Here is a 55,802-nt window from a genome sequence, read left to right as displayed (position 1 = left end):
CCGGCACGACCATCGCCTATTCCGAATTCCTCGACAATGTCGAACAGGGCAAGGTCAAGGAGGTCAATGTTGCGGGCAACGTGATCACCGGCACGCTGTCGACCGACGCGAAGTTCCGCACCAACGCCGTCCCCAACCCCGAACTGATCCCGACGCTGCGCAAGCAGGGCGTGACGATCAGCGCACGGCCGGAGGAAGGCCCGTCGATCTGGCAATATGTGCTGGTTCAGGCGCTGCCGTTCCTGCTGTTCCTTGGCATCGCCTTCTTCGTTCTGCGCCAGATGCAGAAGGGCTCGGGCAGCGGCGCGATGGGCTTTGGCAAGTCGCGCGCCAAGCTGCTGACGCAGAAGGAAGGCAAGGTCACCTTCGACGACGTTGCCGGCATCGACGAAGCGCGCGAAGAGCTGGAAGAAGTCGTCGAGTTCCTCAAGGACCCGACCAAATTCGCCCGCCTGGGCGGCAAGATTCCGAAGGGCGCGCTGCTGGTCGGATCTCCCGGCACCGGCAAGACGCTGCTCGCCCGCGCGATTGCGGGTGAGGCCGGCGTGCCGTTCTTCACCATCTCCGGCTCGGACTTTGTCGAAATGTTCGTCGGCGTCGGCGCGAGCCGCGTGCGCGACATGTTCGAACAGGCCAAGAAGAGCGCACCGTGCATCGTCTTCATCGACGAAATCGACGCGGTCGGTCGCCATCGCGGCGCGGGCCTCGGCAACGGCAATGACGAGCGCGAGCAGACGCTGAACCAGCTGCTGGTCGAGATGGACGGCTTTGAAGCCAATGAGGGCATCATCATCGTCGCTGCGACCAACCGTCCCGACGTGCTCGATCCCGCGTTGCTGCGTCCGGGCCGGTTCGACCGTCAGGTCGTCGTGCCGCGCCCGGATATCGAGGGTCGCATCAAGATCCTGCAGGTCCATATGAAGAAGGTGCCGCTGGCCCCCGACGTCGATGCACGTGTGATCGCGCGCGGCACGCCGGGCTTCTCGGGCGCCGACCTTGCCAACCTCGTCAACGAAGCCGCGCTGATGGCGGCGCGCAAGGGCAAGCGCCTCGTCGCGATGAGCGAGTTCGAGGACGCCAAGGACAAGGTGATGATGGGCGCCGAGCGGCGTTCGATGGTGATGACCGACGATGAGAAGCGGATGACCGCCTATCACGAAGCCGGCCACGCGATCGTCAGCCTGCACGAGCCGGCATCGGATCCGATCCACAAGGCAACGATCATCCCGCGCGGGCGTGCGCTGGGCATGGTCATGCGTCTGCCCGAGCGTGACAGCTACAGCTATCACCGCGACAAGATGTACGCGAACCTCGCCGTCGCGATGGGCGGCCGCGTCGCTGAAGAAGTGATCTTCGGCTATGACAAGGTCTCGTCGGGCGCGAGCGGCGACATCCAGTACGCCACGGGTCTTGCCCGCGACATGATCACGAAGTGGGGCATGTCGGACAAGCTCGGCCCGGTCGAATATTCGCAGCCCGAAGGTGAGAGCTTCCTCGGCTATTCGGCATCGCAGCCGCGGCACATGTCGAACGAGACACAGCAGGCGATCGATGCCGAGATCAAGGCGACGGTCGAAGGCGGCCTGACCCGCGCGCGCGACGTGCTGACCGAGCATATCGACCAGCTGCACCAGCTGGCCGGCGCGCTGCTCGAGTACGAGACGCTGTCGGGCGAGGAGATCAAGAAGCTGCTGTCCGATGGCGACATCGGTCGGCCCGATCCCTCCACGATCAAGGGTCCGGTCGGGGTTGCCGGCACGTCGATCCCCAAGACGCGGCGTCCCAAGGGTCCGTTCGGCAACCCGGCTCCGCAGGGCGCGTAACCGCCCTACTTCTTCTCTGATTTCGGTGCGGCCCGTGCGAGTAGCGCGGGCCGCATTGTTTTTGCGATGTCGATGTCGGGTTGGGCGACCAGCCCCTCCACCATCGCGATCCGGGCATCGCACTTCGCGCCCGCATCCGTCCCGTTGAGCGCCGCTGCAAAGCGGTTGGCGGCGGCGGTGTCGCCATTGGCGGCAATCCGCAGTAGCTCCGAAGCGGTGATGTCACGCCCCTGCCCCAATTCGCGCACCCCCTGCGGCGCACTCGCCGCAACGCGCAGCGCATGGGCGTAATGCCGTTCACGCAACTGGCGGCTGAACATCGACTGCGTCTCATCGCGATCGCCGACGCAGACGCGTGGGTCCTCCATCCGCAGCTCGCGCATCCGGGCGAGGCGAATGTCCATCTCCGCCGCGATCAGCGCCGCCGAGGCGAGCGGCAGTCGCTGCTGATAGGCAGCGTTGACCAGCGCGTCGATTTCCCGCGACCCCGCGCTGCGATCGCGCGCGCCGTTCGCCATCGCCGTGCGGATCGCGGCAACCTCCGCATAGAGTTTCGGATTGCCGGTCTTCACCGCACGAAAGCCCGGCTCGCTCGCTTCCAGCGCCTTCATCGTATCGGCGGGGGAAACCGAAATCGGCGGCATCAGATCGCCCTGCTTCTGCGATGGCGGGATCGACATCACCGCCGCGACGACCAGCATCGCCCACAACACTATATTGGCGAGCGAGGCCACCCCATCGCCGCGCCCATTCGGATCGGCAGCACGCAGGCCGCTCATTACCACCAGACCGGTCCCCGCCGCCGCGCCCCACGCGATCAGGGGCGTTCCCGGTAGCCAGTCGCTGCGGACGATCGCCCCGACGATCAGCGCGAGCATCAGGCCGAGCGCGATCAGCACCGGGCTCGGCGCGATCAGCCGCGCAATGGCTCCGCGCGCCGAAAGGCCGACCAGCCCGCATGATGCGCCGAATACCAGCACCAGCGCCTGTTCGGCCACGTTCATCGCGGCAAAGGCGGGGCCGATGAACAGGCCCGCGACGCCGAGCACGACCACCCGCTGCCACGGCAATCCGCCGCCGCCATGTTCACCGCCATCGAGCACGAACATGGCAAGCGCCAGCGCAAAGGCTGCGGCGGCCATGCTTCCCGCGATCCATGGCGTTGCCGGCGCGCCGATCGCCGCCGCCGTCACCATCAGCCACAGCCCGAACCGCCAGCCGAATCCGCCAGGACTATCCTGCTGCCCCTGCAACCGTCGCCAGCGCATCGGCGCAATGAACCGCCAATGCGCCACGGCCAGCGCCACGCCCGCCGATCCCGCAGCAACCGCACCCCATAGCTGCAATGCCGGCGTCGCGCCGACCAGCGCGAACAGCCCCGCCCCCAGCGCCCCGATCAGGAGCAGCGCCACCTCGGCAAAGCCAAAGCGCGGCGCGTCGAGATGCGCGCGCCACCATTCTGCGGCCTTGGGGTGAAAACTGTGCGCGATCCCCGGCACATCATAGTCCGCCAGCTCGAACAGCTGGCGGACCTGTTCCGCCACCCCCGGGCGCACTGCGGCAAGGCGGCGCAGCCAGTTCGCGCGTTTGCCATTGGTCAGCGCGCGCCACCCGCCCTGCAGCGCATGGCCGCCGCGCCCGAACGATGCGATCAGGCGCCATTCGTCGAGCCGCGCGCGCAATGCCCAGACTGCGGGCGGATGATTGCCCTCCCCTTCCCAGCCGAACACTGCCATCGCCTCACGCAGGATCGCGTCGCTGCGCGGGATGGTGTCGGCGATCAGCGCGGCGAGGCGGTATTCGGTGTGCGCGCGCCGGTCGATCTCCATCAGCGCGGGCGCACCCATCACCGCGTCGAACGCGGCGCGGATCGCGTCGCGATCCTTGAACCACGGCCCACGCAGCCCGGCATCGAGATCGGCGAGCCGACGCTCAAGCTCGGCGGCATCGGCGGCACGCGCCGCTTCCAACGGATCGGGCGGAGCCGCTGGCGTCGCGGCGGCATCACGCGGCAACGAGCCAGAGGGTTCGAATGGCGCGGCGTCGTCGGCGGTGACGAGAACCGGCTCGGGATCGTCGGCGACCGCCGCAACGACCTCCCCGGCCTCATCTTCGCCTTCATCGTCCCAGTTATCGAAATGGTCGTAATCGACCCAGCGCAACGCCTGTTCATAGGCTTCGCGCAGCGCCATGAAGCCCTTGGCGTCATCCTCGGGATTGGTGGTCTTCAGCCTGGCGGCATAGGCCCGGCGGATCGTCGCGCGGTCGCTGCCGCGCGGCACGCCGAGCACCTGCCACCACTGCTTCACAGGCCGAACTTCATAGGAACGTCTCGCCCTCAAGCTGGTCGAGCGCGCTGTGCAGTTCCTTGCGCGCGGTCTCGATCGTGCGCGGGTCCTGGGTCTCGAGCGCAGCGGCAAAGCGCGACATGACTTCGCCGACCCAGAAACGCTGCGCGCCCAGGAAATTCTCGAAGCATTTCTCGCCGCGCGCGATCGCCGCCTTGTTCTCCGCCTCGTCGCGCGGATGGACCTTCAGGCCCGCCAGCGCCGCGCGCGCCTTTTCCAGCGCGGCGGGGTCGGCGACATTGCCGTCATTGATGACCAGGCTCACGGTCTCGCCGCTCTCGGGGACGATGATGTCGACCTCGAGCAACCCGGAGATATCGTAGGAGAAGCGGACATCGACCGGCTGTCCCGCCTTCGCGCGCGGCACCTGAACCGTCGTGCGCCCGATCTCTACATTGTCGCGGACCAGCCGCGCCTCGCCCTGATAGATGCCGAATTCCACGCGAGTCTGGTTGTCGTTCATCGTGCTGAAGGTGTGGACACGGCTCGCCGGAATCACCGTGCCGCGCTCGATGATCGGCGCGAACAGTCCGTCCTCGATCCCGCCACCGGGCAGGCGACGGGCAACCTCGACCCCCAGCGAATAGGGGCAGACATCGGTGACGACGACTTCCTTCAGCGCCGAATCGCGCGACTTCAGCCCCGCCTGCACCGCCGCGCCCAGCGCCACCGCCTCGTCGGGATTGACCGTCGCATTGGGGAAGCGGCCGAACATGCGCGTCACCGCGCTGCGTACCACCGGCATCCGCGTCGCGCCGCCGATCAGGATGATCTCTGACAGTTCCGCGCTCTTGATCCCCGAGTCGCGCATCGACCGCAGCACCGGTTCGCGCAGCCGGTCGATCAGCGGCTTGGCCGCCTCCTCGAACATCGCGGTCGTCACGGTGTGGCGATATTCGGCATCGTTCCACACGATCCGCATCTCCGCTTCACCCGCGCTGCTCAGCGTGCGGCGCGCGCGTTCGGCGGTTTCGCGCAGCTTCTGGTGCAGCGCATCGTCACCGCGCCCGGCATTACCGAATTCGCCAGCATGCGCGTCGCGCATCAGCGTCACCATCAGCTCGTTGAAATCCTCACCGCCCAGATGATTGTCGCCGGTCGAGGCGCGCACCTCGATAATGCCTTCGAAAATCTCGACGATCGACACGTCGAACGTGCCGCCGCCAAGGTCGAAGACCAGGAAGCGCGATTCATCGGCAAGCTGGTGGATGCCATAGGCGAGCGCGGCGGCGGTCGGTTCATTGACCAGCCGCTCGACCTTCAGCCCCGCCAGTTCGCCCGCACGATGCGTCGCCTTGCGCTGCTTGTCGTTGAAATAGGCGGGGACGGTGATCACCGCCTCGGTCACTTCCTGCCCCAGAAACGCCTCGGCATCCGCCTTGAGGCTGCGCAGGATCAGCGCGGACAGTTCCTCGGGCGCGAAGCTGCGCTTGCCGAGCTTGGTCGTGCGCTGCGTCCCCATATAGCGTTTGAATGCGGTGATGGTGACGTCGGGATGGCTCGCCATCCGCTCGCGCGCGGCAAGGCCGGTGATCACATCGCCATTCTCATCGATGCTGACCGCCGAGGGGGTGAGGAAATGGCCGAGCCGGTTGGGGATCAGCTCCGCCGCACCGTCACGAAAGACCGCCGCGGCACTGTTCGTGGTGCCGAGGTCGATACCGATAATCATTTCACTGCGCCCCCTGTCGATTCGGGCGAACTCTAACGCGCCCCGCGCGGCTGTGAAGCGGACGAATTCATATGGCGTTCAAGCGTCATGTTGTGTTTTCTCGCGGGATCACGGGAGGGTGTGGATGCGGACGATGATGGCGGTGATGGCGGGTGCGGCGCTGCTGCTTCCGGCGAGTGCACAGGCGATGAGCGTGGCGGAATTCCTGGCCAAGGCGAATGCACTCAAGGCCAAGGGCTTCCTCGCGCTCGCCTCCCCCGACATCAAATTGCTGCGGAGCGAGGTCGAACGCGCCTCGGACGCGTATCGCAACGACCTGGCCAGCGCGCGCGCTGCCGGGCGCGCCCCGCACAGCTGCCCGCCGCCCAAGGGCAAGGCAAAGATCGGCAGCAACGAGCTGATGGCGGAGTTCCAGTCCATCCCGGCTGCGCAGCGCGGGATGAGCGTCAAATCAGCGTTCTATGCGATGATGAAGAAGCGCTTTCCCTGCCGGGGCTGAGCTTCAGCCAAGCAGACCGAGACCCAGCAGCAGCAGACCGAAGATCAGCACGATGAAGCTGATCAGATGCAGCAGCACGAAGGTGCGCAGCGCAGCGCTCCACCAGCGCAGGCGGTAGGCACCCTTCAGCTGGAAATAGATATGCACCGGCGGCACCAGCAGCGCGACCACGCTGATCGAAGTGGTCCCGGCACCCAGCGCCGATGCGATCATCAATCCGATGAACAGCAACGACATGAAGGCGAGCGAATAGGTAACAAAGACCGCGTGGTCATACCCCTTGAACCGCCGCCGCCACAGGAACAGCAGCCACACGAACGGGATCGACAGCGGGATCAGCGCCCAGCTGAATTTGTAGCTGTTGGTCTGGAGCTTGTAGAGCGCGAGGCCCGGGTTGCGCTCCGCCTTCTCGATCCCCTTGTCCAGCCGCGGCCACCCGGTCCGCGCCTTTGAAGAGAGCCCAATCCGACCGCTCATCTTGATCGGAAAGTTCTTGATCTCGGCAAGGTCGGTCGTCAACTTCTCGATCTGCCGGTCGAGCTTGGCGGCGCGTTCGCTCCCTTTCTCCGCCTTGGCGCGCGCTTCGCGCAGCTCCACGATCGCGTTTTCGGTGTTTTGCCGCGCATATTGCAGGCCAGACTCAAACTGTGCTGTCGTGCCGACGTCCGCTGGCGGAGCGACGCCCATGATCTGCATCACCGCGAACATCGTGAAGACGGAGAACAGGAACATCGCCATCGGCGACACGAACTGCGCACGCTCGCCATGGATGTAGCGGCGGGTCAGCTCGCCGGGGCGAAAGGCCAGCAGCGGCAGCGTGTTCCACAGCTTGCCCTCAAAATGCACCACGCCGTGCAGGATCTCATGCCAGATCGCGCCGATCGTGCGATGGACATGCCCGACCTGCCCGCAGCGGTGGCAATGCGGGCCGATCAGCTGCGTCCCGCAATTGAGGCAGATTCCGTGACCATGATCGCCATGCGCGCCCGGCCGCTCGACCGCGCGGCCCAGCAGCGTACCCGTGACCAGATCCCCGGCTGCGTCGAATTCCCCCATGAAGCGCATCTATCAGCTTGGAAAAGACCGCGCGATAGGGACTTTGCGGTTGCAGCATGATAGCCGGGCAGCATGGAACAGGATGCTTCGACTCTGATCGCCGACATGGGCGCGCGCGCCCGCACCGCTGCAACGACGCTGGCCGGGCTGCCGACCGCCGCCAAGGCTGCCGGCCTGCGCGCCGCCGCCGCTGCGATCCGCACCGATGCGGATGCGATCCTCGCCGCCAATGCCCGCGATGTCGACGCCGGCACGGCGAACGGCCTTTCGAGTGCGCTGCTCGACCGGTTGCGGCTCGATCCCGCGCGGCTTGAGGGCGCGGCAGCTGGCGTGGAGGCGGTGGCATCGCTGGCCGATCCGGTCGGCGCGGTGATCGATTCGAGCGAGCGCCCCAATGGCCTCAAGCTCAGCCGCGTGCGCGTGCCGATCGGGGTGATCGGCATCATCTATGAGAGCCGCCCCAACGTTACCGCCGACGCGGCTGCCTTGTGCGTGATGAGCGGCAATGCCGTGATCCTGCGCGGCGGATCCGAAGCGGTGCATAGCAACCGCGCGATCCATGCCGCATTCGCGCGCGGCCTTGTCGAAGCGGGCCTCCCCGCCGATGCGGCGCAGCTGGTTTCTACCACCGATCGCGCGGCCGTGGGTGCGATGCTAAAAGCCGATGGCGTGATCGACCTGATCGTCCCGCGCGGCGGCAAGAGCCTGGTCGCGCGCGTGCAGGAAGAGGCGCGCGTCCCCGTGCTCGCGCATCTCGACGGCATCTGCCACCTTTATATCGACCATGCCGCTGATCCGGCCATGGCGGTCAAGCTCGCGGTCAACGCCAAGATGCGCCGCACCGGCATCTGCGGCGCGACCGAAACGCTGTTGATCGACCGCGCCTTCGCCGATCCCGCGCCGATCCTGTCCGCGCTCGCCGACACCGGCTGCGAGCTGCGCGGCGACGCCGATATCCGCGCGATCGAGCCGCGCGCGGTTGCAGCGAATGCAGAGGATTGGGACACCGAATATCTCGATTCGATCCTGTCGGTCTCACTGGTCGATGGCGTCGATGGCGCAATGGCGCATATCGCGCGCCATTCCAGCCGCCACACCGACGCGATCGTGACCGAAGATGCCGCTACCGCCGAACGCTTCCTCAACAGCGTCGACAGCGCGATCGTGATGTGGAACGCTTCGACCCAGTTCGCCGATGGCGGCGAATTCGGCCTCGGCGCGGAAATCGGCATCGCCACCGGCCGCCTCCACGCCCGCGGCCCCGTCGCGCTCGAGGGGCTGACCACGTATAAATGGGTGGTGCGCGGGAGCGGACAGGCGCGTCCTTGAACGACCCGCGACAGATGTATACATTTGTAGCATGAAGACAGCTGTCGTCACCGCCCGACTCGATCCGGAGACGCTTGCCGGACTCGACAAGCTTGCCGAGTATCATGAGCGATCACGCGCTTGGCTCGTCGCGAAAGCGGTCAAAAAATATGTGAAGGAAGAAACTGAGTTCTTCGCCTTCCTGCAGGAAGGGGAGGATGCCATCGCAAGTGGTGAGTTTCTGACCCACGAAGAGCTGATGGCAGAAATCAAGGGAATGCGGCAGCGAGACGCTGCTTGAGACAGCTAATCTGGTCGTTTCCAGCCCGGCGCGACCTCTATCGGATAGCCGCCGAATATGGCGAGATGGATCCGGCGCTCCCGTTCGAAATGCTGATGCGTATCGAACAGGCACCTCTCGCGCTGATGGACTATCCCGATATCGGCAGTCCCACGCCGCGCAGAGGCATTCGCAAATGGCATGTCCGCAGAACGCCGTTCCTTCTATTTTATGCAAGCACGACCAAACGGCTCGAAATCCGCCGCGTCGTGCATGAGCGATCCGATTGGACGGGGCTGGAAGCTTGAAACGCATCGGTCTCCTCGGCGGGTCGTTCAACCCCGCACATCGCGGCCACCGCGCGATCTCGCTCCACGCCATGCGCGCGCTCGGGCTGGACGAGGTGTGGTGGCTGGTCTCCCCCGGCAATCCGCTCAAGGAAGCGAAGGGCATGGCCCCGTTTGCCGCGCGGATGGCGTCGGCGCGGGCGATGGCCCGCCATGCGCCGATCCGCCCCAGCGCGGTCGAACAGCGGCTCAAGACCCGCTACACCGTCGATACCCTCACCAAACTCCCCCGCCTCTACCCCCGCCACCAGTTCATCTGGCTGATGGGCGGGGACAATCTGGCGCAGTTCGACCAGTGGCGCGGGTGGCGGCGGATCGCGCGTCAGGTTCCGATTGCGGTGATCGCGCGTCCGGGCTATGATCGCGACGCTCATGCAAGCCCTGCAATGAGCTGGCTGCGGCGTTTCGTGCGCCCCGCACGCCAGGCGAAGACTTGGACGAAGTGGAGTTTGCCGGCCCTGGTGCTGTTGCGCTTCCGCCCCGACCCGACTTCGGCGACTCGCCTCCGCGCCGCCGATCCCGGCTGGCACCGGAGATTTTCCCGTGGCCGCACGCCGCCCAAGCCCGACACGCCCTAACCCAGGAGTCCTCTTGCCCGCTTCCCCCCAACTCGATGCCGCCCCGGCCGCCGCCCGCGGCCCCGCCCCGGATGCCGAGGCACTGCATCGACTGATCCTGACCTCGCTCGACGACGATCAGGCGGTCGAAACCGTCTCGATCCCGCTCGCGGGCAAGAGCAGCATCGCCGACTATATGGTCGTGGCGAGCGGCCGCTCTACGCGTCAGGTCGCGTCGATGGCGCAGAAGCTGGCCGAGAAGATCAAGGCCGAGCGCGGCCACAACCCCCGGATCGAAGGTCTGCCGACCGCCGACTGGGTGCTGATCGACGCCGGCGACGTGATCGTCCACCTGTTCCGCCCCGAAGTCCGCACCTTCTACAATCTTGAGCGGATGTGGGCGTTCGGCGACAGCGCGCCGGGCGGCTCGGCCTAAGTTGAAGCTCGGCACCGCCAACCGGGACTAACCCCATGCTGCTGCACATCGTCGCCCGCGGGCGGATCGGCCGCAGCCCTGAAGCCGAGCTGGTCGATCGCTATCTCAAGCGCGTGACGCTGCCGACGCGCGTGACCGAACTGCCCGATACCGGCGGCAAGATGCCCGCGATCGAGCCGGGCACGCGCATCGTGATGCTGGACGAGAAGGGCGAGAACCTGCCCTCTCGCGTCTTCGCCGAGCGCATTCAGGCATGGCGCGAGGACGGGGTGCGGGAAACGCGCTTCCTGATCGGTGCCGCCGACGGCTTTGACGATACCGCGCGCGCGCAGGCCGATCTGCTCATTTCCTATGGCCGCGCCACCTGGCCGCACATGATGGCGCGCGCGATGCTGGCCGAACAGCTGTGGCGCGCGACCAGCATCCTCGCCAACCACCCGTATCACCGCGAGGGATGATGCGGCGGATCGCCCTTGTCGCCGCCGTGATCGCCACCGCATCGGTCGGCATCGCCGCACTGCCGGCGCAGACCCCCTCGATCACCGACCAGCGCGCCCAGCTCACCGCCGCGAGCAAGGCCGCAAAGGATGCCGAGGCGCGCGCGCAACAGCTTCAGCGCGCCGCCGTCAATGAACGCGACGAAGCCCGCCGCGCCCGTGCCCGCGAAGCCGCGATCGCGGCGAGCATTCAGGCGGCGGAGGCCGAGATCGTCGCCGCCCGCGCGCGCATCGCGATCGTCGACCGGATGCTGGGCCAGCAACGCACCCGCCTCGCCGAGCGACAGGGGCCGATCGCGCAGCTGATGGCGGCGCTGCAATCGCTCGCCCGCCGCCCCGCCGTGCTCGGGCTGGTCCAGCCCGGATCGACCGCCGACATCGTCCATGTCCGCGCGGTGCTGGGTGCCGTCACCCCGGCGATGCGCGCGCGCACGACCGATATCCGCGCCGAAATCGCCCGCACCCGCCGCCTGCGCGACGGCGCGCAGCTCGCCGCCAAAAGCCTCGCCGACAGCCGTGCGCGACTCCAGAATGACCGCCTCGCTCTGGTCCGTGCCGAAGGCGAGCATCGCCTGAAATCGGTCGGCTATCGGCGTGAGGCAATGTTCGAATCCGATCGTGCACTGGCGCTGGGCGAACAGGCGCGCGACCTCGTTGACCTGATGGATACGATGGGTGAGGCCGCCGAGACCCGCGCGGCGTTGGAAGCGCTGCCCGGCCCGCTCCCCCGCCCCGCCGAGGGCGAAGCCGCAACGCCCGATACCGCCCCGCCCACCCGGCGCAGTGGCCCGCCGCCCTACCGCCTTCCCGTCTCGGGAACGGTCGTCACCGGCCTTGGCGAACTGTCCGATACCGGCGTTCGTGCCCGCGGCCTGACGCTGGCGACATGGCCGGGCGCACAGGTGGTCGCGCCGACCGGTGGTCGCGTCATCTATGCCGGGCGCTTCCGCCGTTATGGCAATATCGTCATCCTCGACCATGGCGGCGGCTGGACCTCGCTCGTCGCCGGGCTCGACGCGGTGATGGTCAAGGTCGGCGACACGCTGATTCAGGGCGCCCCGCTCGGCCGCGCGCCGCAGGGCGAGGCCCCGCGTATCACCGTCGAACTGCGCCGACAGGGCCGGCCGGTCGATCTGGCGCAGCTGCTGGATTGAATTCCTCCCTGCGCAACAGGGACGAAATGACATGTCGCTGACATTCGCTTGCCGCTTTGCGGCCACGCGGTTCCGGTCTATCTTGTCGCCAAGACCCGCTCAGAGAGTAACGCGTATGATCCGTCCCATCCTCCAGGTCTCCGCCGCGGTCGGCGCGCTGGCGCTCATCCCCGTCACCACCGGCGCGATGGCGAGCGTCGATACGTCGAGCTATCGCGAGCTCGACGCGTTTATGGACGTCTACACCCGGGTGAAGGCCGCTTATGTCGAGAAGGTCGATGACAAGACACTGATCAAGGGCGCGATCGACGGCATGCTCGCCAGCCTCGACCCGCACAGCTCGTATGTCGACGCGCTCGCCTTCGACAATCTGCGCCTCGCCACCGACGGCAATTATGGCGGCCTGGGCCTGTCGGTCACGATGGAGGACGGCGCGGTCAAGGTGATCACCCCGACCGAAGATACGCCAGCGTGGAAGGCGGGGATCAAGGCCGGCGACTATATCACGCACCTCGATGGCAAGCTGATCTATGGCGGCACGCTGGATGAAGCGATCACCCAGATGCGCGGCGCACCGGGCACGAAGATCACCATCCGCATCGTCCGCCCCGGCCGCGACAAGCCGTTCGACGTCGCGCTGACCCGCGAAACCATCGTGCAAAAGGCGGTGAAGTGGGAGGTGCAGGACGGCATCGGCATCCTCAACATCAACACCTTCAGCGCGACCACTGCCGACGATATGCGCGCCGGCATCGCCGCGATCGAACAGCAGCTGGGCGGCAAGCCCAAGGGCTATATCATCGACCTGCGCGGCAATGGCGGCGGCCTGCTCAATCAGGCGATCGAGGTCAGCGACGCGTTCCTGACGCATGGCGAAATCGTGTCGCAGCGCGGGCGTGAGAAGAGCGATATCGAGCGCTGGTATGCCAAGGCCGACGATCTCGCCCGCGGTCTGCCAATTGTCGTGCTGGTCGATGCCGGCACCGCGTCGGCGTCGGAAATCGTCGCCGGTGCGCTGCAGGATCACCACCGCGCGCTGGTGCTGGGCGAAAAGACGTTCGGCAAGGGATCGGTCCAGTCGCTGCTCCAGCTCGGCCCGCGCACCGCGCTGCGCATCACTACCGCGCGCTACTACACCCCGTCGGGCAAGTCGGTGCAGGAAGGCGGGATCGAGCCCGATCTGGCCGTGCCGCAGATTTCCGACCCCGATTACAAGACCCGCCCGGTGTTCCGTGAGGCCGATCTGCGCCGTCACCTGATCAACGAGACCAAGGTCGATAACGCCGTGCTGGAAGAGGATACCAAGACCGATCCGCGCTTCGCCGCCACCCCGGCCGAGCTGGAGAAGAAGGGGATCAAGGACTTCCAGCTCCACTATGCGCTGCAGACCATCGCCCGCACCGCCGCGCCCGCGCGCATGGCTGGCGGCGGCGCGGCCAAGGCCGGGAGGCGCTGAGCCCTGCCATGACGCACAGCCGCACCGCGCAATGGCTCGCCCTGCTGGTCCCGCTCGCGCTGATCGCCGGCGCGCTGACCAGCCAATATGGCTTTGGCCTGTTCCCGTGCGAGATGTGCATGTGGCAACGCTGGCCGCATTACACCGCGATCGTGCTCGCCGCCCTGTCCTTCGTCGTGGCGCCCGCGCGCACGCCGCTGGTGTGGCTGGCCACGCTCGCCATCGCGGTCAGCGGCGCGATCGGCGCGTTCCATGCCGGGGTAGAATATGGCTGGTGGGAGGGGATCACCCAATGCGCCACCAACTTCAGCGGAGAGGGCAGCGCGCTTGAGCGCATCATGAATGCGCCCGTGATCCGCTGCGATGTCGCGCCCTGGGATCTTTTCGGAGTGTCGCTCGCCGGGTGGAATGCGATCTTTTCGCTCGGTGGTGCGTTGGTGATCGTAACGCTGATGCTGAAGGGCAAGGCCAAGTGAAGTGGAAACCCGGAGACCCCCGCCGCGATATCGATTCGATGGTTCGTGTCGATCAGGCGGGCGAATATGGCGCAACGCGCATCTATGCGGGACAACTCGCGGTGATGGGCGACCGCCACGACATGGCGCGCGCGATTTCGGGCATGGCCAATCAGGAAGAACGGCACCGCGCCTTCTTTGACGCGTTGATCGCGCGGCGCGGCGTGCGCCCGACCGCGCTGCAGCCGGTGTGGAACGTCGCGGGCTTCGCGCTCGGTGCGGCGACTGCGGCGATCGGGCCGACCGCAGCGATGGCGTGCACCGTCGCGGTCGAGACCGAAATCGACCTCCACTATCAGGAACAGCTCGACGCACTGGGCGAGGACGATCCCGAACTTGCGGCAGCCGTCGCCGAGTTCCGCGCCGAAGAGCTGGAACACAAGGATAGCGCGCTCGCAGCGGGTGCGGAGACGGCCCCGGCCTATCCGTTTCTTGCCGGGGCGATTCGGCTGGCGTGCCGGGCGGCGATTGGCGTTTCAAAGCGGCTGTAACGGCCGCAAGGAGTTGACGATGAAGACGATCCTGCTGACCCTGTCCGCCGCCGCGTCCGCGCTGGCGCTGCCCGCGCTCCCCGCGCTGGCCCAGAACGCCCCGCAGAACGGCGTGTTGATCATTTATGGCGACGACCGCTGCCCGACCAATTCCGACGGCGACGAGATCGTGGTCTGCGTCCGCCGCCCGGCTGGCGAGCGCTTCCGGATCCCGAGCGAGCTCCGCGATACCGAAGCCACACCTCAGCGCGAAAGCTGGGCGGTGCGCCAGCGTTCGGCGTTGACCGCAGGCGACACCGGCATCGGCAGCTGCACCACTGTCGGCCCCGGCGGCGGCATCGGGTGCTCGACGCGGGATATTCAGGCCGGCAAGGCCGAAGCGGATGCGCGGAAGCGCGCCGAAAAGGTTCTGCCGGACTAACGCTAGCGGCGCATTCAAACATCCGTTTGCCCTGATGATCAGGTCGCCAAAGCCCCCGGCTTTGGCTGAAACGTCCGGGGGACGTTTCACCTGATCATTGTCGAAGGGCAACTCCAACACTCCGAGAGTGCAGGAATCGTGCTCCGACAGGCTCAGCACAGACGGGATTGGTTGAGCCAGCCTAGAAGCTGGCACGTCCCCGCCCTCCTCTTCGCGCTCGTCTGGCTGTCCTGCATCTGGTTCGGCTCCTGGGCGTTCAACCCCAACAGCGCCACACGCATCCTCGCCGCGACCGCAATCGTCGAAACCGGCAGCGCGCGCATCGACCCCTATGCCGCGATGACGATCGACAAGGCGCAGTTCGACGGCCATTTCTACATGGACAAGGCACCGGGCATGACGCTGATGGCGCTGCCCTTCGTCGCCGCGACCAACTGGGTGACGCAGCAGACCAGCGCCGATGTCCCGCACCAGCTGTTCGACCCCGATGCCGAGGCGTTCCTGCGCCTGCGCATGCGCGCCGCCATCGCCGGGATCGGCGCAGTGCTGACCGCGCTCGCAGCGATCGCGCTGCTCGACCTCGGCACGGGAATCGGCGGCAACCGCGCGGCGGGGCTGTTCACCGCAGTCAGCTTTGCGCTTGGCACGACGGTCTGGGGTTGGACCACCACCTGGTTCGGCCATGCCGCCGCGACCTCCCTGATCGCCATCGCGCTCTGGGCGGTGTGGCGCGGCACGCGCGACGGCCTCACCGCCCGCTACGCGCTGATCGCCGGCCTCGCGCTTGGCTGGGCAGTCGTGGTCGAGCACGGCGCGCTGCTGCTCGGGGCGCCGGTCGCGCTTTGGGCCTTGTGGCGTATTCGCGACGCGGACCGCGCGACCCTGCTCCGCACCATCGGCCTCGCAATCATGGGCGGGATGGTCGCCGCCATCCCCCTCCTCGCCTACAACCTCGCCACCTTCGGCCACCCCTTCACCACCGGCTATTCGGGCGTGGTGGGGTTTGAGGGGATGAAGCAGGGGCTGTTCGGCCTGACCTATCCCAAGCTCGACATCCTCATCGAAATCCTGTTCGGCAAGCGGCGCGGGATCATCTGGGTCGCGCCGATCCTCGCACTCGCCCCGTTCGGCATCTGGACGCTGCTGCGCGATCCCGCACGGCGCGACCTCGGCGTGCTCGCAGTAGCGGGAGCGGCGACCTGTTTCCTCTACCACGCGGCGTACGTCTATTGGGACGGCGGCAACGCCACCGGCCCGCGCCACGCCCTCCCGGCAATCGCCTATCTCGCCCTCGGCCTCGCCGCCTATTGGGGCAGCGCCAGCCGGATCGAGCGCGCGCTCGGCCTCGCCTTCCTCGCCGCCAGCGTCGCGCTCAACCTGATCATCGCCGCAGTCGATATTCAGGCCCCGGCCCAGTTCGCCGCGCCACTGACCGATCACATCCTGCCGGGCCTCCTCGCACTCAACCTGCGTACCCTTCCCAACGAATTCTGGGGCTGGTCACCCGGCGCGGGCCTCACCCTCTACCTCATCCTCGCAGGCGCCCTCGCCGCCCTGCTCGCGCTCGCCTGCCGCCGCAGCGCGCCGGACTGACTGGACACGCAAGCCGCCGGAACGTATGAAGAACATATGGCCCAGCTCGATTTGCGCGAAAAGCTCGAAATCCTCGCCGACGCGGCGAAATATGACGCATCCTGCGCCTCGTCCGGCACGTCGAAACGCAAGTCATCGGGCGGCAAGGGGCTGGGATCGACCGAGGGGATGGGCATCTGCCACGCCTACGCACCCGATGGGCGCTGCATCAGCCTGCTCAAGATCCTGCTGACCAACAGCTGCGTGTTCGACTGCCATTATTGCATCAACCGCAAAAGCTCGAACGTCCGCCGCGCCCGCTTCACCGCGCAGGAGGTCGTGCGCCTCACGCTCGATTTCTACCGCCGCAATTATATCGAGGGACTGTTCCTCTCCTCGGGCATCATCCGCTCGCCCGATTACACGATGGAGCAGATTGTCGAGGTCGCGCGCAGCCTGCGCGAGGATCACGACTTTCGCGGTTACATCCATTTGAAGACGATCCCCGACGCCGATCCGGGCCTGATCCATCAGGCCGGGCTGCATGCCGACCGCCTGTCGATCAATGTCGAGCTGCCGACCGTCGCCGGCCTCACCCGCCTTGCGCCCGAGAAATCCGCACCCCGGATCGAAGGGGCGATGGGCGATTTGAAGCGCGATATCGAAGACAGCGGCGACGCGCGCAAACGCTATCGCTCCGCCCCCAAATTCGCGCCAGCTGGCCAGTCGACCCAGATGATCGTCGGCGCCGATGCCGCGACCGACCGCGACATCGTCGGCCGCGCCGCCGGGCTGTACGGCCGCTTCGGCCTGCGCCGCGTCTATTATTCCGCGTTCAGCCCGATCCCGGACGCGAGCGCCGTGCTCCCGCTCCAGCGGCCGCCGCTGATCCGCGAACATCGCCTCTACCAGTCCGACTGGCTGATGCGCTTCTACGACTATTCGCCGGGTGAGGTTGCCGACGCCGCCGACACCGCGACCGGCATGATGCCGCTCGACATCGACCCCAAGCTCGCCTGGGCATTGAAGCATCGCGACAGCTTCCCGGTCGACATCAACACCGCCCCGCGCCAGGCGCTGCTGCGCGTCCCGGGCCTCGGCGTAAAAGCGGTCGACCGCATCCTCGTCTCGCGCCGCTGGCGGCGGATGACGCTGGCCGATGTCGCGCGGCTCACCGTGTCGGTGAAGAAATTGAAGCCCTTCCTGATCACCAGCGACTGGCGCCCGACCTTGCTCGCTGACCGCGCCGACCTGCGCCCGCTCGTCGCCCCGCCGGCAAAGCAGATGGAATTGTTCGCCGCGTGAGAATGAGTCGCGGGTGAAACAAGCGCGCGGGCGAGCGGTTGAGCGCGCAAAGGAGACTTTGCATGGCTCAAGAACGCATTTTCGAAGACCTGATCCAGGACCATAACCGCCAGCGCGACCTGCTCGACCGCATCGCGCAAACCAGCGGCGACAGCGAAGAGCGGCGCACGCTGTTCGAGGAGCTGCGCGTCGAGCTGCAGGCGCACGCCGCCGCCGAAGAGGAATCGCTCTACGCGACGATGCTCGCCAATCCGGACCTGCGCGACGAAGCGCGCCATTCGGTGTCGGAGCATAAGGAAGTCGACGACATGCTCGGCGAACTGGTCGAGATGGAGATGTCGTCGAGCGGCTGGCTGACCAAGTTCAAGTCGATGCGCGACCGCTACCTCCACCATATCGACGAGGAAGAGGAAGAGATGTTCCCCGCCGCGTCGAAGGATCTGGACGACGCGACCAAGGCCAAGCTCGCCAAGATCTTCGAGGCGCGCAAGCCCAAGGAACTGGAACGCGCCGAAGACGAAATGCCCGGCGACGCGCGCGAGTAACTGACACCCGTGTAAACGACTGGACGCGCGGTGCGGACTGCGTAAGCTGCTCCCCAAAACGAGGAGAGGCCCATGATCCGCACCGCCGTCGCGGCCGCCGCATTGCTCGCCTGTGCGCCCGCCGCCTACGCCGAAACCCTCAACGTCCCCGCCGGCCCCGACGCGCAGGAGCGGCTGCAACAGGCGCTGCTCGACGCCAAGCCGGGCGATACCGTCGAAATCGGCGCGGGCCGGTTCGATCTGACCGACGGCCTCAGCCTCGACGTGGACAAGGTCACCGTGCGCGGCGCGGGGCCGGACAAGACGATCCTCAGCTTCAAGGGCCAGCTCGGCGCGGGCGAAGGGCTGCTCGTGACCTCCGACGATGTCGTCCTGCGCAGCTTCGCGGTCGAGGACAGCAAGGGCGACGGCATCAAGTCCAAGGGCGCCGACCGCATCGTCTACAAGGACATTCGCGTCGAATGGACCGGCGGGCCGAAGCAGAGCAACGGCGCGTACGGCGTCTATCCCGTCTCCAGCAGCATGGTCCTGATCGACGGCGTGACGGTCAAGGGCGCGTCCGACGCCGGCATCTATGTCGGCCAGTCGGAGCAGATCATCGTCCGCAAATCGTTCGTCTCGCACAATGTCGCGGGGATCGAGATCGAAAACAGCAACCACGCCGACGTCTTCGGCAACACCGCGACGCGCAACACCGGTGGCATCCTCGTGTTTGACCTGCCCAACCTCCCCCGCATGGGCGGCGGCGGGGTGCGGGTGTACGGCAACAAGGTGTTCGCCAACGACACCCCGAACTTCGCGCCCAAGGGCAATATCGTCGCTACCGTGCCCAAGGGGACCGGGGTTCTGGTGATGGCCAATGACGGGGTGCATGTGTTCGACAACGACCTGTCGGAGCACGCGACCGCCAATGTGATCGTGATGTCCTATCGCGAGCGCTACGACGACCCCAAGTACAACCCCTATCCGCGCCGCATCGTCGTGTCGGGCAACCGCCACGGTCGCGCCGGGTTCGAGCCGGGGGTCGAGGGCGGCAGCTTCCTCGTCGCCGCGTTCGGCGGAGCCGCGCCGCCGGTGTGGTGGGACGGCACCGGCACCGTCGCCGAACTCGGGCTGCACGTCGCCGATCCGGCGCCGGTACTGACGCTGGGCCTCGCGCTCGCCGCGCCGACGAGCTCGGCAAAGCCGGGCAAGGCAGAGCTCAACGCCCCCGCCGCCCCGCGCCCCGCCGCAGTGGTGCTACCCGCAGCGATGGAGGCTGCCGCCAAGTGACCCGCGCCGGACTCGCCGTGCTGGCCCTATGCGCAGCAGCGTTCGGCGTCGCCGCGGCAAGCCAGCCTGCGCGGGTGAACGACGCCGCGATCACTGCGGATGGCTACCCCGCGAAGCTCTCCGACTATGGCTTCTTCGCCGACCTGACCAAACGCACCCCGGCGGTCCGCGTCGTCGGCTACGATCTCGAAACCCCGCTCTTCTCCGATTACACGATGAAGCAGCGCTTCATCTACGTCCCCGCCGGGGCGCAGGCAAAGTACGACGCAAAGGCCGCATTCGACTTCCCCGTCGGCTCTGCGCTCATCAAGACCTTCGGCTATGGCACAGGCGCCGCGTTCAAGCCGATCGAGACCCGCCTGCTGCTGCGCCGCGCATCGGGCTGGGTCGCGATTCCCTATGTGTGGAACGCCGAGGGCACCGACGCGGTGGTCAAGCGCGCCGGCACCCGCCTTCCGGTCGCCTTCACCGACCCATCGGGCCGCGCGCGCCAGATCAGCTACGCCGTCCCCAACGCGAACCAATGCAAGGATTGCCACGCACTCAGCGGCCAGATCGCCCCGATCGGCCCCAAGGCACGCTACCTCAACCACACCGGCCAGCTACAGGCGCTGGTCAAAGCCGGCCTGCTCGACCGCGCCCCCGCCAACGCCCCGCGTGTCGCCCGCTGGGACGACCGCAAGGCGCCACTCGATGCCCGCGCCCGTGCCTATCTCGAAATCAACTGCGCGCACTGCCACAATCCGGCGGGTGCGGCGTCCAACTCGGGCCTGTTCCTCGAACTCGACCGCGCCGATCCGGTCGCGCTCGGCATCGGCAAGCGCCCGGTCGCGGCCGGGCGTGGCAGCGGTGGGCGCGACTTCGCGATTGCGCCCGGCAACCCCGATGCCTCGATTCTGATCTACCGCCTGCGCAGCACCGACCCCGGTATCGCCATGCCCGAACTCGGCCGCGCCACCGCGCATGACGAGGGGATTGCGCTGCTGTCCGAATGGATCGAATCGCTCCCCGCGGGTTAGTATTGAGTTCGGCTACGCCGAACACGGCACCAGCCCGCTCCCCCACCCGGCCACCCATCGACAGGATATTCTGAAATGGGTGGCCGGGTGGGGGAGCGGGCTGGTGCCGCAACCGTTTCAGCCTCGCTGAAACCAACAAGGACTTACATGCGGGTCATAGCACTAGCTTCACAGGACGATTTCGACGGCTGGCGCGACGCCGCCCGCAGCCTTGCTGCCGCGCGGGTCGATCCGTCGGAGGTGGTGTGGCAGGTCGGCGACCAGCCCGCCGACCTGTTCGGCGACGAAGCAGTCCTCCCCTCCGCCGCCCCCGACCTGCGCGTCTCGCGCCGCTTCGTCGAACTGGCGCGTGAGGCGATCCTGCACAGCGACCCGCAGCGCTTCGCCCTGCTCTACAAACTACTGACCCGCGTGATCGCGCGACCGGGCAGTATCGAGGACAAGGCCGATCCGTTGCTCCGCCGCCTCGACGACATGGCCAAATCGGTGCGCCGCGACATCCACAAGATGCGCGCGTTCGTCCGTTTCCGCGAAGTCACCGACGACGCCGGCCCCCGCTTCATCGCCTGGTTCGAACCCGATCATCATATCGTCCGCGCCAATGCCCGCTTCTTCGTCGACCGCTTCCACACGATGCGCTGGTCGATCCTGACGCCCGACGTCTCGCTCCACTGGGACGGCAAGACGCTGTCCGAAGGCCCTGGTGCGAGCAAGACCGACGCGCCGCAGGACGATCCGGTCGAGGCGGTGTGGAAGACCTATTACGCATCGACGTTCAACCCCGCGCGCCTCAAGACCGGCGCGATGCTCAAGGAAATGCCGCGCAAATATTGGAAGAACATGCCCGAAACCGCGTTGGTGGCGGAGCTGATCAAGGGTGCCCGCGCGCGCGAAGTGGCGATGGTCGAAACCGCACGCACCGCCGGCCCCGGTGATAACGCGCAAAAGGCGTGGGCCGCGCTGCGCGACGAGGCGGCAGCCTGCACCCGCTGTCACCTCCACCAGCACGCCACGCAGACCGTGTTCGGCGAAGGGCCGGTCGACGCCCCGCTGATGCTGATCGGCGAACAGCCCGGCGATCAGGAGGATCTTGCCGGTCGCCCGTTCGTCGGCCCGGCCGGGCAGCTACTCGACGATGCGCTGGCGCAGGCCGGGATCGACCGCTCCGCCGCCTATCTCACCAACGCAGTCAAGCATTTCAAATTCGAACCGCGTGGCAAGCGCCGCATCCACGCCACCCCCGATGCGGGGGAGATCAGCGCGTGCCGCTGGTGGATCGAACAGGAATTGCTGATCGTCCGACCAAAGATCGTCGTCGCGCTCGGCGCCACCGCCGCGCGGTCACTGCTGGGCAAGGCTGTCACCATCTCACGCGAACGCGGCCGCGCGATCCCGCTCGACTCCGGCGCAGAGGCGTGGATCACCGTCCACCCCAGCTATCTGCTGCGTCTGCCCGACCCGGAGGCAAAGGCCGCGCAGCACGCCGCCTTCATCACCGATCTGCGCGCCGCCGCCGCGCGGCTTTGACTCGTCTTTGCCGCGCGTTCATCGTCGCGGCGGGGGGCATAGATGCGATTCGAGCGACTCCTGACCCGATTGCTCGCCGCGACGGCGGTCGCGACGCTGGCCGCGCCCGCCCCGCTTGGCGCGCAGGTGCAGCGTCCACACCCGCAACTATCTCCGCGGCCCAAGCCGCCGGTCACACAACCGACGCGCCGCGCCCGAACGGGGTCCGCGCGAACGCCAACGCCCCCCGCCGATTGCCGAGCGCGATCGGCGACCCCGGCCACTGCAGCCGCCCCGATCAAACCGACCGCCAGCACCCAGCGTGAGGAGGGACAGGAAAGCTGTCCGACCTGCGTCAAACCCTGTGACTGACGATCAGCCGGCGGATCGCCGAATCAGTCCTGTTTCTTGAGCTTGGCCAGCGCTGCGAACGGCCCGGTTTCACCCTCGCCCAGCACACCGGCATCGCGCAACGCCGCGTCCGCACCCGGGCTGCGGGGAAACGGATCGAGCGCCAGCGCCAGCGTCTCCGCCGCCGCTTCGCCAAGGTCGATCGCACCACCCGCGTAGAAGACGGTGTCGCAATCGGCATCGGACAGCTCGACCTCGTCGCCCTCGGGCGTGCCTTCGGGGACAAAGCGGATCGCGAAATCCTCCTCGACCTGTGCCGGAACCCGGTCGCCGGTCACGCTGCACGGCTGCACCGCCGCGCCCGAAAGATGCCCGCGCGCGACCACCCCGGTCGCATCACGATGTACCGTCATCACCGCGTCGAGCCGGTCGATCGCAATCAGCGCGAATCGCTTCGCCAGCGCCGCGCGCTCGCCTGCATCGGCGGAAATCTCGACGCGATGCTCGCCCTTGCCGATCGCATCGAGCCGCTGGGGCCGCGAAAACTCCGGCGCGATCACGGCAGCCGCCCCGCCAGCAACTCGTCATGCGACACGCCAGCGAGCCGATCGCGCAGCGCGCGCATCGCATCGGCGGAATGCGCCAGCGCCTCTGCCCCCGGATTCTCGCCACGATACAGGTTGCGGACCAGCGCCGCCGCGAACGCGCCCGGCTCCGCATCCGGCGCCAGCGCGTCGCGATAAGCGCCGATCCGCCCGCCCAGCAGCGCCATCATCTTGCCGATGCCCTTGCCGACCACCACGTCGCCGATCCCGATCTGGCGCAGCTGGCCGTCCATGTCCTCGACGAAACATTCGGTCAGCCGCGCGGTCGTCTCCGCTGCCTCGGGCTCATGCTCGATCCGCAGCATCACCAGGCCCAGCACGCTCGCGATCATGTCGAACCGGCCATTGACGCTGTCAGGCACCTGCCCCGCCTCATACCAATGCGGTTCGCGCCCGCGCGCCACCACCGCCTGATACAGCGCCGCCGCCGGGTTTTCCGCCTTGCGCCCGGTCAGCCTGTCCCACAATCGCATCGTCACACTCCAAAGGCCTCACGACGCTTGTTTGCCGGGGCTGCCCCGCATATTGAGGGGATCGGCGCGCGATGCAATGCGTGGCCTGTGCCCGCCTGGGGAGAGTGAGTTTGATGAAGTCCGCCCGTATCCTGTCCGCCGCTCTGTGCGGTACGATCCTGCTCGGCACCGGTGCCTGCGTGGCCCCGCTGCGCGGCTATCAGGGCTATGTGGTCGATGCGGACCTGGTGAACTCGGTCCAGCCCGGCGTGGATAACCGCGAATCGGTGCTGCAGACGCTGGGCAAGCCGACGCTGACTGCCCAGTTCAACGAGCGCGAATGGTATTATATCGGGCGCGCGACCCGCAATTTCGCCTTCAACAATCCTCGGGCGGAGCAGCAGACGACGCTGCGCATCCGCTTTGACGAGGCCGGCAACGTGACCGAAGTGTCGCGCACCGGGATCGAGCAGATCGCCAAGATCAACCCGTCAGGCGAAAAGACCCCGACGTTGGGCCGTGAGCGCGGCTTCTTTGAGGATCTGTTCGGCAATATCGGCACCGTCGGCGCCCCCGGCACCGGTGGCGGTGGCGGCCCCGACGGGCCGTAATTTGATTTGAGTTGCGCGGCACCGGCCCGCTCCCCCACCCGGCCACCCAACGACAGTGTATTCTATGGGTGGCCGGGTGGGGGAGCGGGCCGGTGCCGCTTCAGCGAAGCTGACCAAATCTAAACCCTAGTTCAGGCCGCCGGTGCCTGATCGACCCAGGTCGTCCAGAAGCGGGCGATCTCACCGCGCGGTGCGGCGGTTACTGCCTGGAACGCGGCCTTGGCCTCGGCCTTCTGTCCCTGCATCGCCAGCGCAATGCCAAGGCGGGTGTTGACCAGATTGGCGTCCACCCCACCCTTTTGCAGCGCGAGGCGATACAGCTCGACCGCCTTGGGATAGTTGCGGCTGCCGAGATACGCATCGCCAAGGTTCTTCGCTGCAGTGCCGTTCGCCGCTGCGCTCGCGCCCTTCTCCTCGGCTGAGAGCGGCCCTTCGGCCTTCTCGCGGGTGACCGCCGAACGATGCAATTCGTTCGCCGCCGTGTTGGTTGCCTGGATCTTGCCGGCTGCGCGGCCTTCCTCGATTACCGCCTTCGCTTCCCAGGGCAGGCCGCGGCGCTGCGCCAGATCGGCCAGTTCGATGTAATCGGCCTCACCGCCCATCGCCTTGGCGGCGCGCATCAGACGGAAAACGTCGAGCTGCAGGTCGGCGTCCATCGCCACACCCTTCTCGCGCGTCTGCTCCATGTAGATGAGCAGCGCCGCGCGCCAACCCTGCGCGCTCGGATAGGCCCCGAGCTGACGGCCCAGCCACTCGCTCGCCGCAGCCTTCTTGCCACCGCGATAGAGCCGGTCGACCGCGAACTTGTACCAAGTCTCCGGCGCCTTGCGGCCCGCGGCTTCCTCGCCCTTGATCGCGGCATCGATGCTGGCGACGCCCGCATCAAGCTGCCCCGAATCGAGCTGTGCCTGTGCAATCAGCAGATTAAGGTTGGTGCCATTGGTCACATAGCCCAGGTCGCGCGCCTTGATCAGGAACGGGATCGCTTCGGCCGGCTTCTTCTGCCCGACCGTCAGGTCGCCGCGGAAATAGTTATACTGGGCCAGATTCGCCGGATCGGTCTTCGGATTGGCGATCAGTGCGTCGAGCGCACGGATCGTTGCCGGATTGTCCTTGGTCCCGACCGCGATCTGCAGGCGGAAATTGGCGATGTAGAATTTCTCGTCGTCATTGGCGGCGAGCGCGTCGACGGCGTCGATCTTGGCCGCGGCGCCCGCATAATCCTTGGCGTTCAGCAGCGTCTCGACCTCGATCGCCGCCTTGCGGAACGCGTCGCTGACCTTGATCTTGGGTGCCTCTTCCTTCTGCTTTTTCTGCGCGGCTGCCGGCGCCGACATGGCGTAAGGCGCAGCCAACAGAACTGCCGCGGCAAGCGCAGCCTTGGAAACAGACTTCATCCGAAACTCTCCTCACGCGATTTGCGTAGCGGTTGACGCGACCGCTCTAGTAATCCGCCCCGCCCGGTCAAGGCGGAGTCTATGCGTTCATGCCTTCGCATCCATTCGCTGAACGCATTTTGAACGCTCTGGCTCCCGAAATGGCACGTATGGGCAAATCTCTCGCGTACGCGCGCACGCGGGTGCGCGGGCTTGGCAGGTAGCCGCCGCGCCGCTAGAGCGGTCACAACACTGAAACAACCCTTCGAAAGCATTGCAACTTGACCGACGAGACCGTCCTCGCGGACCGCTCCGATATCACCCCCATCTCGATCGTTGACGAGATGAAGACCAGCTACCTCGATTACGCGATGAGCGTGATCGTGGCGCGCGCGCTTCCCGACGTGCGCGACGGGCTGAAGCCGGTTCACCGCCGTATCCTCTACGCGGCGCAGGAGGGCGGCTATCTGCCCGGTCGTGCCTATCGCAAGTCTGCCCGCCTCGTCGGTGACGTGATGGGTAAATATCACCCGCACGGCGACAGCTCGATCTACGACGCGATGGCACGCATGGCCCAGGATTGGGCGATGCGCGTGCCGCTGATCGACGGTCAGGGCAATTTCGGCTCGATGGACCCCGATCCCCCCGCCGCAATGCGCTATACCGAAGCGCGTCTGGCCAAGGTCGCGATGGCGCTGCTCGACGATATCGACAAGGACACCGTCGACTTCCAGGATAACTATGATGGCTCCGAAAGCGAGCCGACGGTCCTCCCCGCGCGCTACCCGAACCTGCTCGTCAACGGCGCGGGCGGCATCGCGGTCGGCATGGCGACCAACATTCCGCCGCACAATCTTGGCGAAGTGATCGACGCCTGCCTTGCCTATATCGACAATGGCGCGGTCACCATCGAAGAGCTGATGGAGATCGTCCCGGGTCCGGATTTCCCGACCGGCGCGCAGATCCTGGGGCGCTCGGGCTGCCGCAACGCCTATCAGACCGGCCGCGGCTCGATCATCGTGCGCAGCCGCTACATCACCGAACAGCGCGGTGAGCGGCGCTCGATCGTCCTCACCGAAATCCCGTATCAGCAGGGCAAGAACGCGCTGGTCGAAAAGATCGCCGAAGCGGCGAAGGAAAAGCGGATCGAGGGCGTCAGCGACATCCGCGACGAATCGAACCGCGAAGGCGTGCGCATCGTCATCGACCTCAAGCGCGACGCAACGCCCGAAGTCGTGCTCAACCAGCTGTGGCGCAACACCCCGGCGCAATCGAGCTTCCCGGCCAACATGCTCGCGATCCGCGGCGGCCGGCCCGAGCTGCTCAACCTGCGCGACATCATCGAAGCGTTCGTCAAGTTCCGCGAGCAGGTCATCACCCGCCGCTCGAAGTTTGAACTGGCAAAGGCGCGCGACCGTGCGCACATTTTGCTCGGCCTCGTCATCGCGGTCACCAACCTCGACGAAGTGGTCCGCATCATCCGCGGATCGTCGAGCCCGACTGCGGCGCGTGAAGCGCTGCTGACGCGCGAATGGCCGATCGCGGAAATCGCGCCCTATATCCGCCTCGTCGAAGCGGTTGAGGCCGAGGTGACCGGCGACAGCTATCGCCTGTCGGACGTCCAGGTCCGCGCGATCCTCGACCTGCGCCTCCATCGCCTTACCGCATTGGGCCGCGACGAGATTGGCGACGAGCTCAAGGAACTCGCCGATTCGATCGCCGAGCTGCTCGAAATCCTCGCCAACCGTGCGAAGCTCTATGAAGTGCTGCGTGGCGAGCTGGTCGCCGTGCGCGACCTCTACGCCACGCCGCGCCGCACTGAAATCGCCGCCGCCGCTGACGGGATCGAGGATGAAGACCTGATCGAGCGCGAGGACATGGTCGTTACCGTGACCATGCAGGGCTATATCAAACGTACCCCACTTGACGCCTTCCGGGCACAAGCCCGTGGCGGCAAGGGCCGCGCGGGCATGGCGACGAAGGACGAGGATGTCGTCACCGAGCTGTTCGTCACCTCGACCCACACCCCGGTGCTGTTCTTCTCCACCCTCGGCCGCGTCTATCGCATGAAGGTGTGGCGCCTGCCCGAAGGCGGGGCGAACACGCGCGGCCGCCCGATGGTCAACCTGCTCCCGCTCGCGGCGGGCGAGACGATCTCGACGGTTCTCCCGCTGCCGGAGGACGAAAGCGAGTGGGGCAAGCTCCACGTCATGTTCGCGACCGCCAAGGGCAATGTCCGCCGCAACAGCATGGACGCCTTCACGAACGTGCCGTCGAACGGCAAGATCGCGATGAAGTTCGAGGGCGAGGACGAGGATGACCGCCTGATCGGCGTCGCGCTGCTGAACGAGGGCGACGACGTGCTGCTCGCCAGCCGCGCGGGCAAGGCGATCCGCTTCGCCGGCGACGAGGTGCGCGAGTTCCAGAGCCGTAATTCGACCGGCGTGCGCGGGATGCGCCTGCTCGGCGACGATCAGGTCATTTCGCTGTCGATCCTCCATCGCGTCGGCACTACCCCTGAAGAACGCGAGGCGTATCTGCGCTTCGCCCCGTGGAAGGCCGAGAAGGAAGGCGAACCCGACCTGTCGCCCGAACGGTTCGAAGAGCTGCGCGCCAAGGAACAGTTCATCCTGACCGTCTGCGCCAACGGCTATGGCAAGATGAGCTCGGCCTATGAATATCGCCGCACCGGTCGTGGTGGTCAGGGCATCACCAATATCGACAATATCGCCCGTAACGGTCCGGTCCTCGCCAGCTTCCCGGCGACCCAGTCGGACCAGCTGATGCTCGTCACCGACCAGGCCAAGATGATCCGCCTGCCCCTCACCTCGCTGCGCGTCATCGGCCGCGGCTCGGCCGGCGTGCGCCTGTTCCATGTCGCGCCGAACGAACATGTCGTCTCCGCCGCCCGGATCGAGGAAAGCGAGGAGGACGCCGAGGTCAATCTGGCCGACAACGAAGTCGAAACCGCTCCCCTGCCCGACGCAACCCCCGGCGACGATCTCGCCGCCGGGCCGGAGGGCGGCGAATAGACTTCGTACCGTAACCGAAATGGGTTAGGCTCCCCCGATCTGCATTCGGGGGAGCCGTCCCATGCAATACAGCCTGCTCAAACACCGCATTCCCGCCGCCGATCGCCCGCGCGTCGTCGCGCATCTCCAGCGGCTGATCGCGCAGCTCGACCGCGACATCCCGGACAAGGACAGCGAGCGCAACCTGTTGCTCGCCACCTGGAACATCCGCGATCTCGGCAAGGCCGGCAAAGGCTGGGGCCATGGCAACCGCCTGCCCGAAAGCCTGTTCTACATCGCCGAAATCATCTCCCGCTTCGATTTTGTCGCGGTTCAGGAGGTGAACGAGCTTGGCCCATGGTACGACATCATGGCGATCCTCGGCCCCGATTGGGACTTCATCGCCACCGACGTCACCCATCGCAAGCTCGGCGGCAATGGCGAACGCCTGCTCTACGCTTTCGACAAGCGCAAAGTGTGGTTCCAGAAGATCGCGGGCGAAATCGTCCTCCCCGCCGACATGCTGATCTCCGCCACCACCGGCGACAGCACCGACAAGTACGCGCAGGGCAAGCAATTCCGCCGCACCCCGTTCATGGCGCGGTTTCAGTCCGGCTGGTTCAAGTTCGATATCTGCACCGTCCACCTCTATTTCGGCGGCGAGAGCGGTAGCGAGCTTCAGGAGCGCATCCAGGAAATCGATCGCGTCGCCGGATATCTCGCCAGTCTCGCGAAGATCGCGACGGATAGCGGTCGTGCAACGATCCTGCTCGGCGACTTCAATATCAAGCATCCCGAACATGAGACGATGCAGGCGCTCAAAGCCCACGGATTCAAGACGCCCAAGCGGCTCGACGCCCCCACCAATCTCGACCGCACCAAATATTACGACCAGATCGCCTTCATCGCCGACCCGTCGGTGATCGACTATATCGACAGCGGCCCGGCATCGGCGCGCAACGCCGGCATCTTCGAGATGTTCGAAAGCATCTTCCGTCCCGAAGACCTACCCGACTATCAGGCGCACGCAGCAGCGACGACCGCCGGCAAGAAAGCGACCGACGTCGCCGCTTATTATGCCGACGACTGGCGCACCTGGCAGATTTCGGACCACAAGCCGTTATGGGTGCGGTTGAATACGCACCACGCCGCGCGCTATCTCGCGTCGCTCGTCGGAACCTGAAGGAATTGGAATGTCTCGCCCCACCACCGCTTACAAGGTCCTGACCGCCCCCCAGATGGGCGATCTTGAGGCGGGCAGCTTTGAAGGCGCACCGATCGACATTCAGGACGGCTACATCCACCTCTCCACCGCCGCCCAGCTGACCGAGACGGTCGACAAGCATTTTGCCGACCAGCCCGACCTATGGGTCGCGGCAGTCGATCTCGACGCGCTCGGAGACACGATCAAATGGGAAGTCTCGCGCGGCGGCGCGGAATTCCCGCACCTCTATGGCGCGCTGACACTGGAGACGGTGGTCGCCTACTCCCCGCTCGAGCGCACCGAAGACGGCACGGTCGCGCTGCCCATCACCGGCTAGGATCGTCAAACATCCGTTCGCCCTGAGCTTGTCGAAGGGCCGAAGGGCAACAGATGTTTGGCCGCGCGCCAGAAATCATCGACCTGCACCCGCATTTCCCGTAACTCGCCCGACCGCGCAGTCGTGATTGACTCCTTGAATTTCTGTAATTACAGAAATATCCAACATGACCCGTTTCGCAGAACATCCCGACGCAAAGGCGTTCATCCTCCACTGGGGCGAGATGGGGACGCATTGGGGCGTCAACCGCTCCGTAGCGCAGATCCACGCCCTGCTCTACCTCGCCGACTGCCCGCTCCACGCGGACGAAATCGTCGAAACGCTCGGCCTCGCCCGCTCCAACGTCTCAACCGGGCTCAAGGAGCTGCAAGGCTACAGCATCGTCCGCCGCGTCCATGTCGAGGGCGACCGCCGCGACCATTTCGTCGCGGAGACCGACCTTTGGGAGATGCTCATGCGCATCGTCGCCGAGCGCAAGCGGCGCGAGATCGACCCCACCGTCCAGTTGCTCGGCGAACTCGCCCAGCGCCTCGCCGCCGACAAGAGCGCCCCGCCACAGGTCCGCGAACGCGTCACGCGGATGCACGAATTCATCGGCACGCTCGGCGGCTGGTACGATCAGGTCCGCGTCCTGCCCAAGCCGACCCTCGTCACCTTGATGAAGCTGGGCGGCAAAGTGGCGCGGTTTATTCCGGGCTCCGGGAAGGGGAAGGACTGATGCGCGGTCTTCCCGCCCCCCTCGTCACCCCCGCGAAAGCGGGGGCCCATCTCCCGCGCGGTCGGCATATCGCGCCGGTGCAGATGACGGAAACTCCGGGAGATGGGTCCCCGCTTTCGCGGGGATGACGCCAGTTAAACTATCGAGCGAAAGCCAACCCACGCCCATTAATTTCTCATTTTCCAGAAATACCAGAATAACAGGGAGAAGTGACATGGCACAGCATCACCCGGCCCCCGACCCCGCACTCCGCCGGGTGGCCTGGCGCGATCTGGTAACGATGCGCCCGCGCGACGGGCTGATCGAGTGTCTCCACCCGCTTCCCTGGCTCGCCCTGTCGCTCACAGCTGCCGCGTTCGGCATCTGGCCGCTCGCCGCACTCGCCTCCTTCCTCTTCTTCCTCACCGCGCTGCGCCTCAACCATGAAGCGATCCATCACAATCTCGGCTTCACCCCGCGCGGCCATCGCATCGTTCTGCACGCACTCAGCGCGCTGATGCTCGGCTCCAACAGCTCGGTCGCATTCAACCACCTGCACCATCACCAAAAGGTCGGTACGGACGACGATATCGAGGGCCGCTGCGGCCAGATGACGCTGGCGCAAGTGCTATGCTTCGGCCCGCGCTTTCCGGTGGAAACCCATTTCTATGGCTGGCGAAACGGTGGCCCGGCGCTGCAGCGGCGGATGGTGATCGACCTGGGACTCAACCTCACGGTCGTCGCGACTGCGCTCGCGACGCAATGGCCGCCCCTGCTCTACCACATGGTCGCCATGCTCACCGCCCAGTGCCTCACCGCATTCTTCGCAGTGTGGATCACGCACCATGGCTGTGACGGCGCGCTGATCGCCCGCACCCAGCGCGGCCGCCTGCTCAACCTGCTGAGCTACAACATGTTCTTCCACCTTGAGCACCACCTGTTCCCGGCAGTGCCGGTGAGCCGCCTGCCCACCCTCGCCCAGCGGATCGACGCCGCAGCGCCAGGGCTGGGGGCGAAAATGGTGGTGCCTGTTCGGCTGTGAGCGAACCTCATAGAACCTCATAGAAGGAGTAAGGTGATGCCTCGAGTATCCTATGCCGGCGGCGTGATCCGCGCGCTTCTTGCTGCTGGCCCGATCTTTGTCGGTGTTTTGATGATCGGCGTATTCCTGTTCCATCCGCAGCATGGCCCGTCTGGGTGGGAGTTCTTGGGCCTGATTCCGCTGCTCATGACGTCGGTAGCCGTCGGCCTCATCCTGTCCCTCATCCCCATTCTCATCGGGAGCTTCCTGATGGCAACGGCTGGGATCAATGCGCCTTGGACGCGATTGCCCGCCCTTTGGGCCTTGGTGGGTGCTCTGCTCGCCAACATCGCCACCCTTGCTATCGGTAACAACCCTTTCGTTTTCGACCCGGCTTTGTTCACACTCTTCGGTCTAACCGGCGCCATCTGCGCCCTGATCGTCCGCTACGGCACCCGCTGGTCCGACGACAGCGCCTGTACCACCCCCCACGCGATCAAAGCCTGCGCCGCGAAGTAAGTCGGCCAGACCAACAGCCCCGGCACCACCGACCCCGCTAGCGGCCCGAAGCGCGAGAAGATCAGCAAATCCGACACCACGAACAACACCGCGCCCAGGCCGACGCGATAACGCGGAAAGCGGCTGGTCCACGCCAGCGCCGCCATCACGCCAAGGAACGCCGAATACGCCCCCGCCTGCACCGCCCCGCCCGCCGGAGCCGCGAACAGCGCCGCGATCCCGATCGTCGCCGGGGCAAGCAGCCAACCGAACGCCTTCTGGCTTGCCGTCAACACCGACCGCCGATTGCGCAGATACAGCAAGCACGCCACCAAATGCCCCGCCGCAAACGCCGCGCCGCCGACCACCAGCCCATGCGTCTCCAGCAACAAATCGCCCAACGCTCCCAGCGCCAGTGCGCCCGTCAGCAACCAACCATCGGTGCCCCGCGCCCGGCTCGCCGCCCACACGGCAAGCAACCCAACGCCGCTGGTCTTCCACGCCGGCCCCCAGACGCCCGGATCGACCAGCCCCCACGCCTCCAGGCAATAGCTCGCCCCCGCGACCACCGCCGCCCCGAACAGCCACCCCATCGCTTCCCCTTTCCTACAAGCCTCCCCTTGGCGTAAGGGCATCGCAGGGGTCCGGCACCGCCGGACAGCTGTCAAGCACGCGCATGACAACCCGCATTTTTTGTCAGTTTCCCCACCAAAGGGTGTCAGGCTCGGTTCTCATGAATAGCCATCAAGTCCATATCATCGGCGGCGGTCTCGCCGGGTCAGAAGCCGCGTGGCAGCTCGCCAATGCCGGCATCCGCGTGAAGCTCTCCGAAATGCGCGGATCGGGCACCATGACCCCCGCACACCACACCGATGGCCTTGCCGAACTCGTCTGCTCGAACAGCTTCCGCTCCGACGATGCCGAGCGGAACGCGGTGGGCCTGCTGCATCAGGAGATGCGCGACCTCGGCTCGCTGATCATGGCCAAGGGCGACGAGCATAAGGTTCCGGCCGGCTCCGCCCTCGCGGTGGACCGCGACCTCTTCTCCGAAGGTGTCACCGCTGCGCTCGCCGCCCACCCGAACATCACCATCGTGCGCGAACGCATCGACCAGCTTCCGGCCGAGGGGCTGACCATCGTCGCCACCGGCCCGCTGACCGCCCCCGGCCTTGCCGACAGCATCGGCGCGGCAACCGGCAGCGACGCCCTCGCCTTCTTCGACGCCATCGCCCCGATCGTCCATTTCGAAAGCATCGACATGGACAAGGCGTGGTTCCAGTCGCGCTGGGACAAGGTGGGGCCCGGCGGGAATGGCAAGGATTACATCAACTGCCCGATGACCAAGGACGAGTATCTGGCCTTTCATCAGGCCCTGCTCGACGGCGAGAAGACCGAGTTCAAGGAATGGGAAAACGTCCCCTATTTCGAAGGCTGCATGCCGATCGAGGTAATGGCGGAACGCGGCGTCGATACGCTGCGCTACGGCCCGATGAAGGGCGTCGGGCTCGATGATCCCAAGACCGCGTGTGAAGAATTCCCCAACGGCCGCTGGCCCTATGCCGTCGTCCAGTTGCGGCAGGACAATGCTACCGGCACGCTGTGGAACATGGTTGGCTTCCAGACCAAGCTCAAATATGCCGAGCAAATCCGCCTGTTCCGCACCATTCCAGGCCTCGAAAATGCCGAGTTCGCCCGGCTCGGTGGCCTCCACCGCAACACCTTCATCCGCTCGCCCGAACTGCTCGATCCGACGCTACGCCTCAAGAGCCGCCCGCATATCCGCTTTGCCGGACAGGTGACGGGGTGCGAGGGCTATGTCGAAAGCAGCGCAATCGGGCTGATGGCAGGGCGCTTCGCCGCTGCGGAAATTCTCGGCCGGGAGCTGACACCGCCTCCCGTCGAAACCGCGCTCGGCGCGCTGCTTGGCCACATCACCGGCGGTGCGGAGGTCGAAACCTATCAGCCGATGAACGTCAATTTCGGCCTGATGCCGCCGATCGAGGGGCGGACCAAAAAGGCCGACCGCAAGCTCCTCTACACCGCCCGCGCCCGCACGGCCTTCGCGGAGTGGGTCAAGGCGGCGTAGGTTACTCCTCCGCCTCGGCCAGCGCCTTGGCGACCTCGGCCCGGCAATCACAGCGCGGGGTCGTCCTGGCCTTGCGTTTCGGGGCGGTGGTAGCAAACTCGGCGCGGGTCAGCGTCCCCGACTTGTCCTTGTCGGCGGCGGCGAACTTGTCGCTGGTCCGCACTGCCCATTCCTCGAACGACAGCCGCCCGTCGCCATTCTTGTCCAGCTTGGCAAACGCCTTGCGCCGCGGTTGTTGCAATTCGGCCAGTGAAATCAGGCTGTTTTTGTCCTTGTCGCTGCGATCGAACCGCTTCTCCTCCCGGGTCCGATCCGGAGCCTCCGGCACCTCCGCCAGCTCCTGGGCCGGCGCCGCGCCCTGCGAAGTCCGGGCAGCGGGGGCAGACGGCAGCGGTTCCGGGGTCGCCTTGCTTTGGAACAGGAACACCCCTGCCCCCGCCATCAGCAACGCCGCCACCCCGCCCGCCAGATATCGCCACATGCCGACTCTCCCCTGTCGAAGCGACAGGCTAGCGCCTTCAGCAGCGGCAGCAAGACGTCACCGCCCGCTCATCCGATGCCACAGCGCCCGCAGCGTCCGCTTGGGCGATCCGACAGGCTCCCCTTCCAGCTCCATCCGCGCCAAATGCGCCATCGCCCCCAGCGCCCGACCATTCCGGCTCCACCGCGCAGCACAGGCCTCGCCCAGCAAACCCTCGGCAATCCGCCGCGCCGCCGCCGCCTCGCCGGGATCGCTCAGCTTCCCAGAAAGATCAGCCAGCGCCCACCCCTCGCCTGCCTTCGCCACCGGATCGGCACCGTTGGCACTCGCCACCAGCCCGGCAATCTCGAACAACCGCCGCCCGCGTTCGGCATATGCAAGCAGCGCCGCATCATCCAGCTCGGTCTGGAGTAGCATTTGCCACCCATCGACCACCCCCGCGACCGACGCGCCGCTAACACCTTGCCGCAACACATCGCGCGCAACCCCCTGCAGCACCGGCTCAGCCGGCGGCGGCGCGCTGTCGAGCCGGGTCAGCGCGTCATGCCACCATTGCATCCGGATCTGCCCCAGCATCGGCTCGCTGGTCGTGCGCAGCGTCTCGGCGAGCTTGTCGTCGAGCGCAAACAGCGCCGCTAGCGCCGCCCCCGCCTCAAGGCTCGGCGCATAGGTCAGCACCAGACGACGTTCGGCCTCGATCACCCGAAACCTCCACGCCACTTGGCCTTAATCGTTTCGTTAACCATGCGCCTTCAATCCCCGTTAGCCCAACTTCGCGCATAGCGGGTGCAGGAACCGGGGATCCCTTACCATGCCGTTGCGCCCAACCACCGTGACCAGCGCTCGCGCCACGATGGCCGCGCTTGCGCGCGACAAGCGCGGCAACACGCTCGCCATCGTCGCCGCATCGCTGATCCCGCTCGCCGGAATGGTCGGCGGCGGCGTCGACCTGAGCCGCATGTACATCGTCAAGACGCGGCTGCAACATGCCTGTGACGCTGGCGCGCTTGCCGGGCGCAAGCAGATGGGCGGCGGTACCTGGGCATTCAACAACAACGCCGCACGCACCGCGGCCGAACGCTTCTTCGACGCGAACATTCAGGCCAGCCCTTACGGCGCCGCCTCGGTCAGCAAGACCTTCACCGAAAGCGCCGGCAAGGTAACCGGGGTTGCCAGCGCGACGCTGCCGATGACGCTGATGCGGGTGCTGGGCAAGACGACCGAAACGCTCAGCGTCACCTGCGACGCCGAAATGCGCCTGCCCAACACCGATGTGATGTTCGTGCTCGACACCACCGGTTCGATGGGAAGCAAAGCCGTCATCACCGACAGCCAGACCAAGATGGAGGCACTGCGGTCGGCGGTGAAGTGCTTCTATGAAACCGTCGCGCGGCTCGACACCGCCGAAAACTGCGTCGGCGGTGCGCCCTCGGGCGGCACCAGCAACACCGTCCAGATTCGCTTCGGGTTCATGCCCTATGCGACCAACGTCAATGTCGGGAAGCTGCTGCCGACCGCCTATTTCGCGGACAGCTGGTCGTACCAGTCACGCGAGGCCCAATTCACCACATCGACGGAAACCACTTGGTCTGACAGCGCGACGACAGAAACCAGCGTCGAATGGGAACGCACCAATTCGGGCAGCTGGAGCAATACATCCGGCGTGAACACCACCGCCAGCAGCAACAGCGATTGCCAGTCGAAACTGCCCGGTAATGCGCTGACCTCATCTTGGGGCCAGTCTGGACGGATCGACGAGTCGGTATCTGGCGGAAACCCGCGCACGGTGACGTGGTACACTCGCGAGAGCGCGCAGTGGTATGAGTATCGATTCCGCGACTATCGCACGTCCGATGGGCGCTGCCGCTTCCAGCGGCGGAGCGCAGAAGGCAGCGTCCTGCGTTATTTCAGCATGACCCAGACGGGAACCGAAACCACGACCCAGACCTTCAATCGCTATCGCTATGCCCAGATCTCGCATAATATCAGCGGCCTGAAGAACGGCACCAGCTGGAATAATTCGGTCACGCTGCCGATCGGCTATCAGGGCGCGGCGCGCAGCCTGACCTGGGACGGCTGCATAGAGGAGCGCCAGACGGTCTCGCAGGCAAGCTACGCCCCGATCCCGTCCGGTGCGAAGGACCTGGACATCGATCTAGTCCCCAACGCCGGCGATCCTTCGACCCTGTGGGGACCCGCTCTCCCGGGCGCGATCTTCGCGCGCGATGTCCAATATTATTGGTCCGAGCTCGATCGGAACGAGGCACTGACAACCGCAGAATATTACAACAACGTTCCTTACTACTGCCCGGAAGAAGCGAAGAAGCTTCAGGCGTGGCCAACCGCGTCGAACTTCGAATCCTACGTCAATGGTCTCACCCCCAGCGGGAATACCTACCACGATATCGGCCTGCTGTGGGGTGCGCGGTTCATCTCGCCAACCGGCATCTTCCGTTCGGAGAACGAGTACACGTCACAAGGTGGCGAGATCGAACGGCACCTGATCTTCATGACCGATGGTGAGGCGTGCACGGGGGACACCGACTATGCCGCTTACGGCTTCCCCTGGCTTGATCGCCGCACCACCGACCCGGCGAGCGCACCGACCGGCGGCTGCCTGACCACCGGCACCATCACGCAGCAGGTCAATGCGCGGACCCAGGCGATCTGCACGGCGGTCAAAAACAAGAACATCACCCTGTGGGTGATCTGGTTCGGCGCATCGAGCACGACGATCGAGGGCATGATGCAGAACTGCGCCACCCCCGGGCGCTACTTCGCGGCGCGCAACTCGACCGACCTGCAAAACACCTTCCGCTCGATCGCGGACCAGATTTCCCAGTTGAGGCTTACCAAGTGAAGCGGCGATTCTCCCTCCGTCGCTTTGCCCCCGGCGCGCTCCGGCGCGACGAGTCGGGCGCCACCATCGTCGAATTCGCGGTGGTGGCGCCCGTCCTTGGCATGGTGCTGCTTGGCGCGTTCGATGTCGCACACACGCTCTACTCCCGCGCCGCATTGCAGGGCGTGGTGCAAAAGACTGCGCGCGATTCGACGCTGGAAAGCGGGTCGGAGGCGAGCGCCCAGACCGCGCTCGACAACAAGGTGCGGGCACAGGTCAAGGCATTGGCGAACAACGCCACGATCACGATCAACCGCCGCTTCTATCGCACCTTCTCCGAGGCATCGGCGGCGCGCGCCGAAACCTGGACCGACACCAACAACAATGGCGTATGCGACGGCAGCGAACCCTATCAGGACGCCAACCGCAACAATAGCTGGGACCGCGACGGCGGCAATGCCGGGCAGGGCGGCGCGAAGGACGCAACGCTCTACACCGTCACCGCCACCTATCCGCGCATGTTCCCGCTCTACAATCTCGTCGGCGGATCACGCACGACGACGATCACCGCGTCCACGGTCCTGCGCAACCAGCCCTATGGCGATCAGGGCAGCTATGGGTCGAGCCAGGTGAGAAACTGCCCCGCAGCGATCGAGGCATCGCCGACCCCGGTCAACACCAGTTCGCCCTCGCCGACACCGACGTCCAGCGCTTCGCCCAGCCCCAGTCCGACGCCAACGTCGAGCTGCGGCCTTGGCCTGCTCGGGCTGTGCCTGTTGTGAAGATGCGGCTTTCCCTTCGCCGGCGCGGATTGCGCGCGCTCGGACGCGATCAGGGCGGGCTCGCGCTGCTCGAATTTGCGCTGTCGCTCCCGCTGCTGCTGACGCTCAGCCTCGTCGGGGCCGAACTGACCAGCTACATCACCAGCCGCATGCGGATCAGCCAGATCGCGCTCCACCTCGCCGACAACGCCGCGCGGATCGGGTCGGGCAGCCAGCTTCAGGCAAAGACGATCAGTGAAGCAGACATCAACGACCTGCTCACCGGCGCGGGGCTTCAGTCGGGCGAACTCGACCTGTTCCGCCACGGTCGCGTCATCATTACCAGTCTTGAGCCCGATCCTGCCAACAGCGGCAAGAACCGCATCCGCTGGCAGCGCTGCCGGGGCAACAAGACCGGTCAGGCGTCGCTCTACGGCGTCGCCGGCGCGGTCAATCTCAACGGCATGGGCAAGACCGGTCGCCTCGCCATCGCGCCGACCGATGGCGTGACGATGTATGTCGAGGTCTATTACGAATATCAGCCGCTGTTCCGCGCGGCCCTCGCCCCCAACACAAATTTCCGAGAGGAAGCATCGATGATGGTCCGCGACCGCCGCGATACGGTGGGCGGCACCAACGGGGTCTATCAGGTCAACGGCGTCGCTGCTTCGACCTGCTGATCCTTGGTAAGCCCCTCCCCGTCAGGAGAGGGGCTCCAAGTCTCAGCGGTACGTAACCTTCTTCACGCCCGCCACCACCTTGTCGGCGGTAATCAGCGCCAGCTTTTCAAGGTTCGCAGCATAGGGCAGCGGCACGTCTTCGTTGGTCACACGGATCACCGGGGCGTCGAGGTCATCGAAGCCCTGCTCCATGCACACCGCGATGATCTCCGACGCGATCGAACAGACCGGCCAGCCTTCCTCGACCACCACCATGCGGTTGGTCTTCTTCAGGCTCTTGAGCACCGTGTCGGTGTCGAGCGGGCGCAGCGTGCGCAGGTCGATCACCTCGGCCTCGATGCCCTCGGCAGCCAGCTTCTCAGCTGCTTCGAGCGCAACGCCCACGCCGATCGAATAGCTGACCAGCGTGACATCCTTGCCCTCGCGGACGATGCGCGCCTTGCCGATCGGCAGCACCCAGTCGTCCAGCTTGGGAACGTCGAAGCTGCGCCCGTACATCAGCTCGTTTTCGAGGAACACGACCGGATCTTCCGACCGGATCGCCGCCTTGAGCAGGCCCTTGGCATCCGCCGCGTCATAGGGTGCGATCACGATCAGGCCCGGAACGCTCGCGTACCACGGGCCATAATTCTGGCTGTGCTGTGCGCCGACGCGGCTCGCCGCACCGTTTGGACCGCGGAACACGATCGGGCAGCGCATCTGGCCACCCGACATATAGTTGGTCTTCGCGGCCGAGTTGATGATGTGGTCGATCGCCTGCATCGCGAAGTTGAACGTCATGAACTCGACGATCGGCTTGAGGCCGCCCATCGCCGCGCCCGAACCGATGCCGGCAAAGCCGTACTCGGTGATCGGCGTGTCGATTACGCGGCGCGGGCCGAATTCGTCGAGCAGGCCCTGGGTCACCTTATAGGCGCCCTGATATTCCGCGACTTCCTCGCCCATCACGAACACGCGGTCGTCGGCGCGCATTTCCTCGGCCATCGCATCGCGCAGCGCGTCGCGGACAGTCGTCTTGACCATCTCGGTGCCGGCGGGAAGCTCGGGGTCGGCAACGCTCGCCGCCTTGTCACTCGCCAGCTGCTTGGTGCCGCTGTCGGCTTTCTTCGGCTCTTCCGACGCCTTGGGCGCTTCCGGCGCGGGGGCCGGAGCTGCGGCAGGCGCAGGAGCCGAAGCATCCTCACCCTCGGCCGCGATCGTCGCGATCACGGTGCCGACCTTGACCCCATCGGTGCCCTCGGCGACCAGGATCGACGCGATCGTGCCTTCATCGACGGCTTCGAATTCCATCGTCGCCTTGTCGGTTTCGATCTCGGCGATGATGTCGCCCGACTTGATCGTATCGCCTTCCTTCACCAGCCACTTGGCGAGGGTTCCCTCTTCCATCGTGGGCGAGAGCGCGGGCATTTTCAGCTCGATCGCCATTTCAGTACGTCTCCACCAGAACGTCGGTATACAGCTCGGCAGGATCCGGCTCGGGTGCCTGCTCGGCAAAGTCCGCCGACTCGTTCACCGCCTTGCGGATCTCGGCCTCGATCGCCTTCAGCTCGTCTTCCTTGACGCCGATCGCTTCGAGTTCCTTCTTCACGGCGTCGATCGGGTCGCTCTTCTCGCGCACCGCCTGCACCTCGTCACGTGAGCGATACTTGGCCGGGTCGGACATCGAGTGGCCGCGATAGCGATAGGTCTTCATCTCGAGGATGATCGGCCCCTTGCCCGCACGGACCCACGCCAGCGCCTCTTCGGCGGCACCACGGCACGCCAGCACGTCCATGCCGTCGACCTGGATGCCGGGAATGCGGAAGCTCTCGCCACGCTTGTACAGCTGGTCCTCGGACGAGGCGCGATTGACGCTGGTGCCCATGGCGTACTGGTTGTTCTCGATCACGAAGATGATCGGGAGCTTCCACAGCTCGGCCATGTTGAAGGTCTCGTAGACCTGGCCCTGGTTCGCGGCGCCGTCGCCGAAATAGGACATGGCGACGCCACCGTCACCGCGATATTTGTGCGCAAAGGCAAGGCCCGCGCCGAGCGAGACCTGCGCGCCGACGATGCCGTGCCCGCCGTAGAACTTCTTCTCGGTCGAGAACATGTGCATCGACCCGCCCTTGCCGCGGCTGATGCCCGCGGCACGACCGGTCAGCTCAGCCATGATCTCCTTGGGATCGATGCCATAAGCCAGCATATGGCCATGGTCGCGATATCCGGTGATCACCGAATCCTTCTCGCCGTCCAGCGCCGACTGCAGCCCCACCGCGACCGCTTCCTGGCCGATATAGAGGTGGCAGAAGCCGCCGATGAAACCGAGACCATAGAGCTGGCCCGCCTTCTCCTCGAAACGGCGGATGAGCAGCATCTGGCGGTAGAATTCGAGCAATTCCTCCTTCGAGGCCTCGTACCGTTTTGGTTCGTTTGGGCGCTCGCGGTTCGACGGAGCTGGTTCGTTAGTGCGGCCTTTGGCCGGTGATTTTGCCACGATGATCCTCATCCTGGGGAAAGATGGAAGCGGCCCTATAGGCCGGTTATCGCACCCGGCGCAATGGCAAGCGCCGGTAGTTACGACCGCATCTAAAGCGAGAGGGAAAAGTCGGTCACCACGCCCACGCAAACCCGGGTCAAAGCCCGGCTTGCGTCAATCGAGCGTGACGATAACCTCGTCGGGGTGGACGACGTTGAGCTTCTTGCGGGTCAATTCGTCCACCATATCCGGATCGGCGCCGCTCTGCTTGAGCAGCGCCACCCGGTTGCGCAGCTGTGCCCGCTGGGCCTCCAGCTTGGCGAGTTCGGACTTCTTGACCTCGAGCTGGCGCTTGTAATCGCCGTAAACCAGCACTCCGTTCGGACCCAGCACCGCCGAATAGGCGAAAAAGCCCATCAGGATGATCGCCACCGCAGGCAGCCCCGCGCGGCGCAAGATCGTATTGAACGGAGTGGACCGGCTCATGAGGTTAATGTCGCGCAAACCGATTCGCCGATCAACCCCGTAGAATGCCGCGACCGGCATAAACCGACGCATCGCCGAGTTCTTCCTCAATGCGGATCAGCTGGTTGTACTTGGCAAGCCGGTCCGAACGCGCGAGCGAGCCCGTCTTGATCTGGCCGCAGTTGGTGGCAACGGCGAGGTCGGCGATGGTCGAATCCTCGGTTTCGCCCGAACGGTGCGACATGACCGCGGTGTAGGCCGAACGCTGCGCCAGGCTCACCGCCTCCAGCGTCTCGGTCAGCGTGCCGATCTGGTTGACTTTGACCAGCAGCGAGTTGGCATAGCCACCGTCGATGCCGCGCTTCAGCCGCTTCGGGTTGGTGACGAACAGATCGTCGCCGACCAGCTGAACCTTGCCGCCGAGCTTTTCGGTCAGCAGCTTCCACCCGTCCCAATCGTCCTCGGCCATGCCGTCCTCGATCGAGAAGATCGGGTAGCCGGCGCACAGATCGGCGAGGAAATCGGCATTCTGCGCCGACGACAGCGTCTTGCCCTCACCCACCATCTTGTACGCGCCGTCGCGATAATATTCGGTCGCGGCGCAATCGAGCGCCAGCATCACGTCGTCGCCGGGCTTGTATCCGGCCTTCTCGATGCTCGCCATGATAAAGTCGAGCGCCTCGCGGGTCGACGCGATGTTGGGGGCAAAGCCGCCCTCGTCGCCGACTGCGGTCGACAGGCCCTTGTCGTGCAGGCCTTTTTTCAGCGTGTGGAAAATCTCCGCGCCGCACCGAACCGCCTCGGCCAACGACTCCGCGCCGACCGGCACGATCATGAACTCCTGGAAGTCGATCGCATTGTCGGCGTGCTCGCCACCATTGATGATGTTCATCATCGGCACCGGCAGGACATGCGCCGAAACGCCGCCGACATAGCGGTACAGCGGCAAACCGCGCGCATCCGCCGCAGCCTTGGCAACCGCGAGGCTCACGCCAAGGATCGCGTTCGCGCCCAGCCGGCCCTTATTCTCGGTGCCGTCCAGCTCGATCATCGCGTAGTCGATCTCGGCCTGATCCTCGGCGTCGAGGCCGGTGATTTCCTCGGCGATCTCGCCATTCACGCCCTCGATCGCCTCGAGCACGCCCTTGCCGAGATACATCGACGCATCGCCGTCGCGCTTTTCGACTGCCTCATGCGCGCCGGTCGACGCGCCCGATGGCACCGCCGCACGCCCAAAGCTGCCGTCTTCGAGCAACACATCGACCTCCACCGTAGGGTTCCCTCGGCTATCGAGAATCTGACGAGCATGGATGTCGATGATTGCGGTCACGAAATGGTCTCCCTACCTTGGGTCAAGACGGTGTCGCGCGGGCCTCTATCCCGTTCGTCGCCGCCGGGCAAATCATGCGTGTGCGGGAACCGCGACCGCGCGGCTTGGTTGTCTGGACGAACAAGCATGAAGGGATTCGAGCGATGGCTGACGACACTTTCCCCAAGGACCAGAGCATAGACCCGGCGACCGACTCACTGGTCGCGACGCGCCCTGCTCAGGGCGGCAGCACCGGCACTGATGACGGCAAGCGCAGCGCTGGCGCATTCGTCCGCGACGAAGCCGGCAAGCTGGCCGGCCAGGCTGGCGACAAGGCCCGTTCCTTTGCCGACACCGGCAAGGAAAAGGCGACGGGCGCGCTCGATGAATTCTCGACGATGATGCGCGACGCCGCCGGTACGGTCGATGAAAAGCTCGGCGAGCAATATGGCCAATACGCCCGCTCGGCTGCTGACCAGATTTCCGGCCTCGCCGACTCGCTGCGCGGCAAGCAGGTCGATGATCTGATGGACGACGCGCGCGAGTTCGTGAAGAAGAGCCCGGCGGTCGCAGTCGGCATTGCCGCAGGCGTCGGCTTCATCCTCGCCCGCCTGCTCAAGTCGGGCCTCGATGCCGCGGGCGACCTCGCCGACAAGGGCGATCCGAACCAGGGTGGCCCCGACAGCGGCCCTAAGGCGTAACAATGGTCGGGGGGCGCGTACGTGGATGATCGGGACGACGACAGCATCGGCACATTGGCGGCTCAGGCCGTCGCCGATGCGCGCGCCTTTGCCGATGCCGAGATCGCCTATTGGAAGACGCTCGCGCTCGCCCGATTGGGCGATGCGCGTGCGGCCCTCATCCTCGGCGCGATCGTCTTCCTGCTCGCCAATTCCGCCGCGATCGCGCTGATCGTCGGCTTCGTGCTGATCCTCTCCCCGCATGTCGGCCCCGCCGCAGCGACCCTGATCGTCGTGGTGACCGCACTGACCGCCGCCGCACTCGCCGCGCGCGCAGCTTTTCAGCGCTACCGTCGCGCGATCCGCCCCCGGAACACCCCATGACCGAGCCACTTCCCACTGACCTTACCGAAGCCGAGGCGCGCAGCCGCAACGCGCGCGAACGGCTGTTCGGCACGCTCGGCCGGATGCAGGACAAGCTCAACCCGATGGCGCTCGCGCAGGATGCGGTCGAAAATGTCGCTATCAATGTTGCCCGCGATACTGTCGCCACCGTCCGCGCCAACCCGCGCACCGTCGCCGCCGTCGCCGGTGCGGCAGTGCTGTTTCTCGCCCGTCGCCCACTCGCGCGCCTGCTGGTCGGCGGTGCAACCGCTGCGGCCAAAGCGAGTTTGAAGAAGCGTAGCGCAACACCCAAATCCAGGGCCAAGCCCCGCCCGAAGAAAGGACCGTCCGCATGACCACCCCCCGCAAGACGAAGGCTCCCGCCAGCACTGAGGGCATTGCCAAGAATCCGCTCGCGCTCGTCGCTGGCGGCGTTGCACTGGGCGCCGTGATCGGCGCACTGATCCCGCGCCCGCAGCAGGAAAAGGACCTGCTCGCCCCCGTCGGCAAGCGGATCGCCGAGGGCGCGACTGCCGCCGCCGCTGCCGCCCGCGAAGCCGGCAAGGCCGAGATCGACGCCATCCTCCCCCAGCGCGACGCCGCCAAGGAACAGATCGGCAAGATCATCGGCTCTGCCTTCACCGCCGCAAAAGACGCCGCATCGACCAAGGCCGACGCGTGACACTACGACCCTCCCCCGCCAGGGGGAGGGTTTGCTATGCGGCGAAACACTAGGGCACTTCACGCTATTGAGTGCGGCGCAACATCGGCGCTAAGGCTCACCGGTAATCTTATTCCCCGGGAGCTATCATGAGCAAGCTGCACCTCGTCTTCGGCGGTCGCGTAAACGATCCGATGACGCTCGATTTCAAGGATCCGACCAAGCTCGACGTCGTCGGCATCTTTGCCGACTACGCCAGCGCCGAAAAGGCATGGCGCAGCGCCGCGCAGCGCACGGTCGACGATGCCGAGATGAAATATGTGGTGGTCCACCTCCACCGGCTGCTCGAGCCGGACCTGGAGGCTTAAGGCCCAACTCCCCCCTCCCGCATGCGGGAGGGGGAACCCGTTCAGATAAACTCGATCTTGCTGACCTCGTACCAGCGATCACCCGCTGGCACGGTCACTTCGACCTCTTCACCCACACTCTTGCCGATCAGTGCGCGGCCCAGAGGCGAGTTGTAGCTGATCCGGCCGGTCTTGGCGTCCGCCTCGGCCTGGCCAACGATCTGGTACTTCACCGACTTGTCGGCCTCGTCGAGCAGGGTCACCGTCGCGCCGAACACGATGCGGTCGCCCGACAGCTCGCGCGGGTCGATGATCTGCGCACGGCTCAGCTTGTCCTCGATGTCGGAGATCGTCGCTTCGACCTGACCCTGACGCTCCTTGGCGGCGTGATATTCGGCATTTTCCGACAGGTCGCCATGCGCCCGCGCTTCCTCGATGGCGTCGACGATCAACGGACGCTCGGCCCTCAGGACTTTGAGCTGCTCGTTGAGCATCTCATAGCCTTCCGGAAGCATCGGCATCTTTTCGACCGTGGCCATTCTACGCGTCCTTAATCAAAACCCCTTCCCCCGGCGGACCTGAATTGGCCCGCCTCGCACCCTAACCTTCGTTGTGGGGGATCAATTGTGCGATTGCGAATAGTAAGCCTGCAAGGGGCGGACTTCAAGGGACTGGCCACTCAGGGCGGCAATCGCCTGTGACGCGGCGACGCTGGCGGGTGCCGTGGTGAAGTACGGAACCTTGAGCGACAGCGCCGATGCGCGGATCGATTCGCTGTCCTTCAACGACTGCCACCCCTCGGTGGTGTTGAAGATCAGCGCGATGTCGCCGTCGCGGATGCGATCGACGATATGCGGACGGCCCTGCGCGACCTTGTTGACCCGCTCGACCGGCACGCCATGTTCGGCGAGATAGTCCGCGGTCCCGCCAGTCGCGACGATGGTGAAGCCCTGATCGACCAGCAGCCGCACGCCCGGCAGGATCACCGGCTTGTCGCTGTCCTTGACGCTGACGAAGACATTGCCGCCGCTCGGCAGCACCGTGCCCGCACCCAGCTGCGCCTTGGCAAAGGCGATCGGGAAATCGCGATCGATTCCCATGACTTCGCCGGTCGACTTCATTTCCGGTGACAGCACCGGATCAACGCCAGGGAAGCGGCCCCACGGGAACACGGCTTCCTTCACCGCGACATAAGAAATGTCGCGATCGATCTTGGGCAGGTCCTTCAGCTTCTCGCCCGCCATCACCCGGCTCGCGATCTTCGCGATCGGCGTACCGATCGCCTTGGCGACGAACGGCACGGTGCGTGATGCACGCGGATTGACCTCGATCAGATAGACTTCGCCATTCTTGACCGCGAACTGGATGTTCATCAGCCCCTTGACGCTCAGCGCCCGCGCCAGCGCCTCGGTCTGCCGCTCGATCTCGGCAATGATCGCGTCGGGCAGGCTATAGGGCGGCAGCGAACAGGCGCTGTCGCCCGAATGGACCCCCGCCTCTTCGATATGCTGCAGCACGCCGGCGACAACGACATCGTCGCCATCGCTGATCGCGTCGACATCGACCTCGATCGCGTCGCGCAGATACTGGTCGATCAGCACCGGGGCATCGCCCGACACCTGCACCGCCGTCTGGATATAGTGATCGAGCTGCTCGACCGTATCGACGATCTCCATCGCCCGCCCGCCCAGCACGAAGCTCGGCCGCGTCAGCACCGGATAGCCGATCCGCTCGGCGACCGCGATCGCCTCTTCACGGCTGCGCGCAATGCCGTTCTGCGGCTGCTTCAGCCCCAGCTTGGACACCAGATCGGCAAACTGCTCGCGATCCTCGGCCAGATCGATCGCATCGGGTGAGGTACCCAGGATCGGAATCCCCGCACTCTCCAGCGCCCGCGCCAGATTGAGCGGCGTCTGCCCGCCAAACTGCACGATCACCCCGACCAGCTCGCCGCGCGACTTCTCGACCTCAAGGATCTCCAGCACGTCCTCAGCGGTCAGCGGCTCGAAATACAGGCGATCCGACGTGTCATAATCGGTGCTCACCGTTTCCGGGTTGCAGTTGATCATGATCGTTTCGAACCCGGCATCCGCCAGCGCGAAACAGGCATGGCAGCAGCAATAGTCGAACTCGATCCCCTGCCCGATCCGGTTCGGCCCGCCGCCCAGGATCACAACCTTGCGTCGCGTGCTCGGCTCGCTCTCGCACTCGGGCTCGCCGAACGACGGCGCCTCATAGGTCGAGTACATATACGGCGTCTTCGCTGCGAACTCGGCGGCACAGGTGTCGATGCGCTTGAACACCGGACGCACGCCGAGCTTGTGGCGCAGCGCGCGCACATCCGCCTCGGTCGCCCCGCCGGTCATCGCCTTGACGACCTCACCGATCAGGCCCGACGAGCGCGCCATCTGGTCGGTGCCCTCCCGCAGGTTTGCCGAGCGCAGCGCCAGCCAAGCCAGCCGCTTGTCGGAAAAGCCCATCGACTTGAGCCGCCGCATCCCCGCCGCATCCTGCGGCAGGCCATTGCGGCACACGCCCTCTTCCGCCTCGATGATCTCGGCGATCCGCTCCAGGAACCACGGGTCATAGGACGCGAGTGCATGCACCTCGGCCACGGTGAAGCCCTCACGCAGCGCCTGCGCCGCGATCAGCAGCCGGTCGGGCGAGCGGACGGCCAGCGCCGCCTCGATCACGTCGCGCGGCGCGCCCTGCAGATGCTCGACATTGTTGAAGCCGGACAGGCCGGTCTCAAGGCCACGCAGCGCCTTCTGCATCGATTCATGGATGTTGCGGCCGATCGCCATCACTTCGCCGACCGACTTCATCGCCGTGCCCAGCGTCGCTTCAGCGCCCTTGAACTTCTCGAACGCAAAGCGCGGGATCTTGGTCACGACATAGTCGATCGTCGGCTCGAACGACGCCGGGGTCGCCCCGGTAATGTCGTTGGTGATCTCGTCGAGCGTGTATCCAACCGCCAGCTTCGCCGCGACCTTGGCGATCGGGAAGCCGGTTGCCTTGCTCGCCAGCGCCGAAGAGCGCGACACGCGCGGGTTCATCTCGATCACGATCAGGCGCCCGTCCTTCGGGTTCACCGCGAACTGCACGTTCGACCCGCCAGTCTCGACGCCGATCTCGCGCAGCACCGCGATGCTGGCGTTGCGCATGATCTGATATTCCTTGTCGGTCAGCGTCAGCGCGGGCGCGACCGTGATCGAGTCACCCGTATGGGTGCCCATCGCATCGACATTCTCGATCGAACAGATGATGATGCAGTTGTCGTTGCGATCCCGCACGACCTCCATCTCATATTCCTTCCAACCGAGGAGCGACTCCTCGATCAGCACCTCGGTCGTCGGCGACAGGTCGAGGCCCGAGCGCACGATGCCGATAAACTCTTCGCGGTTATAGGCGATGCCGCCGCCCGATCCGCCCATGGTGAAGCTAGGACGGATGATCGCGGGAAGGCCCACATAATCCAGCGCCGCCAGCGCCTCCGCCTCACTATGCGCGATCGCCGAACGGGCCGATTCCAGCCCGATCTTGGTCATCGCATCCTTGAACTTCAGCCGATCCTCGGCCTTGTCGATCGCCTCGGCATCCGCACCGATCATGATACAGCCGAACTTCTCCAGCGTGCCATCATTCGCCAGCGCCAGCGCGGTGTTCAGCGCCGTCTGCCCACCCATCGTCGGGAGGACCGCGTCGGGCCGCTCCTTCTCGATGATCTTGGCAACCACGGCGGGCGTGATCGGCTCGACATAGGTCGCGTCGGCCAGCTCGGGATCGGTCATGATCGTCGCCGGGTTCGAATTGACCAGGACGATGCGATAGCCTTCTTCCTTGAGCGCCTTGATCGCCTGCGTGCCCGAATAATCGAACTCGCACGCCTGACCGATCACAATTGGACCAGCGCCGATGACGAGGATGGAGGAGATGTCAGTGCGTTTGGGCATTGCGGGCTCTCTTGTACTCTGTCGCCATCTGTTGTGCTTCGTCAGCCACAGCAAACAGGAATTCAAACTGGTCAGGACATGGATCAAGCCATTTGGCGGCGATCACACCGATCGTGATCGCCTCCAAGCGGTCACCTGCTAACCGACCGTCATTCACGGCGAGCAGGTACTCAATTTGAGGCTCGATCTGCTCGTGAGCAGGCTCATAAAATCTCTTCAACTCGGGCAACCGTGCCTTTGCGTCCGAGAATAGGGCATTCCTTTGTGCTGTAATATCGACCTTTCGTCGAAACAGCCTCACCGCAACATCCCCACAAACCGCTCAAACAGATAGAAGCTATCCTGCGGCCCCGGCGACGCCTCGGGGTGATACTGCACCGAAAACGCCCGCCCGCCCTCGATCTCGATCCCGCAATTGCTGCCGTCGAACAGCGACACATGCGTCTCGACCACGCCTGCGGGCAGCGTCGCGCTCTCGACCGCGAAGCCGTGGTTCATCGAGGTAATCTCGACCGTCCCGTCGCTCAGCCGCTTGACCGGATGGTTCGCGCCGCGATGCCCCTGGAACATCTTGGTCGTCTGCGCCCCCACCGCCAGCGCCAGCAGCTGATGGCCAAGGCAGATGCCGAACAGCGGCTTCCTGGTCGCCAGCAACTCACGGATCACCGGCACGGCATAGGCGCCGGTCGCGGCGGGATCGCCCGGCCCGTTCGACAGGAAGACACCGTCGGGGTTGAAGCTCAGCACCTGCTCGGCGGTCGCGGTCGCGGGCAGCACCGTCACCTTCGCCCCGGCCTTCACCAGATTGCGGAAGATATTGTGCTTCGATCCATAGTCGATCGCCACGACATGCGGCCGCGCGCCATCGCCATCGACCTCATAGCCAAAGCCCAGCCGCCACACGCCGCCTTCCCACCCGAAATGCGTTTCGGTGGTGACGGTGATGGCGAGGTCCATGCCCTCCAGCCCCGGCCAGGCCTTCGCCTGTTCGATCAGCGCCGGGATGTCGAACTCACCGCTCGCCGAATGCGCGATCACGCCGTTCGGTGCCCCCGCACCCCGGATACGCCGCGTCAGCGCGCGGGTGTCGACGCCCGACAGGCCGATGCGGTTATGCTTGCGCATCCAATCGTCCAGCCGCTCGACGCTGCGGAAATTCGACGGCGCAGTCACATCCTCGCGCACGATCATGCCGAGCGCATGCGGATTGTCCGCCTCGACGTCATCAGGGTTCGCGCCGACATTGCCGATATGCGGGAAGGTGAAGCAGATCATCTGGCCCGCGAATGACGGGTCGGTCATGATCTCCTGATATCCGGTCATCGCGGTGTGGAAGCAGACCTCGCCCGCCGCCGCGCCCTCGGCCCCGAATCCACGGCCCCAGATGACCTCGCCGCTCGCGAGAACCAGAACGCCTGTAGCTCCTTCAGGCACGATAATAGGCGTGGCTTCGGCCATCAGAGAAGGTCGCTCCTGTCAGTTTTTCCGGCGATGTCGCTAAGCGCTGCCCGCTAGACCGCTACCCCCCTCGCGTCAACCGTCCGTCGCGACTATCTGGGGCAAATTCCGATTCAGTTGAAAGATGAAGCAAATGATCCGCGACGACATCAAGGCAGCCCTGATCACCGCGATGAAGGGCGGCGACAAGGACGGCACCGCCGCCATCCGCCTGATCCAGAGCGCGATCAAGAACCGCGACATCGAAGCGCGCACACAAAGCCCGGTCGCGGACGACGACGCGCTGATCGTCGAAGTGCTGCAGAAAATGGTGAAGCAGCGCCGCGAATCGATCGAGATGTTCGAAAAGGGCAACCGCCAGGAACTCGCCGACAAGGAAAAGGCCGAAGTCGCGGTGATCGAAGGCTTCCTCCCCGCCCAGATGAGCGCGGAGGAAACCGCAGCGGCGATCGAGGCGATCAAGGCCGACCTCGGCGCCACCGGCATGAAGGACATGGGCCGCGTCATGGCGGAGCTTAAGGCCCGCCACGCCGCCAGCCTCGACATGAGCAAGGCCAGCGCCGCGGTGAAGGCGGCGCTGAGCTGAGGGATAGCCCCATCCTCCCTCACGCGGGGGGAGGATGGGGTGGCCAAGAATTCCTTCCGCGAACACCGCTTGGCGTCGCGGCAATCCCCGCCTAAACGCCGCTCATCATGAACCAGCCCAACTCCTTCCGCGCCCAGCCTGATGACCGCGGCCATTTCGGCCAGTTTGGCGGACGCTACGTCGCCGAAACGCTGATGCCGCTCGTCCTCGACCTCGAGCGCGAGTATAAGGCGGCGAAAGCCGACCCCGCGTTCAAGGCGCAGTTCGACGACCTGCTCGAACATTATGTCGGCCGCCCCAGCCCGCTTTATTACGCCGAACGGCTGACCGACGCGCTGCGCGAAAACGCACCTGAGGGCATGGGCGCCGAAATCTGGTTCAAGCGCGACGAGCTCAACCATACCGGCGCGCACAAGATCAACAATTGCATCGGCCAGATCCTGCTCGCGATCCGCATGGGCAAGACGCGGATCATCGCCGAGACTGGCGCGGGCCAGCACGGCGTCGCCACCGCCACCGTGTGCGCGCGCTTCGGCCTGCCCTGCACCATCTTCATGGGCGCCAAGGACGCCTCGCGTCAGCAGCCCAACGTGTTCCGCATGAAGCTGCTCGGCGCCGAAGTCCGCCCGGTCACCAGCGGCGCGGGCACGCTTAAGGACGCGATGAACGAAGCGCTGCGCGACTGGGTCGCCAACGTCCACGACACCTTCTACATCATCGGCACCGCCGCCGGCCCGCACCCCTACCCCGAACTGGTCCGCGACTTCCAGAGCGTGATCGGCAAGGAAGCGCGCGCGCAGATGCTCGCCCGCACCGGCCGCCTCCCCGACCTGCTCGTCGCCGCGATCGGCGGGGGCAGCAACGCGATCGGCCTGTTCCACCCGTTCCTCGACGACGCCGATGTCGCGATGCTCGGCGTCGAGGCGGCAGGCGAAGGGCTGAACAAGAAGCACGCTGCGTCCCTCGCGGGCGGCGAACCCGGCATCCTCCACGGCAACAAGACCTATCTGTTGCAGGACGCGGACGGCCAAATCACCGAAGCGCATTCGATCAGCGCCGGCCTCGACTATCCCGGCATCGGCCCCGAACATGCCTGGCTCAAGGACATCGGCCGCGTCACTTACACCAGCGTGACCGACACCGAAGCGCTCGACGCGTTCCAATTGCTCTGCCGCACCGAAGGCATCATCCCCGCACTGGAACCTTCGCACGCGATCGCAGCGGTCGCGGTCAAGGCCCGGGAAATGCGGCAGGATCAGGTCATCCTCGCCAACCTCTGCGGTCGCGGCGACAAGGACATCTTCACCGTCGCCGAGGCGCTGGGGGTGGAGATATGAGCGCGCATTGCTGTGAGATGATGCGCGAAAATGTCGAGAACGTGTGCGACCAGCACGCTGACCGCCATGATTGCCCAGACTGCCCGATCGATTTCTGGCCGCAATCAGGACTGTACGGTATCATGATCCACGATGGTGGCAGCTCAATGATCACCATCGCTTATTGCCCTTGGTGTGGGATCAAGCTTCCAGAACAAAGCGCCGCAGATGACTGACCGCCTCGCCACTACCTTCGCCACCGCCGCGCAGCACCGCCGCGCCGCGCTCGTCACCTTCGTCACCGCGGGTGACGGCGACACCGCCGCGATCCTCGACGCGCTTGTCGCGGGCGGGGCGGATGTGATCGAGCTTGGCATGCCGTTCACCGACCCGATGGCCGACGGCCCGGCGATTCAGGCCGCGAACCTGCGCAGCCTCGCCGCGGGCACGCGCACCGCCGACGTGCTCGCCATCGCCGCCGCCTTCCGCCAGCGCCACCCGGAAACCCCGCTGGTGCTGATGGGCTATGCCAACACCATGACCCGCCCGACGCCCGAAGCGTTCGCGCAAAAGGCAGCGGACGCAGGCGTCGACGGCGCGATCATCGTCGATATCCCGGCGGAGGAAGCCGACGAGATCGCCGCCTTCGCCCCGCACGGCATCGCCACCATCCGCCTCGCCACCCCCACCACCGACGCCACGCGCCTGCCCGCCGTGCTCGATGGCGCGAGCGGCTTCCTCTATTACGTCTCGGTCGCCGGGATCACCGGCAAGCAGCAGGCGGCACAGGACAGCATCGAAGCTGCCGTCGCCCGCCTGAAAGCCGCCACCGACCTGCCCGTCGCAGTCGGCTTCGGCGTCCGCACGCCCGAGCAAGCCGCCGCGATCGGCCGCGTTGCCGATGGCGTCGTGGTCGGCTCCGCGATCATCGACATCATCGCGGCAGAGGGCGCCAACGCCCCCGCCGCCGTCCGAATTTATATCCAATCCCTGTCGGCCGCGCTGGCCGCAGCACGCAAGGAAACCGCCGCATGAGCTGGCTCACCCGCGTCCGCAACGCGATCTCGCTCGTCATCCCCAACAAGGCGGAATCGCCCGACAATCTCTGGCACAAGTGCAAGGGTTGCGGGCAGATGGTGTTCGTCAAGGAACTCCAGGAAAACCAGTCGGTCTGCCCGATCTGCGACCATCATGAGCGCATCGGCGCCCGCGCGCGCTTCGACCAGCTGTTCGACCCCGGCTACACACTGCTCGCCAACCCCAAGGTCGCCGAAGACCCGCTCAAGTTTCGCGACCAGAAGCCCTATCCCGCCCGCATCAAGGCCGCCCGCGCCAGCACCGGCGAGCAGGACGCGTTCCTCAACGCCAGCGGCACCATCCTCGGCCAGCGCGCGGTGATCGGCGTGCAGGATTTCGCCTTCATGGGCGGATCGATGGGCCAGGCGGTCGGCGAAGCCTTCATCGCCGGCGTCGAAGCCGCGATCGGCGCCCGCGCCCCCTACATCGTCTTCACCGCCAGCGGCGGCGCGCGCATGCAGGAGGGTATCCTGAGCCTCATGCAGATGCCGCGCACCACCGTCGCCATCTCGATGCTCCACGACGCCGGCCTGCCCTATATCGTCGTGCTGACCGACCCGACCTCGGGCGGCGTGATGGCGGCCTATGCGATGCTCGGCGACGTCCAGATCGCCGAGCCCAAAGCCACCCTCGCCTTCACCGGCCGCCGCGTGATCGAAAGCACGATCCGCGAAAAGCTGCCCGACGATTTCCAGACCAGCGAATATTATCTCGACCACGGACTGATCGACATGGTCGTCCACCGCAAGGACCTGCGCGACAAGCTCGGCGCACTGATCGGGTTGCTGGTAGAGGAAAAGGCCGCGGCGTAGGGCGCAACTAAAAAAGCCCCTCCCCTTCAGGGGAGGGGTTGGGGTGGGGCAGTCATGGCAAGCGAAGACGACCTAACAAAGTTCGCCCGACAACTCCGCCGCCACCCCACCGAATGGGAAAAGCGCCTCTGGCGCCAGCTCTCCAACCGCCAACTCGCCGGCCACAAATTCCGTCGTCAGCACAAGTTCGCGGCCTATATCGCCGACTTCTTCTGCCCCGCCAAAGGCTTGGTCGTCGAACTCGACGGCGACACCGGCCGCGACGAAGCCCGCGACATCTTCTTCCTCCGCTCCGGCTTCACCACGCTCCGCTTCACCAACGCCGAGGTGCGGGAGAACATCGACGGCGTGCTTCAGGCGATCCTGTCGAAGCTGGAGGCACTTCCCGATCGGTGGACTGACGATGCCAAGACTGCCCCACCCCAACCCCTCCCCTGAAGGGGAGGGGCTTGAAGGCCGCCCGTCCATGCCCGCAAGCCACCGCATCCCCCGCGCCCTCCGCTGGCTGCTCCTCCCCCTCGCCGCATGGCTAATCCTCGTAGCGCTCCAGATCGACGCGACCGGCAAAGTCCACCACCCCGGCCCCGCCGACGCCGCGATCGTGCTCGGAGCAGCAGTCAACGATGCCGCCCCCTCGCCCGTCTTCCGCGAGCGCATCCGCCACGGCTTAACCCTCTACCGCACCGGCCGCGTCCGCAAACTCATCCTGACCGGCGGCTATGGCGAAGGCGCACCGCACGCCGAATCCCAAGTTGCCCGCGCCATCGCGATCCGCGCCGGGGTGCCCGCTCAAGCCATCCTGATCGAAACCCGCTCCCGCACCACACAGCAGAACATGGCCGAGGCAAAGCGCCTGATGGACCGCCACCGCCTCTCCACCGCCCTGATCGTCAGCGACCCGCTGCACATGAAACGCGCGCTACGCATGGCGCGCGACACGGGGATCACCGCTTATGGCGCCCCGACCCCGACAACCCGGTATCGTAGTTGGAAATCGAAGACGGGGTTCCTGCTGCGTGAGGTGTATTTCTACAACCATTACCTGGTGACGGGCGATTAATGCGCCGATGCGGCCGCTAGTCCCGCTGAGCGTCAGAAACTCTACACACAGTCATTGCCCGCACAGCGCGAACTCAGTGACTGCTCTCATGCAGTTCCGGCACCTCTTTGGGGTTCGTGATCACCCATTCCGCCCGCTGGAGGATAC

General features: G+C 65.9%; 60 protein-coding genes (2 of these 60 running past the window's edge). 42 read left to right on the top strand and 18 right to left on the bottom strand.

Annotated elements, in window-relative coordinates; genetic code table 11:
• Positions 1–1,823: the 3' portion of an ATP-dependent zinc metalloprotease FtsH gene (gene ftsH / locus K9B35_RS06360; protein WP_224920960.1), read on the top strand. 136 nt of this gene lie to the left of the window's left edge; only the last 1,823 of its 1,959 coding nucleotides appear in the window; the start codon falls outside the window, past its left edge; the stop codon is at positions 1,821–1,823.
• Between the two features lie 5 nt (positions 1,824–1,828).
• On the opposite strand, the gene K9B35_RS06355 is transcribed toward ftsH, so the two are convergent.
• Complete coding sequence (locus K9B35_RS06355) at positions 1,829–4,132, bottom strand: J domain-containing protein (RefSeq protein WP_224920959.1); 2,304 nt, start codon at positions 4,130–4,132, stop codon at positions 1,829–1,831.
• 10 nt (positions 4,133–4,142) lie between these two features.
• On the bottom strand, positions 4,143–5,843 hold the full coding sequence (locus K9B35_RS06350; protein ID WP_224920958.1) for an Hsp70 family protein: 1,701 nt from the start codon (positions 5,841–5,843) through the stop codon (positions 4,143–4,145).
• Between the two features lie 124 nt (positions 5,844–5,967).
• On the opposite strand from K9B35_RS06350, the gene K9B35_RS06345 reads away from it, so the two are divergent.
• Positions 5,968–6,342 (top strand): hypothetical protein, encoded by a 375-nt coding sequence (locus K9B35_RS06345; protein WP_224920957.1) that lies wholly within the window; start codon positions 5,968–5,970, stop codon positions 6,340–6,342.
• Positions 6,343–6,345: 3 nt separating this feature from the next.
• Here the strand turns inward: K9B35_RS06345 and K9B35_RS06340 are convergent, their stop codons facing one another.
• Complete coding sequence (locus tag K9B35_RS06340; protein WP_224920956.1) at positions 6,346–7,398, bottom strand: DUF3667 domain-containing protein; 1,053 nt, start codon at positions 7,396–7,398, stop codon at positions 6,346–6,348.
• 72 nt (positions 7,399–7,470) lie between these two features.
• Here K9B35_RS06340 and K9B35_RS06335 point away from each other — a divergent pair, with 72 nt between their 5' ends.
• The 17 genes from K9B35_RS06335 (at position 7,471) to K9B35_RS06255 (ending at position 22,100) form a co-directional block, all read left to right on the top strand.
• Complete coding sequence (locus tag K9B35_RS06335) at positions 7,471–8,727, top strand: glutamate-5-semialdehyde dehydrogenase (RefSeq protein WP_224920955.1); 1,257 nt, start codon at positions 7,471–7,473, stop codon at positions 8,725–8,727.
• Between the two features lie 31 nt (positions 8,728–8,758).
• Positions 8,759–9,007, top strand: a complete 249-nt coding sequence (locus tag K9B35_RS06330; protein ID WP_224920954.1) for a CopG family ribbon-helix-helix protein — start codon at positions 8,759–8,761, stop codon at positions 9,005–9,007.
• Positions 9,004–9,294 (top strand): type II toxin-antitoxin system RelE/ParE family toxin, encoded by a 291-nt coding sequence (locus tag K9B35_RS06325; protein WP_224920953.1) that lies wholly within the window; start codon positions 9,004–9,006, stop codon positions 9,292–9,294. The genes K9B35_RS06330 and K9B35_RS06325 overlap by 4 nt, the downstream gene beginning before the upstream one ends.
• A complete protein-coding gene (locus tag K9B35_RS06320; RefSeq protein ID WP_224920952.1) occupies positions 9,291–9,911 on the top strand; it encodes a nicotinate-nucleotide adenylyltransferase in 621 nt (206 codons plus the stop codon). Before K9B35_RS06325 ends, K9B35_RS06320 begins: the two co-directional genes overlap by 4 nt.
• An 82-nt stretch (positions 9,912–9,993) precedes the next feature.
• On the top strand, positions 9,994–10,326 hold the full coding sequence (gene rsfS, locus K9B35_RS06315; protein ID WP_224921120.1) for a ribosome silencing factor: 333 nt from the start codon (positions 9,994–9,996) through the stop codon (positions 10,324–10,326).
• Positions 10,327–10,361: 35 nt separating this feature from the next.
• Positions 10,362–10,784 (top strand): 23S rRNA (pseudouridine(1915)-N(3))-methyltransferase RlmH, encoded by a 423-nt coding sequence (locus K9B35_RS06310; RefSeq protein WP_224920951.1) that lies wholly within the window; start codon positions 10,362–10,364, stop codon positions 10,782–10,784.
• Positions 10,784–11,977 (top strand): murein hydrolase activator EnvC family protein, encoded by a 1,194-nt coding sequence (locus K9B35_RS06305; protein WP_224920950.1) that lies wholly within the window; start codon positions 10,784–10,786, stop codon positions 11,975–11,977. Before K9B35_RS06310 ends, K9B35_RS06305 begins: the two co-directional genes overlap by 1 nt.
• 115 nt (positions 11,978–12,092) lie before the next feature.
• The gene (locus K9B35_RS06300) at positions 12,093–13,433 is read left to right on the top strand and encodes a S41 family peptidase (RefSeq protein ID WP_224920949.1); all 1,341 of its coding nucleotides are present in this window, start codon (positions 12,093–12,095) and stop codon (positions 13,431–13,433) included.
• A gap of 8 nt (positions 13,434–13,441) precedes the next feature.
• A complete protein-coding gene (locus tag K9B35_RS06295) occupies positions 13,442–13,909 on the top strand; it encodes a disulfide bond formation protein B (protein WP_224920948.1) in 468 nt (155 codons plus the stop codon).
• 38 nt (positions 13,910–13,947) lie between these two features.
• Positions 13,948–14,439, top strand: a complete 492-nt coding sequence (locus K9B35_RS06290; protein WP_224920947.1) for a demethoxyubiquinone hydroxylase family protein — start codon at positions 13,948–13,950, stop codon at positions 14,437–14,439.
• 19 nt (positions 14,440–14,458) lie between these two features.
• A complete protein-coding gene (locus K9B35_RS06285; protein ID WP_224920946.1) occupies positions 14,459–14,860 on the top strand; it encodes a hypothetical protein in 402 nt (133 codons plus the stop codon).
• Between the two features lie 171 nt (positions 14,861–15,031).
• Entirely contained in the window at positions 15,032–16,453 is a 1,422-nt protein-coding gene (locus K9B35_RS06280) for a hypothetical protein (RefSeq protein WP_224920945.1), read from the top strand.
• A gap of 36 nt (positions 16,454–16,489) precedes the next feature.
• Positions 16,490–17,737: a putative DNA modification/repair radical SAM protein gene (locus tag K9B35_RS06275; RefSeq protein WP_224920944.1), complete on the top strand. Its 1,248-nt coding sequence runs from the start codon at positions 16,490–16,492 to the stop codon at positions 17,735–17,737.
• A gap of 62 nt (positions 17,738–17,799) precedes the next feature.
• Complete coding sequence (locus tag K9B35_RS06270; RefSeq protein WP_224920943.1) at positions 17,800–18,282, top strand: hemerythrin domain-containing protein; 483 nt, start codon at positions 17,800–17,802, stop codon at positions 18,280–18,282.
• A gap of 72 nt (positions 18,283–18,354) precedes the next feature.
• Positions 18,355–19,554: a parallel beta-helix domain-containing protein gene (locus K9B35_RS06265; RefSeq protein WP_224920942.1), complete on the top strand. Its 1,200-nt coding sequence runs from the start codon at positions 18,355–18,357 to the stop codon at positions 19,552–19,554.
• On the top strand, positions 19,551–20,573 hold the full coding sequence (locus K9B35_RS06260) for an SO2930 family diheme c-type cytochrome (protein WP_224920941.1): 1,023 nt from the start codon (positions 19,551–19,553) through the stop codon (positions 20,571–20,573). Before K9B35_RS06265 ends, K9B35_RS06260 begins: the two co-directional genes overlap by 4 nt.
• 147 nt (positions 20,574–20,720) lie before the next feature.
• Entirely contained in the window at positions 20,721–22,100 is a 1,380-nt protein-coding gene (locus tag K9B35_RS06255) for a UdgX family uracil-DNA binding protein (RefSeq protein ID WP_224920940.1), read from the top strand.
• A 374-nt stretch (positions 22,101–22,474) separates the two neighbouring features.
• Here the strand turns inward: K9B35_RS06255 and K9B35_RS06250 are convergent, their stop codons facing one another.
• Complete coding sequence (locus K9B35_RS06250; RefSeq protein ID WP_224920939.1) at positions 22,475–22,990, bottom strand: YceD family protein; 516 nt, start codon at positions 22,988–22,990, stop codon at positions 22,475–22,477.
• Positions 22,987–23,508 (bottom strand): ubiquinol-cytochrome C chaperone family protein, encoded by a 522-nt coding sequence (locus tag K9B35_RS06245; protein ID WP_224920938.1) that lies wholly within the window; start codon positions 23,506–23,508, stop codon positions 22,987–22,989. The genes K9B35_RS06250 and K9B35_RS06245 overlap by 4 nt, the downstream gene beginning before the upstream one ends.
• Before the next feature lie 113 nt (positions 23,509–23,621).
• Here K9B35_RS06245 and K9B35_RS06240 point away from each other — a divergent pair, with 113 nt between their 5' ends.
• Positions 23,622–24,098: an outer membrane protein assembly factor BamE gene (locus tag K9B35_RS06240; RefSeq protein ID WP_224920937.1), complete on the top strand. Its 477-nt coding sequence runs from the start codon at positions 23,622–23,624 to the stop codon at positions 24,096–24,098.
• A gap of 131 nt (positions 24,099–24,229) precedes the next feature.
• Here the strand turns inward: K9B35_RS06240 and K9B35_RS06235 are convergent, their stop codons facing one another.
• Complete coding sequence (locus K9B35_RS06235) at positions 24,230–25,435, bottom strand: hypothetical protein (protein ID WP_224920936.1); 1,206 nt, start codon at positions 25,433–25,435, stop codon at positions 24,230–24,232.
• A gap of 320 nt (positions 25,436–25,755) precedes the next feature.
• Here K9B35_RS06235 and gyrA point away from each other — a divergent pair, with 320 nt between their 5' ends.
• The 6 genes from gyrA (at position 25,756) to K9B35_RS06205 (ending at position 32,263) form a co-directional block, all read left to right on the top strand.
• A complete protein-coding gene (gene gyrA, locus K9B35_RS06230) occupies positions 25,756–28,506 on the top strand; it encodes a DNA gyrase subunit A (RefSeq protein ID WP_224920935.1) in 2,751 nt (916 codons plus the stop codon).
• A gap of 61 nt (positions 28,507–28,567) precedes the next feature.
• Positions 28,568–29,668 (top strand): endonuclease/exonuclease/phosphatase family protein, encoded by a 1,101-nt coding sequence (locus tag K9B35_RS06225; protein ID WP_224920934.1) that lies wholly within the window; start codon positions 28,568–28,570, stop codon positions 29,666–29,668.
• Between the two features lie 10 nt (positions 29,669–29,678).
• Positions 29,679–30,026 carry a DUF952 domain-containing protein gene (locus K9B35_RS06220; protein WP_224920933.1) on the top strand — a complete coding sequence of 116 codons (348 nt, stop codon included), beginning with the start codon at positions 29,679–29,681 and terminating at the stop codon, positions 30,024–30,026.
• 166 nt (positions 30,027–30,192) lie between these two features.
• Positions 30,193–30,744: a GbsR/MarR family transcriptional regulator gene (locus K9B35_RS06215; RefSeq protein WP_224920932.1), complete on the top strand. Its 552-nt coding sequence runs from the start codon at positions 30,193–30,195 to the stop codon at positions 30,742–30,744.
• Positions 30,745–30,958: 214 nt separating this feature from the next.
• Positions 30,959–31,765 (top strand): fatty acid desaturase family protein, encoded by an 807-nt coding sequence (locus K9B35_RS06210; RefSeq protein ID WP_224920931.1) that lies wholly within the window; start codon positions 30,959–30,961, stop codon positions 31,763–31,765.
• A 36-nt stretch (positions 31,766–31,801) separates the two neighbouring features.
• Positions 31,802–32,263, top strand: a complete 462-nt coding sequence (locus tag K9B35_RS06205) for a hypothetical protein (RefSeq protein ID WP_224920930.1) — start codon at positions 31,802–31,804, stop codon at positions 32,261–32,263.
• On the opposite strand, the gene K9B35_RS06200 is transcribed toward K9B35_RS06205, so the two are convergent.
• Entirely contained in the window at positions 32,191–32,835 is a 645-nt protein-coding gene (locus K9B35_RS06200; RefSeq protein ID WP_224920929.1) for a lysoplasmalogenase family protein, read from the bottom strand. The genes K9B35_RS06205 and K9B35_RS06200 overlap by 73 nt on opposite strands.
• Before the next feature lie 140 nt (positions 32,836–32,975).
• Here K9B35_RS06200 and trmFO point away from each other — a divergent pair, with 140 nt between their 5' ends.
• Complete coding sequence (gene trmFO / locus K9B35_RS06195; protein WP_224920928.1) at positions 32,976–34,328, top strand: methylenetetrahydrofolate--tRNA-(uracil(54)-C(5))-methyltransferase (FADH(2)-oxidizing) TrmFO; 1,353 nt, start codon at positions 32,976–32,978, stop codon at positions 34,326–34,328.
• Between the two features lies 1 nt (position 34,329).
• Here the strand turns inward: trmFO and K9B35_RS06190 are convergent, their stop codons facing one another.
• Positions 34,330–34,809 carry an EF-hand domain-containing protein gene (locus K9B35_RS06190; protein WP_224920927.1) on the bottom strand — a complete coding sequence of 160 codons (480 nt, stop codon included), beginning with the start codon at positions 34,807–34,809 and terminating at the stop codon, positions 34,330–34,332.
• 57 nt (positions 34,810–34,866) lie between these two features.
• Complete coding sequence (locus K9B35_RS06185; protein ID WP_224920926.1) at positions 34,867–35,529, bottom strand: squalene/phytoene synthase family protein; 663 nt, start codon at positions 35,527–35,529, stop codon at positions 34,867–34,869.
• Positions 35,530–35,662: 133 nt separating this feature from the next.
• Between K9B35_RS06185 and K9B35_RS06180 the strand changes: the two genes are divergently transcribed.
• The 3 genes from K9B35_RS06180 to K9B35_RS06170 are packed head-to-tail and all read left to right on the top strand — an operon-like array spanning position 35,663 to position 39,089.
• The gene (locus K9B35_RS06180; protein WP_224920925.1) at positions 35,663–37,669 is read left to right on the top strand and encodes a TadE/TadG family type IV pilus assembly protein; all 2,007 of its coding nucleotides are present in this window, start codon (positions 35,663–35,665) and stop codon (positions 37,667–37,669) included.
• Entirely contained in the window at positions 37,666–38,430 is a 765-nt protein-coding gene (locus K9B35_RS06175) for a TadE/TadG family type IV pilus assembly protein (RefSeq protein WP_224920924.1), read from the top strand. The genes K9B35_RS06180 and K9B35_RS06175 overlap by 4 nt, the downstream gene beginning before the upstream one ends.
• 29 nt (positions 38,431–38,459) lie before the next feature.
• Positions 38,460–39,089 (top strand): pilus assembly protein, encoded by a 630-nt coding sequence (locus K9B35_RS06170; RefSeq protein WP_224920923.1) that lies wholly within the window; start codon positions 38,460–38,462, stop codon positions 39,087–39,089.
• Positions 39,090–39,131: 42 nt separating this feature from the next.
• Here K9B35_RS06170 and K9B35_RS06165 read toward each other — a convergent pair whose 3' ends face one another.
• The 4 genes from K9B35_RS06165 to eno form a co-directional block, all read right to left on the bottom strand.
• A complete protein-coding gene (locus K9B35_RS06165) occupies positions 39,132–40,514 on the bottom strand; it encodes a pyruvate dehydrogenase complex E1 component subunit beta (protein ID WP_224920922.1) in 1,383 nt (460 codons plus the stop codon).
• A gap of 1 nt (position 40,515) precedes the next feature.
• Complete coding sequence (gene pdhA, locus K9B35_RS06160) at positions 40,516–41,577, bottom strand: pyruvate dehydrogenase (acetyl-transferring) E1 component subunit alpha (RefSeq protein WP_224920921.1); 1,062 nt, start codon at positions 41,575–41,577, stop codon at positions 40,516–40,518.
• A 144-nt stretch (positions 41,578–41,721) separates the two neighbouring features.
• On the bottom strand, positions 41,722–42,033 hold the full coding sequence (locus K9B35_RS06155) for an FtsB family cell division protein (protein ID WP_224920920.1): 312 nt from the start codon (positions 42,031–42,033) through the stop codon (positions 41,722–41,724).
• Between the two features lie 31 nt (positions 42,034–42,064).
• Complete coding sequence (gene eno, locus K9B35_RS06150) at positions 42,065–43,342, bottom strand: phosphopyruvate hydratase (RefSeq protein WP_224920919.1); 1,278 nt, start codon at positions 43,340–43,342, stop codon at positions 42,065–42,067.
• 143 nt (positions 43,343–43,485) lie between these two features.
• On the opposite strand from eno, the gene K9B35_RS06145 reads away from it, so the two are divergent.
• From K9B35_RS06145 to K9B35_RS06125, 5 genes are all read left to right on the top strand, one after another.
• Positions 43,486–44,022 (top strand): hypothetical protein, encoded by a 537-nt coding sequence (locus tag K9B35_RS06145; RefSeq protein ID WP_224920918.1) that lies wholly within the window; start codon positions 43,486–43,488, stop codon positions 44,020–44,022.
• Positions 44,023–44,043: 21 nt separating this feature from the next.
• Positions 44,044–44,385: a phage holin family protein gene (locus K9B35_RS06140; RefSeq protein ID WP_224920917.1), complete on the top strand. Its 342-nt coding sequence runs from the start codon at positions 44,044–44,046 to the stop codon at positions 44,383–44,385.
• Positions 44,382–44,741 (top strand): phosphatase, encoded by a 360-nt coding sequence (locus K9B35_RS06135; RefSeq protein ID WP_224920916.1) that lies wholly within the window; start codon positions 44,382–44,384, stop codon positions 44,739–44,741. Before K9B35_RS06140 ends, K9B35_RS06135 begins: the two co-directional genes overlap by 4 nt.
• Positions 44,738–45,067 (top strand): hypothetical protein, encoded by a 330-nt coding sequence (locus K9B35_RS06130; protein WP_224920915.1) that lies wholly within the window; start codon positions 44,738–44,740, stop codon positions 45,065–45,067. Before K9B35_RS06135 ends, K9B35_RS06130 begins: the two co-directional genes overlap by 4 nt.
• Positions 45,068–45,195: 128 nt before the next feature.
• A complete protein-coding gene (locus K9B35_RS06125; protein WP_224920914.1) occupies positions 45,196–45,414 on the top strand; it encodes a DUF4170 domain-containing protein in 219 nt (72 codons plus the stop codon).
• A gap of 41 nt (positions 45,415–45,455) precedes the next feature.
• On the opposite strand, the gene greA is transcribed toward K9B35_RS06125, so the two are convergent.
• From greA to carA, 4 genes are all read right to left on the bottom strand, one after another.
• Positions 45,456–45,932, bottom strand: a complete 477-nt coding sequence (greA, locus tag K9B35_RS06120) for a transcription elongation factor GreA (RefSeq protein ID WP_224920913.1) — start codon at positions 45,930–45,932, stop codon at positions 45,456–45,458.
• 81 nt (positions 45,933–46,013) lie between these two features.
• A complete protein-coding gene (gene carB, locus K9B35_RS06115; RefSeq protein ID WP_224920912.1) occupies positions 46,014–49,346 on the bottom strand; it encodes a carbamoyl-phosphate synthase large subunit in 3,333 nt (1,110 codons plus the stop codon).
• Complete coding sequence (locus K9B35_RS06110; protein ID WP_224920911.1) at positions 49,330–49,647, bottom strand: hypothetical protein; 318 nt, start codon at positions 49,645–49,647, stop codon at positions 49,330–49,332. Before K9B35_RS06110 ends, carB begins: the two co-directional genes overlap by 17 nt.
• Complete coding sequence (gene carA / locus K9B35_RS06105; protein WP_224920910.1) at positions 49,644–50,804, bottom strand: glutamine-hydrolyzing carbamoyl-phosphate synthase small subunit; 1,161 nt, start codon at positions 50,802–50,804, stop codon at positions 49,644–49,646. Before carA ends, K9B35_RS06110 begins: the two co-directional genes overlap by 4 nt.
• Before the next feature lie 133 nt (positions 50,805–50,937).
• Here carA and K9B35_RS06100 point away from each other — a divergent pair, with 133 nt between their 5' ends.
• From K9B35_RS06100 to K9B35_RS06070, 7 genes are all read left to right on the top strand, one after another.
• Entirely contained in the window at positions 50,938–51,390 is a 453-nt protein-coding gene (locus tag K9B35_RS06100; protein ID WP_224921119.1) for a GatB/YqeY domain-containing protein, read from the top strand.
• Positions 51,391–51,497: 107 nt separating this feature from the next.
• Positions 51,498–52,727 carry a tryptophan synthase subunit beta gene (gene trpB / locus K9B35_RS06095; RefSeq protein ID WP_224920909.1) on the top strand — a complete coding sequence of 410 codons (1,230 nt, stop codon included), beginning with the start codon at positions 51,498–51,500 and terminating at the stop codon, positions 52,725–52,727.
• The gene (locus tag K9B35_RS06090) at positions 52,724–52,942 is read left to right on the top strand and encodes a DUF6980 family protein (protein ID WP_224920908.1); all 219 of its coding nucleotides are present in this window, start codon (positions 52,724–52,726) and stop codon (positions 52,940–52,942) included. The genes trpB and K9B35_RS06090 overlap by 4 nt, the downstream gene beginning before the upstream one ends.
• A complete protein-coding gene (gene trpA, locus K9B35_RS06085; RefSeq protein WP_224920907.1) occupies positions 52,935–53,741 on the top strand; it encodes a tryptophan synthase subunit alpha in 807 nt (268 codons plus the stop codon). Before K9B35_RS06090 ends, trpA begins: the two co-directional genes overlap by 8 nt.
• A complete protein-coding gene (accD, locus tag K9B35_RS06080; RefSeq protein ID WP_224920906.1) occupies positions 53,738–54,595 on the top strand; it encodes an acetyl-CoA carboxylase, carboxyltransferase subunit beta in 858 nt (285 codons plus the stop codon). The genes trpA and accD overlap by 4 nt, the downstream gene beginning before the upstream one ends.
• A gap of 54 nt (positions 54,596–54,649) precedes the next feature.
• On the top strand, positions 54,650–55,033 hold the full coding sequence (locus tag K9B35_RS06075) for an endonuclease domain-containing protein (RefSeq protein WP_224920905.1): 384 nt from the start codon (positions 54,650–54,652) through the stop codon (positions 55,031–55,033).
• A 28-nt stretch (positions 55,034–55,061) separates the two neighbouring features.
• Positions 55,062–55,655 (top strand): YdcF family protein, encoded by a 594-nt coding sequence (locus K9B35_RS06070; RefSeq protein ID WP_224920904.1) that lies wholly within the window; start codon positions 55,062–55,064, stop codon positions 55,653–55,655.
• 73 nt (positions 55,656–55,728) lie between these two features.
• Here the strand turns inward: K9B35_RS06070 and K9B35_RS06065 are convergent, their stop codons facing one another.
• Positions 55,729–55,802: the end of a hypothetical protein gene (locus K9B35_RS06065; RefSeq protein WP_224920903.1), read on the bottom strand. 256 nt of this gene lie beyond the right edge of the window; only the last 74 of its 330 coding nucleotides appear in the window; its start codon lies off the right edge, out of view; it ends in the stop codon at positions 55,729–55,731.

Origin of the sequence: Sphingomonas sp. R647 (assembly GCF_020177055.1) — a bacterium.
Lineage (GTDB): Bacteria > Pseudomonadota > Alphaproteobacteria > Sphingomonadales > Sphingomonadaceae > Sphingomonas.
This window is presented reverse-complemented; position numbering and strand designations above follow the sequence as displayed.

What these genes read in the sequence shown, in the direction of transcription:
- K9B35_RS06350 (WP_224920958.1), bottom strand. Translation starts at nt 5,843, where the DNA reads ATGATTATCGGTATCGACCTCGGCACCACGAACAGTGCCGCGGCGGTC.
- K9B35_RS06345 (WP_224920957.1), top strand. Translation starts at nt 5,968, where the DNA reads ATGCGGACGATGATGGCGGTGATGGCGGGTGCGGCGCTGCTGCTTCCG.
- K9B35_RS06340 (WP_224920956.1), bottom strand. Translation starts at nt 7,398, where the DNA reads ATGGGGGAATTCGACGCAGCCGGGGATCTGGTCACGGGTACGCTGCTG.
- K9B35_RS06335 (WP_224920955.1), top strand. Translation starts at nt 7,471, where the DNA reads ATGGAACAGGATGCTTCGACTCTGATCGCCGACATGGGCGCGCGCGCC.
- K9B35_RS06330 (WP_224920954.1), top strand. Translation starts at nt 8,759, where the DNA reads ATGAAGACAGCTGTCGTCACCGCCCGACTCGATCCGGAGACGCTTGCC.
- K9B35_RS06310 (WP_224920951.1), top strand. Translation starts at nt 10,362, where the DNA reads ATGCTGCTGCACATCGTCGCCCGCGGGCGGATCGGCCGCAGCCCTGAA.
- K9B35_RS06305 (WP_224920950.1), top strand. Translation starts at nt 10,784, where the DNA reads ATGCGGCGGATCGCCCTTGTCGCCGCCGTGATCGCCACCGCATCGGTC.
- K9B35_RS06300 (WP_224920949.1), top strand. Translation starts at nt 12,093, where the DNA reads ATGATCCGTCCCATCCTCCAGGTCTCCGCCGCGGTCGGCGCGCTGGCG.
- K9B35_RS06295 (WP_224920948.1), top strand. Translation starts at nt 13,442, where the DNA reads ATGACGCACAGCCGCACCGCGCAATGGCTCGCCCTGCTGGTCCCGCTC.
- K9B35_RS06290 (WP_224920947.1), top strand. Translation starts at nt 13,948, where the DNA reads ATGGTTCGTGTCGATCAGGCGGGCGAATATGGCGCAACGCGCATCTAT.
- K9B35_RS06285 (WP_224920946.1), top strand. Translation starts at nt 14,459, where the DNA reads ATGAAGACGATCCTGCTGACCCTGTCCGCCGCCGCGTCCGCGCTGGCG.
- K9B35_RS06275 (WP_224920944.1), top strand. Translation starts at nt 16,490, where the DNA reads ATGGCCCAGCTCGATTTGCGCGAAAAGCTCGAAATCCTCGCCGACGCG.
- K9B35_RS06270 (WP_224920943.1), top strand. Translation starts at nt 17,800, where the DNA reads ATGGCTCAAGAACGCATTTTCGAAGACCTGATCCAGGACCATAACCGC.
- K9B35_RS06265 (WP_224920942.1), top strand. Translation starts at nt 18,355, where the DNA reads ATGATCCGCACCGCCGTCGCGGCCGCCGCATTGCTCGCCTGTGCGCCC.
- K9B35_RS06255 (WP_224920940.1), top strand. Translation starts at nt 20,721, where the DNA reads ATGCGGGTCATAGCACTAGCTTCACAGGACGATTTCGACGGCTGGCGC.
- K9B35_RS06245 (WP_224920938.1), bottom strand. Translation starts at nt 23,508, where the DNA reads ATGCGATTGTGGGACAGGCTGACCGGGCGCAAGGCGGAAAACCCGGCG.
- K9B35_RS06240 (WP_224920937.1), top strand. Translation starts at nt 23,622, where the DNA reads ATGAAGTCCGCCCGTATCCTGTCCGCCGCTCTGTGCGGTACGATCCTG.
- K9B35_RS06235 (WP_224920936.1), bottom strand. Translation starts at nt 25,435, where the DNA reads ATGTCGGCGCCGGCAGCCGCGCAGAAAAAGCAGAAGGAAGAGGCACCC.
- K9B35_RS06225 (WP_224920934.1), top strand. Translation starts at nt 28,568, where the DNA reads ATGCAATACAGCCTGCTCAAACACCGCATTCCCGCCGCCGATCGCCCG.
- K9B35_RS06220 (WP_224920933.1), top strand. Translation starts at nt 29,679, where the DNA reads ATGTCTCGCCCCACCACCGCTTACAAGGTCCTGACCGCCCCCCAGATG.
- K9B35_RS06215 (WP_224920932.1), top strand. Translation starts at nt 30,193, where the DNA reads ATGACCCGTTTCGCAGAACATCCCGACGCAAAGGCGTTCATCCTCCAC.
- K9B35_RS06210 (WP_224920931.1), top strand. Translation starts at nt 30,959, where the DNA reads ATGGCACAGCATCACCCGGCCCCCGACCCCGCACTCCGCCGGGTGGCC.
- K9B35_RS06205 (WP_224920930.1), top strand. Translation starts at nt 31,802, where the DNA reads ATGCCTCGAGTATCCTATGCCGGCGGCGTGATCCGCGCGCTTCTTGCT.
- K9B35_RS06200 (WP_224920929.1), bottom strand. Translation starts at nt 32,835, where the DNA reads ATGGGGTGGCTGTTCGGGGCGGCGGTGGTCGCGGGGGCGAGCTATTGC.
- trmFO (WP_224920928.1), top strand. Translation starts at nt 32,976, where the DNA reads ATGAATAGCCATCAAGTCCATATCATCGGCGGCGGTCTCGCCGGGTCA.
- K9B35_RS06190 (WP_224920927.1), bottom strand. Translation starts at nt 34,809, where the DNA reads ATGTGGCGATATCTGGCGGGCGGGGTGGCGGCGTTGCTGATGGCGGGG.
- K9B35_RS06180 (WP_224920925.1), top strand. Translation starts at nt 35,663, where the DNA reads ATGGCCGCGCTTGCGCGCGACAAGCGCGGCAACACGCTCGCCATCGTC.
- K9B35_RS06165 (WP_224920922.1), bottom strand. Translation starts at nt 40,514, where the DNA reads ATGGCGATCGAGCTGAAAATGCCCGCGCTCTCGCCCACGATGGAAGAG.
- pdhA (WP_224920921.1), bottom strand. Translation starts at nt 41,577, where the DNA reads ATGAGGATCATCGTGGCAAAATCACCGGCCAAAGGCCGCACTAACGAA.
- K9B35_RS06155 (WP_224920920.1), bottom strand. Translation starts at nt 42,033, where the DNA reads ATGAGCCGGTCCACTCCGTTCAATACGATCTTGCGCCGCGCGGGGCTG.
- K9B35_RS06145 (WP_224920918.1), top strand. Translation starts at nt 43,486, where the DNA reads ATGGCTGACGACACTTTCCCCAAGGACCAGAGCATAGACCCGGCGACC.
- K9B35_RS06135 (WP_224920916.1), top strand. Translation starts at nt 44,382, where the DNA reads ATGACCGAGCCACTTCCCACTGACCTTACCGAAGCCGAGGCGCGCAGC.
- K9B35_RS06130 (WP_224920915.1), top strand. Translation starts at nt 44,738, where the DNA reads ATGACCACCCCCCGCAAGACGAAGGCTCCCGCCAGCACTGAGGGCATT.
- K9B35_RS06125 (WP_224920914.1), top strand. Translation starts at nt 45,196, where the DNA reads ATGAGCAAGCTGCACCTCGTCTTCGGCGGTCGCGTAAACGATCCGATG.
- greA (WP_224920913.1), bottom strand. Translation starts at nt 45,932, where the DNA reads ATGGCCACGGTCGAAAAGATGCCGATGCTTCCGGAAGGCTATGAGATG.
- carB (WP_224920912.1), bottom strand. Translation starts at nt 49,346, where the DNA reads ATGCCCAAACGCACTGACATCTCCTCCATCCTCGTCATCGGCGCTGGT.
- carA (WP_224920910.1), bottom strand. Translation starts at nt 50,804, where the DNA reads ATGGCCGAAGCCACGCCTATTATCGTGCCTGAAGGAGCTACAGGCGTT.
- K9B35_RS06100 (WP_224921119.1), top strand. Translation starts at nt 50,938, where the DNA reads ATGATCCGCGACGACATCAAGGCAGCCCTGATCACCGCGATGAAGGGC.
- trpB (WP_224920909.1), top strand. Translation starts at nt 51,498, where the DNA reads ATGAACCAGCCCAACTCCTTCCGCGCCCAGCCTGATGACCGCGGCCAT.
- K9B35_RS06090 (WP_224920908.1), top strand. Translation starts at nt 52,724, where the DNA reads ATGAGCGCGCATTGCTGTGAGATGATGCGCGAAAATGTCGAGAACGTG.
- trpA (WP_224920907.1), top strand. Translation starts at nt 52,935, where the DNA reads ATGACTGACCGCCTCGCCACTACCTTCGCCACCGCCGCGCAGCACCGC.
- accD (WP_224920906.1), top strand. Translation starts at nt 53,738, where the DNA reads ATGAGCTGGCTCACCCGCGTCCGCAACGCGATCTCGCTCGTCATCCCC.
- K9B35_RS06075 (WP_224920905.1), top strand. Translation starts at nt 54,650, where the DNA reads ATGGCAAGCGAAGACGACCTAACAAAGTTCGCCCGACAACTCCGCCGC.
- K9B35_RS06070 (WP_224920904.1), top strand. Translation starts at nt 55,062, where the DNA reads ATGCCCGCAAGCCACCGCATCCCCCGCGCCCTCCGCTGGCTGCTCCTC.